The sequence below is a fragment of the Fluviibacter sp. genome, from assembly GCF_057744235.1.
The window spans coordinates 1-41,329 of sequence record NZ_JBIJFP010000016.1 but is presented as its reverse complement, the minus strand read 5'-3'; the positions used below and the strand labels follow the sequence as shown (position 1 = coordinate 41,329).

Annotated in this window: 41 protein-coding genes and 1 tRNA gene; 29 read left to right on the top strand and 13 right to left on the bottom strand. The window is 57.8% G+C overall.

Annotated features, from left to right (window positions below; all coding sequences use genetic code 11):
- From AC3GOJ_RS08255 to AC3GOJ_RS08160, 20 genes are all read left to right on the top strand, one after another.
- The coding region (locus AC3GOJ_RS08255; RefSeq protein ID WP_488236987.1) for a TRAP transporter small permease at positions 1-626 on the top strand (626 nt) is incomplete at its 5' end.
- Entirely contained in the window at positions 623-1,909 is a 1,287-nt protein-coding gene (locus AC3GOJ_RS08250; RefSeq protein ID WP_488236986.1) for a TRAP transporter large permease, read from the top strand. The genes AC3GOJ_RS08255 and AC3GOJ_RS08250, both read left to right, overlap by 4 nt.
- An 83-nt stretch (positions 1,910-1,992) precedes the next feature.
- Positions 1,993-3,792: an ATP-binding protein gene (locus AC3GOJ_RS08245; RefSeq protein WP_488236985.1), complete on the top strand. Its 1,800-nt coding sequence runs from the start codon at positions 1,993-1,995 to the stop codon at positions 3,790-3,792.
- Positions 3,793-3,795: 3 nt separating this feature from the next.
- Positions 3,796-5,145, top strand: a complete 1,350-nt coding sequence (locus AC3GOJ_RS08240; RefSeq protein WP_488236984.1) for a sigma-54-dependent transcriptional regulator — start codon at positions 3,796-3,798, stop codon at positions 5,143-5,145.
- A 177-nt stretch (positions 5,146-5,322) separates the two neighbouring features.
- Entirely contained in the window at positions 5,323-5,748 is a 426-nt protein-coding gene (gene ndk / locus AC3GOJ_RS08235; protein ID WP_488236983.1) for a nucleoside-diphosphate kinase, read from the top strand.
- Positions 5,749-5,769: 21 nt separating this feature from the next.
- Complete coding sequence (gene rlmN, locus AC3GOJ_RS08230) at positions 5,770-6,876, top strand: dual-specificity RNA methyltransferase RlmN (RefSeq protein WP_488236982.1); 1,107 nt, start codon at positions 5,770-5,772, stop codon at positions 6,874-6,876.
- Between the two features lie 11 nt (positions 6,877-6,887).
- Positions 6,888-7,460, top strand: coding sequence for a tetratricopeptide repeat protein (locus AC3GOJ_RS08225; protein ID WP_488236981.1), 573 nt, complete (start codon positions 6,888-6,890; stop codon positions 7,458-7,460).
- 20 nt (positions 7,461-7,480) lie between these two features.
- Positions 7,481-8,353, top strand: coding sequence for a helix-turn-helix domain-containing protein (locus AC3GOJ_RS08220; RefSeq protein ID WP_488236980.1), 873 nt, complete (start codon positions 7,481-7,483; stop codon positions 8,351-8,353).
- A 23-nt stretch (positions 8,354-8,376) separates the two neighbouring features.
- Positions 8,377-9,597 (top strand): flavodoxin-dependent (E)-4-hydroxy-3-methylbut-2-enyl-diphosphate synthase, encoded by a 1,221-nt coding sequence (gene ispG, locus AC3GOJ_RS08215; RefSeq protein ID WP_488236979.1) that lies wholly within the window; start codon positions 8,377-8,379, stop codon positions 9,595-9,597.
- Positions 9,598-9,605: 8 nt separating this feature from the next.
- Entirely contained in the window at positions 9,606-10,922 is a 1,317-nt protein-coding gene (gene hisS, locus AC3GOJ_RS08210; protein ID WP_488236978.1) for a histidine--tRNA ligase, read from the top strand.
- A 30-nt stretch (positions 10,923-10,952) separates the two neighbouring features.
- On the top strand, positions 10,953-11,648 hold the full coding sequence (locus tag AC3GOJ_RS08205) for a YfgM family protein (protein WP_488236977.1): 696 nt from the start codon (positions 10,953-10,955) through the stop codon (positions 11,646-11,648).
- Between the two features lie 4 nt (positions 11,649-11,652).
- Entirely contained in the window at positions 11,653-12,795 is a 1,143-nt protein-coding gene (gene bamB / locus AC3GOJ_RS08200; RefSeq protein ID WP_488236976.1) for an outer membrane protein assembly factor BamB, read from the top strand.
- A complete protein-coding gene (gene der, locus AC3GOJ_RS08195) occupies positions 12,792-14,117 on the top strand; it encodes a ribosome biogenesis GTPase Der (protein ID WP_488236975.1) in 1,326 nt (441 codons plus the stop codon). Before bamB ends, der begins: the two co-directional genes overlap by 4 nt.
- 121 nt (positions 14,118-14,238) lie before the next feature.
- The gene (gene hfq / locus AC3GOJ_RS08190) at positions 14,239-14,475 is read left to right on the top strand and encodes an RNA chaperone Hfq (protein ID WP_488236974.1); all 237 of its coding nucleotides are present in this window, start codon (positions 14,239-14,241) and stop codon (positions 14,473-14,475) included.
- Positions 14,472-15,704, top strand: a complete 1,233-nt coding sequence (gene hflX, locus AC3GOJ_RS08185; protein ID WP_488236973.1) for a GTPase HflX — start codon at positions 14,472-14,474, stop codon at positions 15,702-15,704. Before hfq ends, hflX begins: the two co-directional genes overlap by 4 nt.
- Positions 15,691-17,115, top strand: a complete 1,425-nt coding sequence (gene hflK, locus AC3GOJ_RS08180) for a protease modulator HflK (RefSeq protein WP_488236972.1) — start codon at positions 15,691-15,693, stop codon at positions 17,113-17,115. Before hflX ends, hflK begins: the two co-directional genes overlap by 14 nt.
- Positions 17,112-17,984 (top strand): SPFH domain-containing protein, encoded by an 873-nt coding sequence (locus tag AC3GOJ_RS08175; RefSeq protein ID WP_488236971.1) that lies wholly within the window; start codon positions 17,112-17,114, stop codon positions 17,982-17,984. Before hflK ends, AC3GOJ_RS08175 begins: the two co-directional genes overlap by 4 nt.
- A gap of 17 nt (positions 17,985-18,001) precedes the next feature.
- Positions 18,002-18,196 (top strand): DUF2065 domain-containing protein, encoded by a 195-nt coding sequence (locus tag AC3GOJ_RS08170; protein ID WP_162050416.1) that lies wholly within the window; start codon positions 18,002-18,004, stop codon positions 18,194-18,196.
- Entirely contained in the window at positions 18,196-19,386 is a 1,191-nt protein-coding gene (locus tag AC3GOJ_RS08165) for an ATP phosphoribosyltransferase regulatory subunit (RefSeq protein WP_488236989.1), read from the top strand. Before AC3GOJ_RS08170 ends, AC3GOJ_RS08165 begins: the two co-directional genes overlap by 1 nt.
- A 54-nt stretch (positions 19,387-19,440) precedes the next feature.
- Complete coding sequence (locus AC3GOJ_RS08160) at positions 19,441-20,748, top strand: adenylosuccinate synthase (protein WP_488236970.1); 1,308 nt, start codon at positions 19,441-19,443, stop codon at positions 20,746-20,748.
- Positions 20,749-20,839: 91 nt separating this feature from the next.
- On the opposite strand, the gene AC3GOJ_RS08155 is transcribed toward AC3GOJ_RS08160, so the two are convergent.
- Positions 20,840-20,924: transfer RNA gene (locus AC3GOJ_RS08155), tRNA-Leu, on the bottom strand.
- A gap of 38 nt (positions 20,925-20,962) precedes the next feature.
- Here AC3GOJ_RS08155 and rnr point away from each other — a divergent pair.
- Positions 20,963-23,758: a ribonuclease R gene (gene rnr / locus AC3GOJ_RS08150; RefSeq protein WP_488236969.1), complete on the top strand. Its 2,796-nt coding sequence runs from the start codon at positions 20,963-20,965 to the stop codon at positions 23,756-23,758.
- Positions 23,755-24,498: a 23S rRNA (guanosine(2251)-2'-O)-methyltransferase RlmB gene (gene rlmB / locus AC3GOJ_RS08145; protein ID WP_488236968.1), complete on the top strand. Its 744-nt coding sequence runs from the start codon at positions 23,755-23,757 to the stop codon at positions 24,496-24,498. Before rnr ends, rlmB begins: the two co-directional genes overlap by 4 nt.
- Positions 24,499-24,522: 24 nt before the next feature.
- Here rlmB and AC3GOJ_RS08140 read toward each other — a convergent pair whose 3' ends face one another.
- From AC3GOJ_RS08140 to AC3GOJ_RS08110, 7 genes are read right to left on the bottom strand one after another with little or no spacing between them, the layout of a single operon-like run.
- Positions 24,523-25,977, bottom strand: a complete 1,455-nt coding sequence (locus tag AC3GOJ_RS08140) for a fused MFS/spermidine synthase (protein ID WP_488236967.1) — start codon at positions 25,975-25,977, stop codon at positions 24,523-24,525.
- Between the two features lie 9 nt (positions 25,978-25,986).
- Positions 25,987-27,273, bottom strand: coding sequence for a sulfate adenylyltransferase subunit 1 (locus AC3GOJ_RS08135; RefSeq protein ID WP_488236966.1), 1,287 nt, complete (start codon positions 27,271-27,273; stop codon positions 25,987-25,989).
- Complete coding sequence (gene cysD / locus AC3GOJ_RS08130; protein ID WP_488236965.1) at positions 27,273-28,181, bottom strand: sulfate adenylyltransferase subunit CysD; 909 nt, start codon at positions 28,179-28,181, stop codon at positions 27,273-27,275. The genes AC3GOJ_RS08135 and cysD overlap by 1 nt, the downstream gene beginning before the upstream one ends.
- Positions 28,182-28,239: 58 nt before the next feature.
- On the bottom strand, positions 28,240-28,998 hold the full coding sequence (locus tag AC3GOJ_RS08125; protein ID WP_488236964.1) for a phosphoadenylyl-sulfate reductase: 759 nt from the start codon (positions 28,996-28,998) through the stop codon (positions 28,240-28,242).
- Complete coding sequence (locus AC3GOJ_RS08120) at positions 28,998-29,534, bottom strand: DUF934 domain-containing protein (RefSeq protein ID WP_488236963.1); 537 nt, start codon at positions 29,532-29,534, stop codon at positions 28,998-29,000. The genes AC3GOJ_RS08125 and AC3GOJ_RS08120 overlap by 1 nt, the downstream gene beginning before the upstream one ends.
- Positions 29,527-31,209 (bottom strand): nitrite/sulfite reductase, encoded by a 1,683-nt coding sequence (locus AC3GOJ_RS08115; protein ID WP_488236962.1) that lies wholly within the window; start codon positions 31,207-31,209, stop codon positions 29,527-29,529. Before AC3GOJ_RS08115 ends, AC3GOJ_RS08120 begins: the two co-directional genes overlap by 8 nt.
- A gap of 33 nt (positions 31,210-31,242) precedes the next feature.
- Positions 31,243-32,016: a sulfite exporter TauE/SafE family protein gene (locus AC3GOJ_RS08110; protein WP_488236961.1), complete on the bottom strand. Its 774-nt coding sequence runs from the start codon at positions 32,014-32,016 to the stop codon at positions 31,243-31,245.
- Between the two features lie 115 nt (positions 32,017-32,131).
- Between AC3GOJ_RS08110 and AC3GOJ_RS08105 the strand changes: the two genes are divergently transcribed.
- The 7 genes from AC3GOJ_RS08105 to AC3GOJ_RS08075 all read left to right on the top strand — a co-directional run bounded on the left by AC3GOJ_RS08105 (position 32,132) and on the right by AC3GOJ_RS08075 (position 37,988).
- Positions 32,132-33,085, top strand: a complete 954-nt coding sequence (locus AC3GOJ_RS08105; protein WP_488236960.1) for a CysB family HTH-type transcriptional regulator — start codon at positions 32,132-32,134, stop codon at positions 33,083-33,085.
- 86 nt (positions 33,086-33,171) lie between these two features.
- Positions 33,172-33,528 carry a 30S ribosomal protein S6 gene (gene rpsF, locus AC3GOJ_RS08100; RefSeq protein WP_488236959.1) on the top strand — a complete coding sequence of 119 codons (357 nt, stop codon included), beginning with the start codon at positions 33,172-33,174 and terminating at the stop codon, positions 33,526-33,528.
- Between the two features lie 26 nt (positions 33,529-33,554).
- A complete protein-coding gene (gene priB / locus AC3GOJ_RS08095; RefSeq protein ID WP_488236958.1) occupies positions 33,555-33,857 on the top strand; it encodes a primosomal replication protein N in 303 nt (100 codons plus the stop codon).
- A gap of 21 nt (positions 33,858-33,878) precedes the next feature.
- On the top strand, positions 33,879-34,166 hold the full coding sequence (rpsR, locus tag AC3GOJ_RS08090) for a 30S ribosomal protein S18 (RefSeq protein WP_488236957.1): 288 nt from the start codon (positions 33,879-33,881) through the stop codon (positions 34,164-34,166).
- A 5-nt stretch (positions 34,167-34,171) separates the two neighbouring features.
- Positions 34,172-34,621, top strand: a complete 450-nt coding sequence (gene rplI, locus AC3GOJ_RS08085; RefSeq protein ID WP_488236956.1) for a 50S ribosomal protein L9 — start codon at positions 34,172-34,174, stop codon at positions 34,619-34,621.
- Between the two features lie 104 nt (positions 34,622-34,725).
- On the top strand, positions 34,726-37,191 hold the full coding sequence (dnaB, locus tag AC3GOJ_RS08080; RefSeq protein WP_488236955.1) for a replicative DNA helicase: 2,466 nt from the start codon (positions 34,726-34,728) through the stop codon (positions 37,189-37,191).
- A gap of 44 nt (positions 37,192-37,235) precedes the next feature.
- Complete coding sequence (locus AC3GOJ_RS08075) at positions 37,236-37,988, top strand: sulfite exporter TauE/SafE family protein (protein WP_488236954.1); 753 nt, start codon at positions 37,236-37,238, stop codon at positions 37,986-37,988.
- A gap of 4 nt (positions 37,989-37,992) precedes the next feature.
- On the opposite strand, the gene AC3GOJ_RS08070 is transcribed toward AC3GOJ_RS08075, so the two are convergent.
- The 5 genes from AC3GOJ_RS08070 to AC3GOJ_RS08050 form a co-directional block, all read right to left on the bottom strand.
- Positions 37,993-38,247 (bottom strand): hypothetical protein, encoded by a 255-nt coding sequence (locus AC3GOJ_RS08070; protein ID WP_488236953.1) that lies wholly within the window; start codon positions 38,245-38,247, stop codon positions 37,993-37,995.
- Between the two features lie 125 nt (positions 38,248-38,372).
- A complete protein-coding gene (locus AC3GOJ_RS08065; RefSeq protein WP_488236952.1) occupies positions 38,373-38,738 on the bottom strand; it encodes a hypothetical protein in 366 nt (121 codons plus the stop codon).
- Between the two features lie 160 nt (positions 38,739-38,898).
- Positions 38,899-40,377, bottom strand: coding sequence for a hypothetical protein (locus AC3GOJ_RS08060; RefSeq protein WP_488236951.1), 1,479 nt, complete (start codon positions 40,375-40,377; stop codon positions 38,899-38,901).
- A gap of 144 nt (positions 40,378-40,521) precedes the next feature.
- A complete protein-coding gene (locus AC3GOJ_RS08055) occupies positions 40,522-40,848 on the bottom strand; it encodes a YchJ family protein (protein WP_488236988.1) in 327 nt (108 codons plus the stop codon).
- 52 nt (positions 40,849-40,900) lie between these two features.
- A partial coding sequence (locus AC3GOJ_RS08050) for a transglutaminase domain-containing protein (RefSeq protein WP_488236950.1) occupies positions 40,901-41,329 on the bottom strand: 429 nt, incomplete at its 5' end.

Genomic DNA, 41,329 nt, shown 5'->3' with positions numbered 1-41,329 from the left:
CCGGGCTGGACATTCCCGGTCTGCAGGACTGGCTGCTGTCATTCAGTATGGCGTGGGCGCAGGAGCTCTGCATCATTATGTTTGTGTGGATGGCCAAGTTCGGCGCTGCTTATGGGGTGCGTACCGGCATCCATGTGGGCGTTGATGTGATGATCAACCGATTGCCGGACGAGAAGCGCAAATGGTTCATCAGCTTCGGTCTGCTGGCAGGCGCTGTCTTTACCGGCATTATCTCCTATCTCGGTTACCACTTTGTCATGGAAAACGGCCTGCGCTATGCAAGTCTGAGCTACTTTGGTATCGATACCGGAGAGCACTTTGAAGGTCCGGTCACGCCAGATCTGGAGTGGCCCACCTGGATTGTCTATTCTGCCATTCCGCTAGGTTCGGGGCTGATGTGCTTCCGTTTCCTGCAAGTCCTAGTGTCGTTCAACAAAACTGGCGAGCTCCCACACGTCGATCATGGCCATGTTGAAGGCCTTGACGACGATACGGCCACCGATCCGATGGTCGGGCCCGGCACTAAGGCGCAAGACACCCCGTGGTTCGAGAATACCAAGGGTCTGTATCCCAAGGAACTTGATAAAAACAAAGATTCCGAAAACAAGGAAGGGGGTGCGAAATGAGTACCTTGATCATCTTCAGCATCCTTCTGGTCCTTATGCTGACCGGGATGCCGATCTCCATTGCATTGGGTCTCACGGTGCTCAGCTTCCTGTTCACCTTGACGCAAGTGCCGCTGGAATCCGTGGCGCTCAAGCTGTTCACAGGGATCGAGAAGTTCGAAATCATGGCGATTCCGTTTTTCATCCTGGCGGGTAATTTCCTCACCCACGGTGGGGTTGCCAAACGGATGATCCGCTTCGCTTCCGACATGGTCGGTCATTTCTACGGTGGCCTTGGTCTGGCCGGTGTGGTGGCGTGTGCGCTGTTTGCCGCCGTGTCGGGTTCATCGCCCGCAACGGTGGTGGCAATCGGTTCCATTCTGCTGCCGGCAATGGTCAAGGCAGGTTTCCCGAATCGTTTTGGTGCCGGCATCATCACGACCTCGGGGGCTCTCGGTATTCTGATTCCGCCTTCCATCGTCATGGTGATGTTCTCCGTCTCGACCAATACCTCGGTGGGGGCCTTGTTCATGGCTGGTGTGATTCCGGGGCTGATGCTGGCCACCATGCTCGGCCTCACCACCTGGTATCTGGCCCGCAAGCATGACTATCCACGTTTGCCGAAGGCCAGCTTCGTGCAGCGTATCAAGTCCTTCAAGGAATCGATCTGGGGCCTGATGCTGATCGTGGTTGTGATGGGGGGGATCTACACGGGTATCTTCACACCGACAGAGGCGGCTGCCATCAGTGCGGTCTACGCATTCATCATTGCCGTCTTTGTCTACAAGGATATGGGGCTGAAGGATGTGCCGCGCGTACTGCTGTCTTCGGCCAACATGAGCGCCATGTTGCTGTACATCATCACGAACGCCGTGCTCTTCTCGTTCCTGATGACGCATGAAAATATTCCGCAAGCCATGGCCGACTGGTTGCTGGACAAAGGCCTAGGGGTTATTACCTTCCTGCTGTTCGTTAACATCATCCTGCTGGTGGCCGGTAACTTCATGGAGCCATCTTCGATCGTGCTGATCTTCTCGCCGATCCTGTTCCCGGTTGCCATGAAGCTGGGCATCGATCCAGTGCATTTCGGCATCATGATGGTCGTTAACATGGAGGTCGGCATGTGTCACCCGCCTGTCGGTTTAAATCTCTATGTGGCATCCGGGATAACCAAAATGGGCATTACCGAGCTCACCATTGCCGTCTGGCCATGGCTGCTCACCATGCTGGTATTCCTCGTGGTTGTGACCTACTGGCCTGGTTTGAGCCTTTGGTTGCCGCGTACCCTGGGTATGATCGGCTAAACGTGCCTTAGTACAGAGCCCGGCTTACGCCGGGCTCTGCTTTTTATCGTATGCTTTTATCTTTACGGAATTTTCTTTAACGCATGGCTCCTGCCTCCACCGTATCGAAGCCCACTCCCATCAAGTCGCGCTATCTGTTCGCCTTGATCATCGTGGTGTGTGTGGTAGTCGGGTATGTTGCTTATGGACAGATATTCGCTCGGGAAATGGAGCGGGAGGCGGATCGTAACCGCCAGCACCTTGAGAGCCTGAGTCTCTCGCTGAGTGCCACACTGCAGAAATACGAAGAACTGCCGCTGGTTATTGCCCAGGATCGCCGCATTCGCAACGCGCTTGAGCATGCTAATACATCCCCTGTGCTCGGAGAGGCCAATCGCTACCTCGAGCGTATCAATCAGATACTTGGAACGGAAACTATCTACACCATGAATGAACATGGTCTGACGCTGGTCTCCAGTAACTGGCGCAAACCGGATAGTTTTGTCGGTGATAACTACGCCTTCCGCCCGTACTTTGTTGATGCCGTCAGCCAGGGTGTCGGTCGGTTCTATGGTGTGGGTATTGCCTCGGGTAAACCCGGGTATTACATCGCCTATTCCATCAAGGCTGATCAGGATCTGCTGGGGGTCATTACCATCAAGATTGGTTTGTCGGACATTCAGAAAGCGCTCTCTGAAACGAAAAATGACCTTGTGGTCATTAATGAGGATGGCGTGGTGATTCTTGCTTCTGATCCCGTGAACCGTTATAAAACGACCCGGCCACTCAACGATGCTGCGGCAGAGCGTATTGCCGTTACTCGACAGTTTCCAGGGCAACCCCTGTCGGGAATGGTCTACATGGGTTTGCCCATTCAGCTTGATGTGAATGAGCCTGTCAGTCTCGTGGGGGATAACCGCTATATGGTGCAATCGGTGCCTTTGGGGAAACGGGGGTGGCAAATTGCTCAGATCAACGATACACGTGAAGCGCGCAACTATGCGATGGCCAGTGCTCTGGCCATTGGCTTTGCGGTGGGTTTTCTGCTGATCACAGTATTGAATATCTATTTTCGTCGTCGTGAGCGTGAAGAAAAACATCAGCTATACGCCAATATCGATGCAAAAATTGACGAGCATACGGCCGAACTCACCGCCAAAATTTCAGAGTTGGAACGGGCAGAGAGCGTTTTACGGCAAACCCGGGACGAAGCCGTTCAGGCCGGGAAGATGGCCGTACTGGGACAGATGGCTGCGGGTATTACCCATGAGCTGAGTCAGCCACTTTCAGCCATCCAGCTCTATGCCGGGAACGCCCGAAAACTGATTGACGCTGGTCGCCTGGATGTCGTGGCCGAGAATATCGACAATATTAACGAGCTGGTCACGCGAGCGGGCGGTATTCTTTCCGAATTGAAGACCCTCTACCGTAATGACCCAACCGCCATCGAACCGGTGCCCTTGGCATTAGTGATCCAGAACGCCTTGCTGGTCATGTCGCCCTTTGTCGAAAAAGCCCGTATTCGGTTACAGCTGAATGTGGGGAATGAACGCGTCCTGGGGGCACGGGGGAAACTGGAACAGGTCTTTATCAACCTCTTATCGAATGCCGTGGATGCCTTGTCCGGTCGTGATAATCCGCAAATCGATGTTGTTGCCGAACAACGGGGGGCCGATGTCGTGGTGCGTTTCAGCGATAACGGGCCGGGCGTGGGTGCGGCCCAGGTTGATCAGCTTTTCGAACCCTTCTTTACGACCAAACCCACGGGGCAGGGCTTGGGGCTGGGTCTGGCCATTACACGGTTTATTGTTGATTCGGTTGGTGGCAGAATCTCCTGTGCCAATCTGCCTTCAGGCGGCCTCGAATTTACCCTGCATTTTAGAGGGGCAGATCATCTGTCATAAATCATGAATGCGAATACACCAGAAAAATCGGCCGTAACCGTCTGCCTCATTGAAGACGATGAGCCTATTTTGCGGGGGTGTGCTCAGGCGCTGCTGCTGGAAGGTTTCCAAGTGCGGGGCTATGCCAGCGCCGGTGCTTTTTTGCAGACGGAACGTCCTGAATTTCCTTTCGTTCTGGTGACGGATGTCAATCTGCCCGACGAAGATGGGCTCTCGGTCATGCGCAGAGTGCTGTCAGAAAACCGGCAGGTCCCGGTAATCGTGATGACAGGGCATGGTGATATCGGCATGGCTGTGGAGTCCATGCGTGAGGGCGCTTTTGACTTCATTGAAAAACCCTTCAGCCCCGACCGCTTAACAACCACCGTGCGGAACGCTGTCGATAAGGCGCGGCTGGTCTATCAGGTGGCCGCCCTCTCCAAAGAACAGGCGGTGGGAGCCCCTGTATTCATTGGCCAATCCGAACGCGTCCGTTTGCTCAAGCAACAGATTGCGGCACTGGCACCCACCGGCGTCGATATTCTCATCAACGGTGAAACCGGAAGTGGCAAGGAGGTGATCGCGCAAAGCCTGCACTATGCCAGCAAACGGCCGGGGCCCTTTGTGGCTATCAACTGTGCGGCATTGCCGGAAACCATTTTCGAGAGCGAGCTCTTCGGGCACGAGGCCGGCGCGTTTACCGGTGCCGTGAAACGCCGGATTGGTAAATTCGAGTTTGCCAAAAACGGCACCATCTTTCTTGACGAGATCGAATCCATGCCACTGGCTTTGCAGGCCAAGCTGCTGAGAACGATCCAGGAGCGCACGATTCAGCGTCTGGGGGCGAATGAATCCATCCCCGTTTCTTGTCGCATCGTTGCGGCCACCAAAGTGAACCTAAAGACCCTATCGGATCAGGGTGGTTTTCGCAGCGATCTTTATTTTCGCCTGAATGTCGTCAATCTCTATCTGCCGCCTTTGCGGGAGATTGCCGAGGATATTCCGCTGATTTTTAATTACTACCTGACGCATTACCGGGAAAAATACGGCGTGCCCCCGGTTGAACCCTCGGCGGCGGTATTGCGCTATCTGGTGTCTCATCCCTGGCCCGGCAATATCCGGGAGCTCAAGAATTTTGCCGAGCGGGTTGCCATCGGTTTTCCCTTTGCCGAAGGGGAGGCCGGTTCCGACGAGCAGCAGCCGTTGACCCTGGCTCAGATGCTAGAGAAGGCCGAGCGCGGTGCCCTCGTTAACGCGCTCCGGCTGGCCGCTGGACATGTGGCGGATGCCGCTGCGATTCTCGGCATTCCCGCCAAAACCCTCTACGATAAGTTGGCCCGTTTCGGTATCTCCATGACCGATTTCAAAGGCTGACAGGCCCTAACATTGCTGCAAACCGGGATATGCCATGGCGTCCTGTCCGGAAAGCGATAAAAAAGCCTGTGAAATCAGGGTTTGAAGCGGCCCCTTTTGGTGACATGGTGCGCTGCGCAACCCCTGGTTCTGCTAAAATAGCCGTTTTATTAACCGCCGACCCGAACGGAGTTTTTTATGGCAATTCAACGCACCCTTTCCATTATCAAACCTGATGCCGTCGCTAAGAACGTTATCGGTCAAATCATTGCCCGCTTCGAAGGCGCTGGCCTGAAAGTGGTTGCCGGCCGTCTGGTGCACCTATCGGCTGCTGAAGCGGGTCAGTTCTATGCGGTTCACAAAGAGCGTCCTTTCTTCAAGGATCTGGTTGAGTTCATGATTTCTGGCCCTGTGTTCGTGCAAGTGCTGGAAGGTGAAGACGCCATCGCCAAAAACCGCGACCTGATGGGTGCAACGGATCCTAAAAAGGCTGCGCCAGGTACCATCCGCGCTGACTTTGCAGAATCGATCGATGCCAACGCTGTTCACGGTTCTGATGCACCAGAAACTGCCGCTGTGGAAATCGCTTTCTTCTTCCCAGGCATGAACGTATACAGCCGATAAGATTGCGCTAAAGCAGTAACGATGCAAAATCTGCTCGACCTCGATATGGCCGGGCTGAAAGCCTGGTTGGCCCAGATTGGCGAAAAGCCTTTCCGGGCCAATCAGCTTTTACGCTGGATCTATCAGCGCGGTGAAACTGATTTCTCCGCCATGTCGGACCTTGCGCGCGTATTTCGCGAGCGACTGCCGACCGTGGCCGAAATCCGTTTGCCAACCATTGTTTCAGACAAGATTTCTGATGATGGCACCCGCAAGTTCCTGATGGATGTGGGGGCCAGCAACCTGATCGAAACCGTGTTCATTCCGGAAACCGATCGGGGCACCCTGTGTATTTCCACCCAGGTGGGTTGTGCGTTGGACTGTTCGTTCTGCTCCACCGGCAAGCAAGGTTTTAACCGTAATCTGACCACAGCTGAAATCATCGGCCAGCTCTGGTTGGCCAACCGTGCGCTGGGCTTTGATCCGGCGGGTGAGCGCATCATCTCCAATGTCGTCATCATGGGCATGGGTGAGCCCTTGGCTAATTTTGAGGCACTGGTACCGGCATTGAATCTGATGCTCGATGACCATGCCTACGGCTTATCCCGTCGCCGCGTCACAGTGTCCACCTCCGGCGTGGTGCCAGCCATGGACCGCTTGCGAGAAGCCTGCCCAACGGCGCTGGCTGTATCCCTGCATGCGCCGAATGACGCGCTGCGTGATGTGCTGGTGCCGATTAACCAGAAATATCCGTTGCCAGAGCTGATGGCAGCCTGCAAACGCTATCTGGACAAGGCCCCCCGCGACTTCATCACCTTCGAATACGTGATGCTGGATGGCGTGAACGATAGTCCGGCTCAGGCGCGCGAGCTGGTGGCGTTAGTCAGCAAGGCGGGTTTCCGCTGCAAATTCAATCTGATTCCGTTCAATCCTTTCCCGGGTAGTCCGTATCGTCGTTCGCCACGCGACCGGATCAGTACGTTTGCTAACGTACTGATCGGTGCAGGCTATGTGACGACTACGCGTAAAACACGCGGTGATGATATTGATGCGGCCTGCGGTCAGTTGGCCGGACAGGTGCAGGATAAAACCAAGCGCACGCGTCCGTTGCCGCCGGTTCTGAGCGTGAACTCGGGAGGTGGGGGGTGATGCGGCCGATCATGCGCCAAAGCCTGCTGGTGCTACTCTCCGCCATGCTGGTGGCCGGATGCACGACCACAGGGAATGCTCAGGTCTCCGGAGATTCCCGGCCGGTCCCGGCCGACCCCTTGAGCCGTGCCCGCATTCATACCGAGCTGGCAGCACTCTATTTCCAGCAGGGCAGCATGAAAACGGCTCTGGAGGAGCTGGGCAACGCCGTGCGCATCGACCCGCAATACGCGCCCGCTTACAGCATGTATGGCCTCGTGTTCATGCAACTGGGTGAGCGGACTCAAGCCAACGACAGTTTTCAGAAAGCGATCACGCTGGCGCCAAATGATCCTGACATCCGCAATAACTACGGCCTCTTTCTCTGCGAGTCACAGCAATATGCGGCAGGGTTGGCCCAGTTGAATCTGGCGCTCGCCAATCCTCTTTATGGCACACCGGCCAGGGCACTCGTCACCGCGGCGCGCTGTGCGCACGATATGGGCAATGACACCCTGGCTGCCAACTACCGTCAACGCGCATCGGCGCTCGGTGTGACAACAACATTTGATGCGACGTCATCAACCCGACAGACACTTCAGTAACCGGTCATCCGGACAGCACCATGCAAAACGATCTCGAACAGCACCCACAAAATGAACTTAATATGGCCCCCATGCAGGCACCTGTGCCCATGCCAGCGGAAGCACCGGTCACTAATGCCGGTCTGACGCGGGCGCGAGAGGCCAAGCGCCTGTCAATCGGCGACGTTGCCTATGCGCTGAAAGTCAGCCCCCGCGTTATTGAATCCATTGAAGTATCTGACTGGGCCGCCTTGCCTGGCCGTACCTTTACCGTCGGCATTCTGCGCGCTTACGGACGTATGCTGGAGGTGTCGGTCGATGCGATCATTGCAGAAATCCCCGGTGCCATGCCCGATATGAAAAAGAATCTGGTGCAGGCGAACAACGCACGCAAGGCAGCGCCGACATCGCGCCGCGACGGTGAGAGCAAGCGTCAGGAAAAACGGATGCTCAAAGCGGGCGCAGTGATGATCACGCTGGCCATCGTTCTGGCCTATGCCATACCTACCCGTGTCTGGGAAAACCTGCTGCAGTCGGGGCAGGCCCTTGCAGAACGCTGGGTGCGTCCGGATGTCGTTCAGCCGCCTGTCGAACCGGTGGCCGTGGCACCAGCTGGCGCGGGTGCACCTGCTGGTAGTGATGGCGCACCTGCTGCGCAGACCCAGGCCCAGACGAGCCCGGGCACCCTTGAACTCAAGTTTTCTGCGCCGGCATGGGTGGAGGTCCGTGATTACACGGGCCGCATTATTTATTCGCAGTTGAATACAGCGGGTACCACTCAGTTTATTACGGGAGCGGCACCGCTGGACGTGCTGATTGGTAATGCGCGTCAGGTACAGGCCCGCTGGCGCGATGAACCCGTCAAACTCGATAAACTGTCGACCGATGACGTGGCCCGTCAGGTTCTCCGTTAATCCACCGCATTGAGGTAGATACGATGATCCTGCAACGCAAAGAGACACGTCGCGTTTCCATCGGCCAGGTGGCTATGGGTGGTGGGGCACCGATCGTGGTGCAGGCCATGACCAACACTGACACGGCCGATGTGTTGAAGACGGCGATTCAGGTGGCCGAGCTTGCCCGTGCCGGTGCCGAACTTGTCCGCATTACGGTCAATTCGCCGGAAGCAGCGGCTGCCGTGCCGGAGATTCGAGAACATCTGTTGCGCATGAATGTGGATGTGCCGTTGATCGGTGATTTTCACTACAACGGCCATCGTCTGCTTAGCGATTATCCGGCCTGTGCCGAAGCGTTGGCCAAGTTCCGCATTAATCCGGGCAACGTCGGCTTTGGCAAAAAAAAGGATGAGCAGTTCTCGCAGATGATCGAACTGGCGATCCGCTACAGCAAACCGGTGCGCATTGGCGTTAACTGGGGTAGCCTGGATCAGTCCGTACTGGCCCGCGTTATGGATGACAATGCCCGCAAAGTCACGCCAGGCTCGGCCGGTGATGTGATGCGTGAGGCCCTAATCCTGTCGGCGCTAGAGTCGGCCACGCTTGCAGAAAATATCGGCCTGCCGGGTGATCGCATTGTGCTTTCTTGCAAGGTCTCCAGTGTGCAGGATCTGATCGCCGTGTACCGGGATCTATCGGCGCGCTGCAACTACCCGCTCCACCTCGGGCTGACCGAGGCGGGTATGGGATCCAAGGGCATCGTCGCCTCGACAGCGGCCATGGCCGTGCTCATGCAGGAAGGCATTGGCGACACCATTCGCGTGTCGTTGACGCCGGAGCCGAATGGCTCACGTTCACTCGAGGTGCAGGTTGCGCAGGAACTGTTGCAAACCATGGGACTGCGAGCCTTTACGCCATTGGTGACGGCCTGTCCGGGGTGTGGGCGTACGACCAGCGTCTTCTTCCAGGAGCTGGCGGCCGAGGTTCAGAACTATGTGCGTGCCCAAATGCCGCAGTGGCGTGAACAGTTCGACGGTGTTGAAAACATGACGCTGGCCGTCATGGGTTGCATCGTCAACGGCCCCGGCGAAAGCAAGCACGCTAACATCGGTATTTCTCTGCCGGGCACCGGCGAAGTGCCGGCTGCGCCAGTCTTCGAGGATGGTGTGAAAACCGTCACCCTGCGTGGCGACAATATCGCGAACGAATTCAAAGACATTATTGACCGGTATGTTGAACGAACATACCAGCGGAAAGCCTGAAGTAAAACATGACTGAGCGTTTGCAAGCCGTACGCGGCATGAATGACATCCTGCCGGATGCGGCGGAATCCTGGGAGTGGCTGGAAGAAGCCGTGCGTGGCTGGCTCAAGAGTTACGGTTACCGTCCGATCCGCATGCCGATCGTGGAACCGACCCCGCTGTTCAAACGTGCTATTGGTGAGGTAACGGATATCGTCGAAAAGGAAATGTATTCCTTTGTCGATAGCCTCAACGGTGAGACACTGACTCTGCGCCCCGAAGGCACGGCCGGTTGCGTGCGCGCGGTGATCCAGCATAACGTTGCCGCCGAGCGCCCACAGCGCCTGTATTACATGGGCCAGATGTTCCGTCACGAGCGTCCGCAGAAAGGTCGTTACCGTCAGTTTCATCAGGTTGGGGTCGAAGCCTTCGGTTTCACCGGGCCGGATGTTGATGCCGAGCAGATCCTCATGGGTGCCCGCTTATGGCAGGAACTGGGACTCGCCAACATTCGTCTTGAGCTCAACAGCCTCGGCCAGCCGGCAGAGCGCGCCGAACATCGTGCCGCGCTGATTGCCTATTTTGAGGCGCATCAGGATCAGCTAGATGACGATGCCCAGCGTCGCCTGCACAGCAACCCGTTGCGTATTCTGGACACTAAAAATCCGGACATGCAGGCACTGGTCGCGGCCGCACCGCGTCTGATGGATTACCTCGGCGCCGAATCGCTGGCGCATTTTGAACGCGTGCAAGCGCTGGTCCGTCATGCCGGCATCCCTTTTACCGTGAACCCGCGTCTGGTTCGTGGTCTCGATTACTACAATCTCACCGTATTTGAATGGGTGACCGATGCGCTGGGTGCGCAGGGCACCGTCTGCGCCGGGGGCCGTTATGACGGCCTCGTCGAGCAACTCGGCGGCAAACCAATGCCGGCCTGTGGTTTTGCGCTGGGCGTCGAGCGGCTGCTGGCCCTGCTGGAAGATGTGGGGCATTTGCCGCAGCCAGCATCGCCCGATGTCTACCTGATTCACCAGGGTGATGCGGCGGCCGATCTGGCGATCCGTGTCGCCGAAAGCCTGCGCGATACCGGGCTTGATGTGGTCTACCACTGCGGTGGTGGCAGCTTCAAATCGCAGATGAAACGGGCGGATCACTCCGGCGCGCCGCTGGCCGTGATTATTGGGGAGGATGAAGTCGCCAGCGGTGAGGTGACCGTCAAGACGATGCGCCAGAAAGATTGGGCGGAAGGTGAAACCGCCAATAACCAGATTCGAGTGCCGCTGGATGATCTGGCCGAGCACATCATGTCACAATGGTCGGAAAACGACCTCGGTCAGGGCTTCTAAGCACACCGGGTCTCTAGAGGAAAATTGGAAATGGCTGTTTACGATCTCGAAGAACAGGAACAGATTGCTGCCTTGCGCAGCTGGTGGAAGCAATATGGTGGTTGGGCCATCGGCATTGTGCTGATTGTCGCCTTGGGGGGATTGGGTTGGTATGGATGGCAGAGCTACCTAAAGAACCAGAATGCCGAAGCCAGCCGGATCTACCTGGTACTGCAACAGGCCAGTGCCCAGCAGGATACGAGCCGCATCAAGCAGGCGGCTGGAGAACTGGTCAACCAGTATCCGCGCAGTCAGTTTGCATCGCTGGGTGCACTGCTGGCCGCCACGACCCTGGATGCCGCCGGTGATGCCAAAAGCGCTGAAGCGCAGTTGATCTGGGTGGCGGATAACGGCAAGGATGCGGTGCGTGGCATTGCCCGCCTGCGTCTGGCCGGCATGCAGATGGATGAAAAGAATTTTGATGGTGCACTGAAAACGTTGTCTGATACCCCACCGCCGGGTTTTGCCGCCCGTTTTGATGCGGCCAAAGGCGATGCCTACGTCGCACAGGGCAAGTTCAGTGAAGCACGAGCCAGCTATGATGCGGCGCTAAAAAATCTCGAGCCAACCGCTAAGGATGTCACGCCGAATTCGGAATTTGCCGGAAGCGAACCGGGTCAGCTACTGCGTCGACTGGTGATTGAAAAACGCGACGCGTTAACCACCGCTGCCGCAGCAGGAAAGTAATCCGATGAGTCACGCTCGCCAACTCAAAACCGTTGTGGCCGTCAGCCTCCTGGCATTGACGCTCGGCGGGTGCGGCTTGTTCGGCAGCTCCAAACCCAAACCTACCCCGCTAACGCCGATTGTCGAGCGGGTTGGTATCAAGCAGGATTGGCAGGCCTCGGTCGGCAAAGCTGGCCGATTTACCTTCCTTCCTGCCACTGGCGGCCCGGTGGTGTTATCGGCGTCGCATGATGGTACCGTGGTCCGCCTGGATAACGGCAAGGAAGTCTGGCGGGCCAATGCGGGGCAGAAGCTCTCGGCCGGCACAGCCAGCGATGGCCGTCTGGTGGTGGTTGGCACCTACAAGGGCGAAGTCCTGACATTTGATTTCGAAACCGGTAAACCTGGTTGGAACGCCAACGTCAAAGGCGAGCTGGTTGCTGCACCGGCCATCACCGAAGGGCTGGTCATCGTGCGGACCAGTGACAACCGCGTGATTGCGCTTGACGGCATGGATGGCAAACAGCGCTGGAACTACCAGCGCAGCAATCCACCCCTGGCCGTGCGATCGGTGGCGCCACCGTTGCCTTTTGGTCCGTTTGTGCTGGTCGGCATGCCCGGAGGAAAACTGTATGCATTGTCCTTGCAGAATGGTGCGCCGGCCTGGGAAGGCACCGTCTCTGTGCCGCGCGGAGCCACCGAGCTGGATCGCGTCTCCGATGTGGTGACTGTGCCGGCAGTGCAAGGTCCACAGATGTGCGCCGTGGCCTTCCAGGGACGTGCAGCCTGTTTTGACATGCAGGGCGGCACGCAGATCTGGTCACGTGAGGTGTCTTCGGTGGCCGGCATCACCATGGATGACCGTCGCGTCTTTATCCCTGACGAGCAAGGCGTTGTGCACGCCTTTGACCGTGGCACGGGCGCCTCGGTCTGGCGTCAGGACAAACTCAAGTACCGTAATCTTTCAGCGCCGGTGGCATTGCCTCTGGGGCTGGTCGTTGGCGATGCAGAGGGTTTTCTGCATGTGCTTGACCGGGATAACGGTGAATTTATCAGCCGCATGAATGTCGGCGGCGGTGGGGTCATGTCGATCCTGCCGGCATTGAGTCCTAATACCGTTCTGCTGCAAACAGCAGGCGGGTCTCTGATGGCGGTAACGTTGCAATGAAACCTACAATCGCCCTGGTTGGCCGTGCCAACGTTGGCAAATCTACTCTGTTTAACCGTCTGACCCGCTCGCGTGACGCTATTGTTGCTGATATGCCGGGTCTGACGCGTGATCGCCACTATGGCCACGGCAAAATCGGCCGCAAGGGTTTTCTGGCCATCGACACCGGTGGCTTCGAACCCAAATCGCGTGAAGGTATCACTCAGGAAATGGCGCGCCAGACAGAGCAGGCCATTCATGAAGCCGACCGCATTATTTTCGTGGTGGACGGCCGTGAAGGCATCACGCCGCTGGATAAGGATATTGCCCAGTTGCTGCGCCGGATTAATCGTCCGGTGCTGGTGGCCGTGAATAAAGTCGAAGGGATGGATCGCGGGGTGGTCTCTGCCGAGTTCCATGAACTGGGCCTGGGCGAGCCGCATGCCATTTCGGCCGCCCATGGCGAAGGTGTGCGCAGTCTCATCGACGAAGCGCTTGATGAATTCCCGGAAGATCCGGAAGACGATGGCAATGCCGAGCGCGTACCGCGCGTGGCCATTGCCGGCCGCCCGAATGTTGGTAAATCCACGCTGATCAATGCACTGCTCGGTGAAGAGCGCGTTATTGCTTTCGACCAACCGGGTACCACCCGTGATGCCATCGAAATCGAATTCGAGCGTGGCGACAAGAAATATCAGTTGATCGACACGGCGGGTGTGCGTCGCAAGGGTCGGGTCTTCGAAGCCATTGAAAAGTTTTCGGTCATTAAAACCCTGCAGGCGATTGAAGCGGCGAACGTCGTGATTCTGGTGCTCGATGCCCAGCAGGATGTGGCTGATCAGGATGCCCACCTGGCAGGCTTTATCAAGGAATCCGGTCGAGCGCTGGTGGTGGCCATCAACAAATGGGACGGCATGGACGCGTATGATCGCGAGCAATGCAAGCTCGGCATCGAACGTCGTTTCAAGTTCCTCGATTTCGCCAGCTTCCACTACATCTCCGCCAAAGAGGGTAAGGGGCTGGATGGCGTCATGCGCTCGGTTGACAAGGCCTATGCCGCGGCCATGGCCAAGTTGTCCACACCGCAATTGACCCGTGTGCTGATGGATGCCGTGGCTCGGCAGACACCGCCGCGTCATGGCATTTTCCGGCCGAAGCCCCGTTATGCCCACCAGGGTGGCATGAATCCGCCGCTGATCGTGATCCACGGTAATGCGCTGAATCACATTCCGGACAGCTATCGTCGGTACCTGGAACACTGCTTCCGCGACCACTTCCATTTGCAGGGAACGCCACTGCGTTTGCAGTTTAACGTGTCGCACAACCCCTATGTGGATGATTAATCGACGTTTCTGTCTGACTGTGCGTAAAATGCTTTGCGCATTTCCGTGTTTTGCTTTACATTGATCCACTGAGCACTTAACTTCCCAATCCCGCAATAATCAGAACAAGCGGAGTACAACAATGACAAATAAGGGCCAGTTGCTACAGGATCCTTTCCTCAACGCCTTGCGCCGTGAACACGTGCCGGTGTCCATTTACCTGGTGAACGGCATCAAGCTACAGGGGCAGATTGAATCCTTCGATCAATACGTTGTGCTGTTGCGTAATACCGTCACCCAGATGGTGTACAAGCACGCTATTTCCACGGTTGTACCGGCCCGCGCCGTCAGCTTCAGCCAGGAGCCGCCCGCGGCATGACCGCCAGTGACCCGGCACTGGCCGGGTTGTCCGACCCTCGGTTAGCCAGAAAGCCCACGCAATCCCGTGCGGCCGGCCAGGCGCTGGAGCGGGTGCTGCTCGTGCAAGTGGATTTCGGCAAACTGGATGTCGATGAAGCCGTTGAGGAAGTCCGCATGCTCGCCGAATCAGCAGGCGCTGAGGTGGTGGATATTATGACCTGTCGGCGTGATCGGCCGGATGTTGCGCTGTTTGTAGGTTCTGGCAAAGCCGAAGAAATCGGCCAACAGGCGAAAGCGCTGGATGCGGGTCTGATTATTTTCAATCACAACCTCTCTCCGGTGCAGCAACGCAACCTGGAGCAGGTTGTGCACGGACGGGTCATCGACCGTACCACCCTGATTCTGGATATTTTTGCCCTGCGCGCGCAAAGCGCCGAAGGCAAACTGCAGGTCGAGCTGGCCCAGCTAGAGCATCTGGCCTCCCGCCTGATTCGTGGCTGGACGCACCTCGAGCGCCAACGCGGTGGCATCGGCATGCGTGGCCCCGGTGAAACCCAGCTGGAAACAGACCGCCGGCTGATCGGCACCCGTGTCAAAATGCTCAAGGACCGCCTGTCCCGGTTGGCCAAGCAACGGCGAACGCAGGGGCGGGCGCGCAGTCGTCAGGGCGTGCTGACCATTTCCCTGGTCGGTTACACCAATGCCGGCAAATCCACGCTATTCAATGCACTGACGCACTCCGGTGCTTATGCGGCTGACCAGTTGTTTGCGACGCTGGATACCACGGTGCGTCGTGTCTGGCTGCCTGAAGCCGGCAACGTGGTTGTGGCCGATACGGTCGGGTTTATCCGGGATCTACCCCACACCCTGGTCGAAGCCTTCAAAGCCACCCTGGAAACCACCACGCAGGCCGATCTCCTGTTACATGTGATTGATGCCGCCAATCCCGCGCGCGAAGAGCAGATTGCCGAAGTCAACAAGGTGTTGGCGGAAATCGGTGCCAGCCATATCCCGCAGATCCGGGTCTACAACAAGTGCGATCTCACCGCCGCCGAGCCCGGCATGGAGCGGGATCCCTATGGTAAAATCAGCCGTGTACGATTGAGCGCCCAGACGGGTGCCGGTCTCCCCTGGCTCAGGGCGGCAATTGCCGAATTTGCCCATCCGGAATCACCAGAAACCGGGCCAGAAAGTTATCCCTCGGAGTTAGCGCCATCCCCGCTGCTGTCGCCTGATGTCGATCAATGATCCCCAATGGGGAAATAGCCACCGACCGGAGCAAAAAGAGCCGGATCAGGCACCAGAAAACGCTGGTGCGGCACCCGCGCAACCTGAGACGGCTGCACCTCATGGTGACCCACCGCTGACCAGCTCAGACGCCACCCAAGAGACACCTCAAGAAACCCGGTCTGCCTTGTCCGGCGGTCAGCAACCGTCGGGTGGGCCTGCATCGCCTAAGCCCGAAGGCCCTCCGGATCTGGAAGAACTCTGGCAGCAACTCGTCTACCGGGCCCGTTGCCGTATCGCCGCCATTCTGCGCCGCCCGCCTCCGCCGGCGCCCCAGCCAATAACGCAATCCGTCTCCCGTTCTGGGGCAGCGACTCAGACTCGTGACACCGCAGAGGGCGTCGAAGCCGCGCCTTTCAACTGGCAGGCACTGTCGTGGCAAAGCTGGCTCATTGGTGTGGCGTTGATTTTCGGCGCTTGGTTGATGAGTGGTTTTTATCTGGTCGATGTTAATCAGCGGGGTGTGGTCAGTCGTTTCGGTATCGTTTCCGGCACCACTGACCCCGGTTGGCAATGGCGTTGGCCATATCCCATTGAAAGCGTGCGCCTCGTCAATGTGACTGGAGAGCGGACGCTGGAGGTGGGCGCTGCGGCTGCCGGTCGCCAGACTCAGGGTCTCATGCTGACGGCCGATCAGAATCTGGTGGCGGTGTCCTACGCCGTGGTCTACCAGGTGATGGACCCGGTGGCCTATGTGACTCATCTGGAAGCGCCCGCAGAACTGCTTGGCGTCGTGTCCGAAACGGCTCTGCGTGACGTAGTCGCCGGCCAGTCGCTGGCCGTCCTGCAACAGGTCCAGGCCCAGGCCCGATCTGCCCCGCCACTGGATGGTGCCCGCCAGCAGGTTCAGGCGACGCTAGATGCCATTCAGGCTGGCCTGGTCGTCAAGAACATCATTATCCGTGATCTGCGTTTGCCCGGGCCCGTGCTCCAGGCTGCCAAGCAGGCAGAGCAGGATGCACAGGCCCGTATCCGATCTTTCCGTGAGGCCCAGACCGCAGCCACTGATGGTCTGATCAAAGCCCACAAGCTGGCCAATCAGCTCCAGAACAACAGCCTGGCCTACGGCAAGGCCATCGATGATGCAGTGAACCATTTGAATGCCGTCACCCCGACTGATCTATCGACCGCCAAGGGTGATATCAGTGTGCTCAATCAGTCGCTGCGCCAGCAGTTCCCGCTGCTCTTCGACAGCAACGCGGATCTGCTGGCACGCACCACCGGCGCGAGTGTGGGGAATCGGGCAAAAACTGATGCCCTACCTTCGGCAACGGGCGCAATGGTTACTACGCCGTCAGTTTCCGTCGAATGGCGGGATCGCGACCTCATGCGCAATCGTGATCGGGTCGATCGTCCGGGGAGTGGTTCATGACAGACCAGAACCGCATGCCGGGAGCACGCCGTCTGTCCGCCGGCCGCTTGGGCGCAGTTGCCCTGACGCTGGCCGCGCTGATGGGAATTTTCTCCATGGTCGTCGTTGAGTCGGGGCAGGTCGGTGTCGTAATCCGTGCTGGCACCGATGGCCCGGTGCGCGTGATCAGTGAACCCGGTATTTATGCTCGCCTGCCTTTTGTGGAGCGGGTCTGGTTGGTGGATACCCGCTGGCAGACTGCCGAGCAGGCGGCACCGCAAGCTTATGTGTCACAGGATCAGCAAACCCTGCAGTTGGCTGGCTGGGCCGTCTGGCGCGTCAATGACCCACAACGTTTTAATGTCGCGACGGCGGCTGGTAAAAATGGCATCGAAGAACGTATTTTCAGCATCCTGAAATCCACGCTCGAACCCATCGTACAGGCACAGACTGCGGGTCAAGTGGATGGTGTATGGCCAGCTGCGCTGCAGACGCAGTGGCTGGCCGCGCTCAATGCGCAGCTCGAGCCGCGGGGCATCGTGGCGGCACAGGTGGGGATTCGTCAGATCGGGTTTTCAGACGCCTTCAACGATGCGGTATACCAGCGCATGAGCGCAGGTCGCCGCCAATCCGAGCAGCAAGTCATCAAGGGCCTTGCCGCCGATGAGCAGCAACTCGTTGCGTTGCAGACCCAGCAGCGCGAGCGCGTGCTGACCGACGCCTATCGTCAGGCCCAACAGCAGCGCCAGTCTGCCGATGCGCGTCTGGTCAGTGCGTATGCCCGACAATACGGCCAGCCGGAAATCTTCCGTGCGCTGCTCACCGACACGGCGGTCGATGCACCTGCGCCCGTTGAGCCTGCCGCATCCGCTGCCCCGCCTGCCCAGTAAACTGCCAGAAGACATTTATGAACGACACGATCTGGTTGGCGATTGCCCTGATGCTCGTATTTGAGGGTATGCTCCCATTCATTTCGCCGCGCATGTGGCGGGAAACCTTTGAACGCATGCTTCAGCTGCGTGACGGCCAGATCCGTTTTCTGGGATTAACCGCCATGCTGGCGGGTGTGCTTATTCTTACTGTATTGCGTCAAACATCATGATGAAGTGGTTGTTGCCTGAATCTGTTGCCGATGCGCTGCCCGATGAGGCTGCACGTCTGGAAGTCCTGCGTCGCCGCCTGCTTGACCTGTATCGTACCCATGGCTACGAGCTGGTGCAGCCACCGCTAATCGAGTATCTGGCGTCGTTGCTGACCGGTGCCGGCCGTGATCTGGATCTGCGCACCTTCAAACTGGTCGATCAGGATTCCGGGCGCATGCTCGGCGTGCGCGCCGACATGACGGCTCAGGTTGCCCGGATTGATGCACACCTGCTCAACCGCCCCGGCGTGGTGCGCCTCTGCTATTGCCATAGTGTGCTGCATGCTCAGCCGGCAGATATGCAGGCCAGCCGCGAGCCTTTCCAGCTCGGTGCCGAACTCTACGGCTATGCCGGTCTGTCGGCCGATCTGGAAGTGGTTCGCCTGGCGGCTGCCACGCTGCAGGCCGCGGGCGCACCGGCTGCCCGCATCGATCTTGGTCACATGGGCATCTTCCGTACGCTCATGACGCTGGCCGGTGTTTCCGACGAAGGGGAAGAACACTTCTTCAAACTGCTGCAGCGTAAGGATGTGCCTGCGCTGGAACAGGAAACTGCCGAATGGCGCCCGGAACTGCGTGCCGCCATGTTGGCGCTGCCACGCCTGTATGGCGATCACAGCGTGCTCGACAAGGCCCGTGAAGCCTTGCCCAAGGTGCCGGCCATTCACAAGGCACTGGATGATCTGCAGGCGCTGCTACAGCAGGCGCCGGATCTGCCGTTATATTTCGATCTCTCGGATTTGCGTGGTTACCATTATCACAGTGGCATCGTCTTCGCCGCCTATTGCCAGGGGCATAGCGCCGCCATGGTGCTGGGAGGCCGTTACGATGGGATCGGTGCGGCCTTTGGTCGGGCCCGGCCGGCTACCGGGTTTTCGCTCGATATCCGTGAACTGTGTCGCCTCGCCAGTCTGTCGGTACCGCCGGCGGCGGTCTTTGCACCCGCATTGTTGGCGGACGCCACTGATGCGGAGCGTCAGGCCCGTGCGCAGGCCATCAATCTGCTGCGTGAGCGGGGCGAGTGCGTGGTCGATGCGTTGCCCGGCGAAACCCGTCAAGGTTTCGCACAGACACAGATCGTCTATAGTGGCAGCATCTGTGACCGCGAACTCATTCAAATTCAGGGTAAGTGGGTGCTCCAGGCCTGCTAAGGCTGAATGCACCGGTGTTTTTTTGATTCATTTCCTTTAGAACAGACGTAACGTATGGCTAAAAATATTGTAGTGGTCGGTACCCAGTGGGGTGACGAGGGTAAGGGCAAGATTGTTGACTGGCTTACCGATAACGCCGGCGGCGTTGTCCGCTTTCAGGGCGGTCATAATGCCGGCCACACACTGGTGATCGGCGACAAGGAATACAAGCTCAATCTCGTGCCGTCCGGCATCGTGCGTGATGGTGTGCACTGCTTCATCGGTAATGGTGTCGTGCTCGACGTACATCACCTGCTCAGCGAAATCGCCACCCTCGAAGCCGATGGCCTCAAGGTCCGCGGCCGTCTGACCATCAGCCCGGGTTGCCCGGTCATTCTGCCGTATCACGCGGCACTGGATCGTGCCCGTGAAGCGAAGCGTTGCAGCGACACCAAGATTGGGACGACCGGTAAAGGCATTGGCCCGACCTACGAAGACAAAGTCGCGCGCCGTGCACTGCGTGTGTATGACCTGTTCCATCCGGAAACGCTGTCTGCCAAGCTCAAGGAACTACTTGATTATCACAACTTCGTACTGACCCAGTATCTGGGTGCCGAGCCCTTGGATCACGGCACCATTCTGGCCCAGGCGCTGGCCGATGCCGAACAGATCAAGCCGATGGTGGGGGATGTCTCTGCAGCGCTGTATGCGGCTAACAAAGCGGGTCAGAACCTGCTGTTCGAAGGTGCGCAGGGTACGCTGCTCGATATTGATCACGGGACCTATCCGTTCGTGACCTCGTCCAACTGTGTGGCCGGTCAGGCCTCGGCGGGTAGTGGCGTCGGTCCGGGTATGCTGCATTACATCCTCGGCATCACCAAGGCCTACACCACGCGCGTCGGTGGCGGCCCGTTCCCGAGTGAGCTGGATATTGATACCGAAGGTACGCCGGGTCACCAGATGTCGACCGTTGGTCGTGAGTTCGGTACCGTGACCGGCCGCAAGCGCCGCTGTGGCTGGTATGATGCCGCTGCCATGCGCCGCTCGGCCATGATCAACGGCCTGACCGGTCTGTGCATCACCAAGCTGGATGTGCTCGATGGTATCGAAGAACTGAAGATCTGCACCGGCTACAAGCTCGATGGAAAGATTCTTGAGCTGCTGCCACTGGGTGCGGATGATGTCGCCCGTTGCGAACCGATCTACGAATCGATGCCGGGCTGGACGGACACCACCTTTGGCGTCAAACGCTGGGATGATCTGCCGCAAGCGGCCCGGAATTATCTGGAGCGACTAGAGCAGGTGACTGGTGTGCCGGTGGCGATTGTTTCCACCGGCCCCGAGCGGGATGAAACAATTGTTCGTGTTCATCCCTTCGCTTGATTTACAGCAAAGAGCCCGCATATGCGGGCTCAGTTGTATGTACTGGCTTGAAAACAAAAAACCCGCACAGAGCGGGTTCAATGTTTTTCGATGGTGCCCAGGAGAGGACTCGAACCTCCACGGAGTTACCCGCTAGTACCTGAAACTAGTGCGTCTACCAATTCCGCCACCTGGGCAGGTGCGAAGAAATGAAATTATAGTGGAAAACAGAAAAATGTCAAAGAATTCTCAGCGAGTCGCCAAAATCCGACGGCTTGATCCCTTTTACGAGCGCGAAAAAGCGAAGTATGAAAACCCGCTGCCCTCGCGCGAATACATGATGCAAACGCTGGAAGCGGCCGCACAACCGATGCACGAAAGTGCGCTGTTCAACAAGCTGGCCATCAATGATGATGAGCGCGTTGCTTTTGAACGCCGCATCCGTGCCATGGAACGTGAAGGCCAGCTCATGCGTAACCGCAAGGGTGCCCTGATCCTACCAAACAAAGCGGATCTTATTGCCTGTCGTATCGAAGGGCATCCGGACGGCTTTGGTTTCGCGCGTCCGGAAACCTCGGTCGGTCGTGATAAGAGTGCCGACATCTTTCTCGACAACCGGCAGATGGAAAAAGCCCTGCATGGTGATCGGGTGCTGGTTCGTGTGACCGGGACGGATCGTCGAGGTCGCCCCGAAGGCAGTATTGTCGAAGTCACTGAACGCGCCAACAGCGAAGTCGTCGGCCGCGTGTTTGACGAGTACGGTGTGCGCTATGTGGTGCCGGAAGACCGCCGTCTGCATACCCGCATTGTCATCGCGCCGTCATCAGCCACCCCGACCGACACTGCGGCACCCGGCAAGCGCGTGCGCAAAGCCAAGGCCAGCGAACCAGTGGTGCAGCCGGGGCAGGTGGTCGTTGCCGAGATTCTAGAGCAGCCCGGCAAACGTACGCTGCCCGTCGGTCGCATCAAGGAAGTCCTTGGCAACTATGCCGATCCAGGCATGGAAATTGAAATTGCCCTACGCAAGCACGATCTACCCTTCGAGTTTCCCAAAGCCGTGCTCAACGAAGCTGCCAAGCTGCCGGAGGAAGTGGTTGTCGAAGGCGATCACGGCAAGCGTGAAGACCTGCGTGATCTGCCACTCGTCACCATTGATGGTGAAACGGCCAAGGACTTTGATGACGCCGTGTTTGCCGAAGCCCTCCCCGCTGGAAAAGGGGTTGCAAAGGGCAAGGGCAAAGGCTGGCGCCTGGTTGTCGCCATTGCCGATGTATCGCACTATGTACGCCCCGGCTCGGCCCTGGATATCGAAGCCACCGCCCGTGGTAACTCGGTGTATTTCCCACGCCGCGTGATTCCCATGCTCCCCGAAAAGCTTTCTAACGGGCTGTGTTCGCTGAACCCGGATGTCGATCGACTGGCCATGGTCTGCGATGCCCAGATCAACCCGGAGGGCGAGGTCACGCAATACCGCTTCTATCCCGCGGTCTTCCGCTCACGTGCGCGCCTGACCTATAACCAGGTCTGGTCCTGGCTCTCTGGCGAGCAGCAGCCAACCACTCTCGTGCATCAGGCCGTTCAACCGCAACTGCAGACGCTTTATGCCTTGTTCAAAGCCTTGCACGCGGCCCGCTTCAAGCGGGGGGCCATTGATTTTGATACCGTTGAAACCCAGATGCGCTTCAATGACCTGGGCAAGATCGAAGCCATCGTGCCCGTGATTCGTAACGACGCGCACCGCCTCATTGAAGAATGCATGCTGGCGGCCAACGTCTGTGCGGCTGATTTCCTGGAAAAGAAAAAACAGCCGGGTCTTTTCCGTATCCATGGTACGCCGGCGCCAGCCAAGCTGGAAGCGTTGCGTGACTTCATGAAAGAGTTTGGCCTGGGCCTGGAGGGGGGCGATTCACCCACCGGTAAGGACTATGGCAAACTGCTCGATCAGATCCGTGAACGCCCGGATTTCTCGCTCCTGCAGACCATTCTGTTGCGCTCCATGCAACAGGCCATCTACAGTCCGGACAACATCGGCCACTTCGGTTTGTCCTACGAGTACTACACGCACTTTACGTCGCCCATCCGTCGTTACCCCGATCTCCTCGTGCATCGCGCCATCAAAGCCGGGCTGAAATTCGAAAAGGTCACGTTGCCGGCCACCGAAGCCGCCTGGGAAGAAATCGGCCTACATTGTTCGGCCACCGAGCGGCGTGCCGACGAAGCCACGCGTGATGTGGAAGCCTGGCTCAAGTGTTACTACATGCAGGATCGTATCGGCGAAGTCTTTGACGGCACCATCTCCGGTGTGACGGCCTTTGGGGCCTTTGTCACGCTGGATCAGGTCTATGTCGAAGGCCTGGTCCATATCTCCGAGCTGGGGTCTGACTATTTCCATCACGATCCGATCCGTCACTGCCTCATCGGCGAGCGGACCAAACAGCAATATCGTGTGGGTGATCGACTGCGCGTCAAACTTGTTCGTGCCGATCTGGAAAGTAACCGCATCGATTTTGTCCCGGCGACTGAACTGGATGAAGCTGTACAAAGCACCGAAGCCACCCGTAATGACCGCGATGCAATGGCTCAGGCGCGCAGCCGTAAAACCGGTCGCCCGGTGGCGGTGGAACGACATCTGCTGGATGTGGAAGAAGAGCGCGCCAACGCACCGTCGCGCAAGACTAAGGGTGGGCCAGCGCCTGTAGGGACGCCCGCTGGAAAGTCCCGTGCGCTTGGTCGTCACCCCAAAGAAAGCGCCAGGTCGGAAGCGCAACCCAAATCGAATGCGAAATCCCGTGCTCAGCCCAAGGTGAACACCAATCCCAATAGCAAGCCAAAGGCGGTAAAATCCGGCGGCAACGGCCATGCAGCGACCAAGCCTGCAGCATCCAAAGCAACGGCCAAACCCAAGGCCAAACCTCAAGCCAAAGCCAAACCGGCTGCCGCTAAAAAAGCAGCCAAGGCCCCGGCTAAACCACCGGCAAAGTCGCCAGCCAAAGCCAAACCGAATAACCGCAGTCGTCGAGTCAGCACATGAGCAGCAATACCCGTTTGATCCATGGTTTCCACCCCATCATGGCTCGTCTGCGCCATGATCCGGAAAGCGTCAAAGAAATCTATCTGGATGCGAATCGCAATGATCGCCGTGTCAAAGATCTGCTGCGTCTGGCCGAACAGGCGGATGCCCGTGTGGTCCAGGTCGAGCATGCGCGTATCGAAGGCATGGCACCCAACGCCCGGCATCAGGGTGTCGTGGCCCGTGTGGATGCCCGCCAGAAAGCGCTGCACCTGGACGATGTGCTGGATACGCTCGAAGAGCCGCCGTTCCTGCTGGTCCTCGATGGCATTACCGATCCGCGTAATCTGGGTGCCTGTCTGCGGGTCGCTGATGCGGCCGGTGTGCATGCCGTCATCGCCCCGAAAGATCGTGCGGTGGGGCTGACCGATGTCGCCATGAAGGCAGCTTCAGGTGCTGCCGAAACCGTACCGTACATCATGGTCACCAACTTGGCACGCACCCTGCGTGAGCTCAAAGAACGCGATATCTGGGTGATCGGTACCGCCGGTGAAGCCACCGAAGACCTTTATGCGGCACATTGGCCGGGGGGCGGCGTTGCCTGGGTGATGGGGGCCGAGGGGGATGGCATGCGTCGTCTGACGCGCGAAACGTGTGATGCACTGGTCAAGATTCCCATGGCGGGCTCGGTTGATAGTCTGAACGTTTCGGTTGCCGCGGGCGTGTGTCTGTTTGAAGCCGTGCGTCGCCGTCAGATTTAACTGCTGCCACACCGCTGAGTGCCTTTAGCGCCCGCTGGAACTGCCGGCGTGGTCCACATCCGCCGGGTTTTTCTCGTCACTATAGATCCGGCCGGGTTGCTGGGTTAAACCGCTGTTGCCATTGCGGCAGAGCACTTCCACGTTGGCCAGTGGGCGATCCTTATGCAGCACTTCCACAGCGCAACGCCCGTACACCGATTCAATCGTCGCCAGGAGATTACGCGCGTAGGCGCTCTGCAGCCCGCTATCTAGAATCAGATTCGCCAGCATCACCCCGTCCGGGCGAAGAACGGCGCGTGTATCGCGCCAGAATTCTCGGGTGACCAGATGGCTGGGGATGTTGTGGTGCGAACTGTACACATCCACGACTACGGCATCGTAGCGTGGCTGATTCGGCTGGGCTGATCTGGCGGCGTGGGCGACAAAATGGCGTGCATCATCCACGACAAATTGACCGCGGATCGGTTCCCGGAGAAACTGCTGTTCGGCAATGTGCTGAATCGCCGGGTCGATATCCACGTAGGTATAGCGATTGTCGGGTTCACGGTGAGAGAGGGTAAAACCGCCCGCACCCAGTACCAGAATGTCGCGACCACGAAAATTGAGATCTTCAAGCAGCGTCCGGCGCAAGTAGTTGATATAGCGGGCGTAGCGGGGTGATTGCGTATCGCTACCATCGCCAATCAGAGAAGCCGTCGAGCTGTTGACCTTGAACACACGAATGGCATCGCCTTCCGGTGTGGTGGTATTCAGCACGGCGTAGTCTGCGTAGGCGGTTTCGGTGGCTTCCTGCGCATCGGGCACGAGGGCGTTGCGTAGGGAGGTGACATTCAGACCGGCAACCACCGCCGTAGAGATCACGAAAACCGCGATTGCCAGGGTGCGATGTCTTGCAATGCTGGCCTCGTTCTCGGCACAGGCGGCCCACTGCAGACGCAGCGTGCCAATGAGCAGTAAGAACGCACAGACGGCCACGGCAGCAGAAATCCCCAGCCACTGCATGACCGCTAGCGAGAGCCCCAGCGAACCGAGAAAAGAGCCAAGCGTCGACCAGTAGAGTGCCATGCCGCTGGCTTCGCCCGTGCGGCGGGTCTGCATCAGATTAGTGAGTGCCGGGACGGTTTGTCCCAGCAACCAGGCGATCGGGCAGAGGATGCCACCGACCAGAACCGTATAGGCCAGCCAGACCGGCTGGATATGATCAAACAGGCTGCTGACAAAGGGCGTGGAAAACCCCACGCCAAGCAAGAGTGCCGAGATTAAAAAGTTGCGGGCAACGACCGGCAGGTAGCGATCACTGATGCGGGCGCCGGCGGCATAACCGAGCGCCAGTGCCAGCAGAAAAAAGCCGATGGTGGGTGCCGTAACCACAATCGAACTGCCCACATGCGGCACCAGTCGGCGCAGCGCAATAATCTCGGCCCCGAGGGAACAGAAGCCCTCGATAAAAACAATAACCGGGATCAGAAGCGCTGGCATCCCCCGATGTTACAGGAGCATGCCGGCGCCGACTGTGTTGTTGGTGGCTTCGTCGATGATGATGAAGGCGCCGGTACCACGGTTCCGGGCATAGGCATCGCAGCAGATCGGCTGCGCCAGACGCAGGTTGATCCTGGCGATATCATTCATCTGCAATTGGGCCGGTGTGGCATCTTCGGCCAGCGTATTGATGTCCAGACGGTAGGGGATATCGGCAATCTTGGCTTTGACAGTACGCGTGGTCTGACGCAAGGCGTAGGTACGGGCACGATCCAGCGGTGTTTCCGACAGCCAGCAGATCATGGCCTGGGCTTCTTTGACGACTTGTGGGGCCGTGTCCGGATGTGCCAGCATGTCGCCACGCGAAATATCGATCTCATCGGCCAGGCGAAGGGTGATGGATTGCTCGGCGACACCGGCGCTGATATCGACGCCCCCGATTTCAACATGGGTCACGGTGCTGCGCTGACCCGAAGGCAAGGCAACGACCTCATCACCTGGGCGCACCACGCCCGAGCTGATACGACCCATGAAACCCCGGTAATCGTGTAGATCGGGGTTCGCCGAATCCTGCGGGCGGCAAACCAGCTGCACTGGCATGCGGAACACTTCATGATGCGTCGGTGTTTCGCTGTGGCTGGTGCCAGCGTTTTCCAGAATCTCGAGCAAAGTCGGACCTTCGTACCACGGCATCGAGGTGCCGCGGTCAACGATCATGTCACCTTCCAGGGCCGACATTGGCACGTAGCGCACCGATTCTAGACCAATGGTGGCCGCGACTTCGGCAAACTCTTCTTGTAGCTTGGCAAAGACCTGCGGATCGAAGTTGACCAGATCCATCTTGTTGATGGCCACGATCACCTGCGGAATACCCATGAGCTGGCAGACCTTGGCGTGTCGACGCGTCTGGGTCAGGATGCCACGACGGGCATCCACCAGAATAATCGCCACATCCGCTGTCGATGCGGCGGTGACCATGTTGCGGGTGTACTGCTCGTGACCCGGCGCATCGGCAATGATGTACTTGCGGGTGCCGGTCGAAAAATAGCGGTAGGCCACGTCAATGGTGATGCCCTGTTCGCGCTCAGCCTGCAGACCGTCGGTCAGCAGCGACAGATCAACACTGGTGAGGCCACGACGTTGCGAAGTGCGTTCCAGATTGCTCAGCGTATCAACCAGAATGGCTTTGGTATCGAACAGCAGGCGACCGATCAGGGTGCTCTTGCCATCATCCACGCTGCCGCAGGTCAGAAAGCGCAGCAGGCCGTGATCTTCAATATGTTGTTGGCTAGTCATCAGAAGTAGCCCTCTTTCTTACGTTGTTCCATGGCAGCTTCGCTGGCCTGGTCATCCAGACGCGTGGCGCCACGTTCACTAATGGTGGTACCGGCCGTTTCGGCAATAATCTTTTCGATGTTGTCGGCGTCGCTAATCACCGGGGCGGTACAGCTGATGTCGCCTACGGTGCGGAAGCGTACTTGCAGATCAACCACTTCTTCGCCCGGTTTGGCCGGCGTCAGATGGGTAATCGGCACAATGCCGTTGCCACGACGCACGATGGGGCGCGTATGGGCAAAATAGATCGAAGGCAGTTCGAGCTTCTCACGCTCGATGTATTGCCAGACGTCGAGCTCAGTCCAGTTCGAAATAGGGAAGGCACGCATGTGCTCACCCTTGTGCACACGGGCGTTATACAGATCCCACAGTTCCGGGCGCTGGTTCTTCGGGTCCCACTGGCCGAAGTCATCGCGGAAGCTGAAAATGCGCTCTTTGGCGCGCGCCTTTTCTTCGTCACGGCGGGCGCCGCCGATCAGGCAATCGAATTCGAATTCGGCAATGGTTTCCAGCAGCGTCACCGATTGATGACGGTTGCGTGATTCATCGGCCGATTTCAGCACGATGGTGCCACGCTTCATCGAATCTTCCAGCGAACGCACGATCAGGCGCTCACCCAGTTCAGCCGCGCGACGATCACGGAAGTCAATCACTTCCGGATAGTTGTGACCGGTGTCAATGTGAACGAGCGGGAACGGAAACTTGGCCGGGCGGAAGGCCTTTTCGGCGATGCGCAGCATGCAGATCGAATCTTTGCCGCCGGAGAAGAGCAGGGCCGGGCGTTCGCACTGGCCGGCAACCTCGCGCATGATCTGGATCGCTTCGGCTTCCAGCCAGTCGAGGTGAGAGAGGGTAGGTGGTTGTGTCATGGGACGCGATTTTACAGAGGTAATTAATTGGGCGCTTATCTAGGCGCTTAATAGGCCCTTATTTGGCTTTATGGAGGCCACATTCCTTGGTTTCCGGGTTTTCCCACCACCAGCGGCCGGCACGGACATCTTCACCGGCCGAAATGGCGCGGGTGCAGGGGGCACAGCCAATCGACGGATAGAAGCGGTCATGCAGCGCGTTGTACGGGACCTGGTTCAGATCAATATAGGCCCAGATCTCTTTTTCCGACCATTCGATGAGCGGGTTGAACTTCGGCAGGTTATTCAGCGTGTCGAAATCTTCCCAATCCATCTTCTGGCGCGTCACCGATTGTGAAGCACGCAGGCCGGTAATCCAGGCGTCTTTGCCTTTCAGGGCGCGGGCCAGTGGTTCCAGCTTTCGGATATGGCAGCAGGCTTTACGATTCTCGACCGAGTCATAGAACCCATTGATGCCGTGTTCGCGCACCCAGGGTTCCAGTAACTGGTAGTCCGGTGCCATGATCTGGAAGCGTTCGCTGCCATAACGCTGTTGTACTTGTGCCAGCAGCGCATAGGTCTCTTCATTGAGGCGGCCAGTGTCCAGCGTAAAAATGCCAATGGGCAGATTGTCCTGGCAGATCATATCGACCAGCACCATATCTTCGGCACCCAGACTATTGGCAAACACCACATTCGGGTGGCGATCAACAATGGTATTCAGACGCGCCATGACCAGCGCCGATTTTTCAGCCACCGCGGCGACGAGGGCCGTATCAGGTGCCGTGCGGGCAGGGGCTTTGGTTTGGCCGATGCCGGTAATCGCTGAGCTATTCATCAACATGCTCCACCCTGCGTACGGTCTGTGCGACGGAACAGGGGTGCCGGATTATCCGTCGAGCCCTGGTAGACATCCGGGAAGGGGGTCAGGTGCTTTAATGCCGTTTCGGCAGAGACACTCGGATCAAGCGCCAGGGTGTCGAAACCCACGCGCAGCATGAAGAACAGTTGATCCACCAGCACATTGCCGATCGCACGCAGTTCGCCCGTGTACTTGTGGTGATGACGCACGCGCCAGGCGATGGAGTAACCGCGACCGTCGGTGAACTTCGGGAAATCAATTGCCACCAGCGGCCAGAGGCTGAAGGACTTCGCCACTTCAGCCAGGTCATCGTTTGGCGACAGCCAGACACCCACGTCTTTATGGGTTTCTGCGCGTGCGGTCAGTGTAACGGCCTGAGCCTGCCACACATTGAAAGGTACCAGCCATTGGCCGGTCGGCACCGAGACTGATGCGGGATCCGTCTCCGCTTCCGGGCGCAACACCTGCCAGGCGTCATCATGCACCTGGCCGTTTTTCAGGATTTCAGCCATTTGCGGCCTCCTTTTTCTTGTTTTTGTCTCCGTAAACGCGCGTCTTGAAAGGATCAAGACCCACGCGTACCACCGTGTCCACAAATCGTTCTTCCGGCTCGCGCAGGCTGACGTAAGTTTCCAGCAGCTTGGTTACGACATCCGGCATATCGGCTGCGGCAAACGATGGGCCAATCACTTTACCCAGTCGTGTGTCGTTGCCCTGACGGCCGCCGATGGTGACTTGATACCACTCCTCATCATTCTTATCGACCCCGAGCACACCGATATGACCCACATGGTGGTGGCCACAGGCGTTCATACAGCCCGAGATGTTCAGATCCAGTTCGCCAATGTCGTGCAGGTAATCCAGGTCGTCAAAGCGTTCCATGATCGCCTTGGCGATGGGGATCGACTTGGCATTCGCCAGATCGCAGAAGTCACCACCTGGGCAGCAGATCATGTCGGTCAGCAGGCCCACGGTTGAGCTCGAGAGTCCCAGTGCCTTAGCCGCATCGTAAAGCTCGGGTAGCTTGCGCAGTTCGACATCCGACAGCACCAGATTCTGTTCGTGCGATGAACGCAGCTCGCCAAAGCTGTAGGCATCAGCCAGATCGGCAACCGCTTCCATCTGGGTATCTGTGATGTCGCCGGGGGCGATCCCCTTTTTCTTCAAAGAGAGCGTCACGGCGCGGTAGCCCGGCACACGATGCGCATGCACGTTCTGCTGTACCCAGCGGGCAAAAGCCTTGTCGCTATTCAGGCGGGCGTCAAACCCGGCATCGGTATCTGGCAGCTGTGCGTAGGTCGGGTCGACAAAGTAAGCCGATACACGGGCCAGTTCCGCATCGGTAATCGTGGCCGGGCCGTCTTTAAGGTTGGCCCATTCGGCATCGACCTTGCGGCGGAATTCTTCAATGCCCAGCGCTTTCACCAGAATCTTGATACGGGCTTTATAAGGATTGTCGCGACGACCTTCCAGGTTGTACACACGGATGATGGCTTCCATATAGGAGAGCAGGTGGCGCCAAGGCAGTGCTTCATTAATCACTTCACCCAGAATCGGCGTACGCCCCAGACCACCGCCAACCCACACACGAGCCAGCACGTCGCCCTTGTCATCACGATATAGGTGTAGACCAATATCGTGTACTTGCACCACGGCACGGTCGCGCTCGGCACCATGAACGGCAATCTTGAACTTGCGCGGCAGAAAAGCGAATTCCGGATGGAAGGTGCTCCACTGGCGAATAATTTCAGCCAGCGGACGGGTGTCCACCACTTCGTCTGGGGCAATACCGGCGAACTGGTCGCTGGTCACATTACGGATACAGTTGCCCGATGTCTGAATGGCGTGCATTTCCACTTCGGCCAGACGCGCTAGTACATCCGGTACGCGCGCCATAGGGATCCAGTTGTATTGCAGGTTCTGACGCGTCGTGAAATGGGCGTAGCCCTTGTCTTCTTCACGGGCGATGGCACCAAGCACACGTAGCTGAGCCGACGAGATCATCCCGTACGGTACGGCAATACGCAGCATCGGCGCATAGCGTTGCATATACAGACCATTCTGCAGGCGCAGCGGGCGAAACTCTTCATCGCTCAGTTCGCCGGATTGCCAGCGCTGGGTCTGGTCACGGAACTGGGCAACGCGGGCTTTCACCATCGCGCGGTCAACATCATCGTAACGGTACATAGTGCTTCTCTTCGGGAGGGCTGTTTTTAGAGGTTAGGACAGGACAAGCTTGGTGCCAATAATAATCAGCATCGTTGCCAGCAGGCTGCGCAAAAATTTTTCCGGGACCTTGCTGGCGATATGGCTACCCACCCAGATCCCGGGGAGCGAGCCGAGCAGCAGAGCGCCCAGCAGATTGAAATCCACGCTGCCCAGATACCAGTGGCCGACACCGGCAACGGCGGTGAGCGGCACGGCATGGGCAATGTCACTGGCCACAATTTTAAGCGTGCCAATGCGCGGATAGAGGAAAAATAGCGCGGTTACACCCAGTGCGCCGGCGCCCACCGAGGAAACGGTAACCAGAACGCCCAGAATGGCACCCACCAGCACGGTAACGCTCGCCACATGGCGCTGGATGAGCGAATCTTCATGTTTGCGGGCGTAGCGCAGCAGCTTATCCCGCAAAAAAATGGCGCCTGCCGTCAGGAACAGGGCGAAACCGAGCGCCACGGCCATGATGTGGCCAACTTCTTTGCCGTGGCCCGGCAGTTGTGCCAGCACATACAACGTGATGGCCGCTGCCGGAATGCTGCCGGCACCCAGGCGAGTGACGATCTGCCAGTCCACATGGCCCTTGCGGCCGTGGGCTACCGTACCGCCGGCCTTGGTCAGAGCGGCGTAGAGGAGGTCGGTCCCCACGGCGGTAGCCGGAGAGACACCGAACAACAGCACCAGCAGCGGCGTCATCAGCGAGCCGCCACCCACCCCGGTCATACCGACGATGAGTCCGACAAAAAAGCCTGAAACGGTGTAGAGAAAATCCATAGTGGTGCAGTGCAATCATTCAACAAGGCCGCCATCCTAACAGCGTACTAATGCAACGTAAAAGAATATATGGTTAGAATGCTATAACTTTTGGTAATTTACTAATGGGTGCACTATGACCTTGCAACAGCTCCGTTATCTTGTTGAAGTGGCGCAGCGCGGCTATAACGTCTCCGATGCGGCTGAAGCGCTGTTTACCTCCCAGCCCGGCGTCTCCAAGCAGATCAAGCAGCTGGAAAATGATCTGGGGATTACCCTCTTCGAACGGGTCGGCAAGCGCCTGACCGGCGTCACCGAAGCCGGTGCCCAGGTGCTGGCACATGCCCGACGCATACTCGCCGAGGCCGACAACCTTAAACGTTACGTGGCGGACTACACCCACGGTCAGCATGGCTCGCTGGTCATTGCCACCACCCACACCCAGGCCCGCTATGCGCTACCCGAAGCGGTCTCTCACTTCCGTGACCGCTATCCGGAAGTCACGCTCACCCTGCACCAGGGGATGCCTGACCAGTTTGGCGAGTGGCTGGTGCGTGGCGATGTTGACTTGGCGATCGCCACCGAAGCCCTGAAAGACGCGCCCGGCGTTGTGGCCTTGCCGTGCCGACAGTGGCACCATGCCCTGGTCGTGCCGACCGGACACCCGTTACTGGAAAAAGCCGAAGTGAACCTGGCCGATGTGGCGGCCTACCCGCTCATTACCTACGTCCGTGGCGTGGCCGGCCGTACCCGCATTGATGCCGTCTTTGAGCGGCTGGGATTGTCGCCCCGCATCGTGCTCGATGCCCTGGATGCCGATGTGATCAAAACCTACGTGGGCCTGGGTATGGGGGTCGGCATCATCGCCGAGCATGCCTTTGATCCGCAAAGGGATGCGGTTTCCGGTCTCTGTGACATCCGGGCCCGTCATCTGTTTCCGGCCAACACCACTTACGTCGGCATTCGTCGGGGCACCTTACTGCGCCGCTTCGAATACGACTTTATCGAGGACTTTGCCCCCGATCTCACCCGCGGCGTGGTGCAAACCGCATTACAGGGCAGCGGCAAAACCGAGTCGGACTGGCTTTGATCCTGATTCTGTTATAGAATCTCGGGTTTTCCACCTTGCCCCACCGCAATTCGCATGGCGGGGGGTATTAGCCAAAAGGAGTCTACATGCGTCATTACGAAATCGTATTCATCGTCCACCCGGATCAGTCCGAACAGGTGCCGGCGATGGTTGAGCGTTACAAAACGCTGATCACTGGCCAGAATGGTGTGATTCACCGCCTGGAAGACTGGGGCCGCCGTCAGATGGCTTACCCGATCAACAAGGTGCACAAAGCCCACTACGTTCTGATGAACATCGAATGTAACGGTGAAACCCTGGCTGAACTCGAGCACGCCTTCAAGTTCAACGATGCCGTTCTGCGTCACCTGACGATGAAGCAGAAGCGCGCCATCACCGAGCCTTCGCCGATGATGAAGGAAGAAAAGGCCAAGCCGGTTACGACCGAAGCTGCCGCTTCCTAATTTGCTGATTCGGCGATACAGAACCATTGACGATTAATCGGGTTCAGCTCTCGGGGCAGATCCTCAGCATCCAGCCAATCCGGTACACACCGGCTGGCATTCCGGTCACGGAAGCATCGCTAGGACACCACTCCGATCAGCAGGAAGCCGGTCTCAAACGTCAGGTCACCTGTGACGTTCCTGTCAAAGCCCTTGGCGAACTGGCCCACCAGCTAGCCATCACCCAGATTGGAACCCGCTTAATTGCCACAGGCTTCCTGGCCGCCAAGAGCCTCAAGAGTCGTCAACTGATCCTGCACCTCGAATCCATTGAATTTCAAGAAACGTAAATTTCCTCGAAGGAATCCATCATGACTGGACGTACTAACAACACCAAGAAGAAAGACGAGCGCAACAAGCGTAATCGTGGCGGTGGCCTCTTCAAGCGCCGCAAGTTCTGCCGCTTCTCGGCAGAAAAAGTGGAACAGATCGACTACAAAGACGTCGACATTCTGAAAGACTACATCGCTGAAAACGCCAAGATCATGCCGGCTCGTCTGACCGGTACCAAGGCGGGTTATCAGCGTCAGCTCGGCCTGGCCATCAAGCGTGCGCGCTTCCTGGCCCTGCTGCCCTTCACCGACAACCACAACGGGTAATCGCGATGCAAATCATTCTTCTCGAAAAAGTCGTTAACCTGGGTAACCTGGGTGATGTTGTTAAAGTTAAGGACGGTTACGCACGTAACTTCCTGATCCCGAACGGTAAAGCCAAGCGTGCCACGACGGCTGCTCTGGCTGAGTTCGCCGAGCGTCGCGCCGAGCTGGAAAAGCTGGCCGCTGAAAAGCTGGCTGCTGCTCAGGCTGTGGGTGAGAAGCTGAACGGTCTGACCATCGAAATCGCCCGTAAGGCCGGTGTTGATGGCCGCCTGTTTGGTTCAGTGGTCAACTTCGACATCGCCGAAACCCTCGAAGCCAAGGGCTTCAAGGTTGAGAAGTCGGACGTGCGCATGCCGACCGGCCCGCTCAAGACCATCGGCGAATTCCCGCTGGAAATCGGTCTGCACACCGACGTGGTGGTTGGCATCGTTGTGACGGTGGTTGCCGCCCAGTAATCCGGTTCATTCGGATTCAGGAAAGCCCGGCCTCGTGCCGGGCTTTTTGCTTCCGGGTTTTTTACCTCCGGGTTTTTACCTATTAGCCGGTATCATTACGCGTTATGAGTTCAGAATTCTCCCGTCCGCCCCGCAAAGGTAATTTTGCCAATCAGGCCAAGTCTATTGATCCGGCCATTGCCCAATTACGCGTGCCGCCGCACTCCATCGAAGCCGAGCAATCCGTGCTGGGTGGTCTGCTGCTGGACAACGAATCTCTGGACCGCGTTACCGACCTCATCTCCGAGCCGGATTTCTACCGTAGCGAACACCGGCTGATCTATCAGCACATCACTCGCTTGCTCGAGCGTGGCAAACCGGCCGATGTGATTACTGTTTCCGAATCTATCGAACAGGCTGGTCTGACTGATGATACCGGGGGCCTGGCTTATCTGGGTGAACTGGCGGCCAACACGCCATCAGCCGCCAACATTCGCCGCTATGCCGAAATCGTTCGTGAGCGCGCTGTGCTGCGCCACCTCGTTGTCGCCGGTGATGAAATTGCCACCGATGCACTCAATCCATTGGGGCGTGACGCCAAAGAACTGCTGGATACCGCCGAGCAGAAAGTATTTGCCATTGCCGAAATGGGTGCCCGAGCCCAGCAGGGTTTTGTGCACATCAACCCGTTGCTGACGCAGGTGGTAGAGCGTATTCAGGAACTCCACGACCGCGAGAACCCTTCGGAAATCACTGGCGTGCCCACGGGCTTTACCGATCTCGACCGCATGACTTCGGGCCTGCAACCGGGCGACCTCATCATCGTCGCCGGGCGACCAAGTATGGGTAAAGCCCAACCGTTGGATGCCCAGGTGCGCACGCGCACCGGCTGGAAGCGCATGGGCGATCTACAGGTTGGCGATGCACTGGCATCCATTGATGGCCAGCCTTCCATGGTCACCGGCATTTATCCGCAGGGCGTGCGCCAGGTTTACAAAGTCAGCTTTTCCGACGGCCGCAGCACCGAGTGCTGTGCCGAACATCTGTGGCGCGTGATGTATCGCGATTGGGATGCGCCGCGAGTGATCAACACCGAAAAGCTGATCAGCATGCTGGGCAAGAAGCGGTATCAGAATCGCCTATGGATTGATCAGCACACGGGTGACTTCGGTCACCATGACGCGCTGCCAGTCGATGCCTGGTTGCTCGGCGCCTTGCTGGGCGATGGTTCATTGAGCGGTAGCGCCCTGCGCTTCTCCACCGCGTCGGCAGAAATGCTCCAGCGCGTTCAAGCCAAGCTGCCGGAAGCCATGACCGTCACGCATGCCGGCAATTACGATTACCGCCTTGTGCGTGAAGACCGTGGCCACGCGCCGGGTTTCGCGGGTTCTCAGCCCAACGAAATCAAGGAAGCCCTCACGGGTCTCGGTCTCTGGGGTGCCGACAGCGCCACCAAGTTTATTCCGCGTCAGTATCTCGAAGCCAAGCGCGATGTGCGCCTCAATGTCCTGCGCGGCCTTCTCGATACTGATGGCTGGGTTGAAAAGTGGGGCAGTGTGCGCCTGTCCACCGCCAGCGAACAAATGGCCAATGATGTGGCCGAACTGGTACGTTCGCTCGGTGGCTGGTGCAGTATCACGACCAAGCAACCGCACTTCACCAACAAAGACGGCGGGCGCACGCCTGGCAAATTGGCCTGGGTGTGTCATATCAATCACCCGCAACCGCAATCGTTGTTCCTACTCTCCGACAAGATGGCTCGTTTGCCGGCCACCTGGGTACGTGAGAAACGCCTGAACTTCACGAGCATCGAGCCGGTACGCACGACTGAATGCCAGTGCATCTCGGTCAGCCATCCAACCCGTTTGTATGTCACCGACCACGATGTTGTGACGCACAATACCGCTTTCGCGCTGAACATTGCCGAATACGTGGCCGTGGATGTGGGTCTGCCCGTTGCCGTGTTCTCCATGGAAATGGGCGGTACCCAGCTCGCCATGCGTATGCTGGCCTCGATTGGCCGTCTCGATTCGCACCGCGTGCGTACCGGCCGCCTGACCGACGACGAATGGTCGCGACTCACCTACGCCCTGGGTAAGTTACACGAAGCGCCCATGCACATCGATGAAACCGGTGGCATGAACCCGACCGATCTGCGCGGGCGCGCCCGTCGCCTCAAACGCCAGGTCGGCAAGCTGGGCCTCATCGTGATCGACTATATCCAGCTCATGGGCTCAACGCGTCAGAATGAAAACCGCGCCACCGAGGTGTCGGAAATCTCGCGTTCACTCAAAGCGCTGGCACGTGAACTGGAAGTGCCTATCATCGCCTTGTCGCAGCTTTCGCGTAAGGTGGAAGAGCGGACCGATAAGCGCCCCATGATGAGTGACTTGCGCGAATCTGGCGCGATTGAACAGGATGCCGACGTTATCCTCATGATGTACCGTGAGGATTACTACAAACCAGATACCCCGGATAAGGGCATGGCCGAAGTCATTATCGGTAAGCAGCGTAACGGCCCTACCGGTACTGTCAGCCTGGCTTTCCTCGGCGAATACACCCGCTTCGAGAACCTGGCGCGCGGTAACTAAGGTCAACTTAACGGCTCGCTCAGCGGGCCGTTTTTACATCTGATATGGAATCAATACTTATCTCAGTGGCATCCTTTTTTGCAGGGATGATCGATTCTATTGTGGGTGGGGGCGGGCTCATTCTGGTGCCGGCATTGTTTGCCACCTATCCAACGGCATCACCGGCTACGCTACTGGGCACCAACAAATGCGCCTCCGTCTGGGGCACATCACTGGCCACCTACCAGTACAGTAAACGCGTTCAGCTCGCTTGGCGCGCACTCTTGCCGGCCGCCATGTTTGCGCTGGCTGGTAGCTTTGCCGGTGCGTGGAGTGTTACGCAGATCGACCCGGCGTTTATCAGAAAGCTCATGCCGTTCATTCTGCTGGTGGTGCTGATCTACACGCTGGCCAAAAAAGATCTCGGTGCAAACCACAAGCCACACACTAACAAGAACCGTGAACGACTCATTGCCTGCCTGATTGGCGCCATCATCGGCTGGTACGATGGCTTCTTTGGTCCGGGCACCGGCAGTTTCTTTATCTTTCTGTTCGTGCGTTTTCTGGGCTACGACTTTCTTAATGCCTCGGCATCGGCAAAATTGCTGAATGTGGCCACCAACATTGCCGCCATTGTTTTATTTGCACTCAAGGGGCACGTCTGGTGGCATATCGGCCTGATGATGGCCGTGGCCAACATGGCCGGCAGCTATATCGGCAGCCACCTGGCCCTAAAACACGGGGCAGGATTTGTGCGATGGGCATTTGTAATTGTCGTTAGCCTGTTGATCATCAAAACAGGCATCAGTGCCTTTTAAAAAATCATCGATCTAGAAACGCCACGTATCTCTGGTAGCTGTAGCAACGATTTTTCTTCTGACCGGTGGTTTCCACCACCACACCTAAGGCCTCTAGTGCCGCTACCGCTGCATTGGCGGTAGGGAAGGTTGTTTCCAAGCGCTCGCGCATATATTCAACAGTAAATCGGGGCATGGTGGGCAGTAGTTCAAACAGCCGCAGGGTTGTTGTACTGGCCTTAGGTAAGGCCAGTACCTGTTGTCGATCTTGAGTCACCATCGTAGCAAGGCCGATAGCGTTTCTTTCCGCTTCGGTGGCGGACTCAATTACGCCTTCGAGGAAAAACCGGACCCATGACTCCCAGTTGTCCGAGTGTGTCTAAACTGGCCTCCCGCTTAAACGCATTACAAACAAGGCTGAATAATAGCGATCAGCTTATCCGTCACAGTGGGCTTCATGCTTGACCACATCTGGAACACCGCCGCGCCAGTTTTGGCGTTGGCCGAATCAATCACGAAATCGGTGTTCATGCCGAACAGGGTTTTGGATTCCGCCACAGCGGTATAACCCTTGCCGTAATTAGAGACGCTGACGGGCTGCTGGGTTTCTTGTTCCCAAGCCTTGGCGACGCAATTCAGCACCTGCTGGGCGTTCGGGGTGGTGCTCGAAGCCGCAAAAGTGACCTGACGGCCACGGAGCTCATTCGGGGTGGCACAACCCGCGAGAATGGCGACAGCGGCGATGGCGATAGCGGTGGTTTTGGTCTTCATGGTCGTTCCTTGAGGCGTTTGTATGATCAATGTGGTCTGATTATAAATGCTCTCATGGCAGAGCAAAGATTTGCTTACGAGTGCTTTCAACTCGCAAATCATTTGCTTCAGACATCCTAAAGGGAAAGTCAGGGTCGGATTCCGAGTTCATGCGTTTAGGTCAGCGGCTCGCCACCGGGAACGATGCATAGAAACGTCTTCCGTCCCGGTCCACATAAGCCTTGATCGTGAATCCTGTAGCGTTGTTGGTCACTGCGACGCCCTGCAAAGTCCCGATCGGCTGACCTTTTGCATTCTTCGTAACCGGACCGTCGATTTCAATGTAGGCCACATACGCACCATGAGCCAAGTTGTTCGTGATGGCTACTGTCTGATCAGAACTGCCGACGGTGAACGGCCCAGCCGGATTGCTTGCAGGGTTATTGCCTGGTCCGCCGGGGTTATAGACCGGTGAATAGGCACCGGTCGAAGGCATGCGAATCGATGTCAACTGTGCAATTGCGGCGCTGTCGCCAGACAGGATGATGTCGTACTGGTTGTCATGATCTTCAACATAGGCCAAGTTATACGATGCCTGTAGCGGCCCCGTATCCGCGATCCCTAAAACCTTCACATTGCCGTAGCCTGAAATGTTGTAGTTCACGCCCGACTGCGTAATCTGCACCGTATGGCCATTGGCATCCGTGGCCAAGAGGATGAAGAACTTGCCGAAGTCCGTCGGCAAAATACTGCTGATGCCGTCCGGCGAGAATCCTGCACTGGTGTAGACACGCAGACGATACTGCGCGGCGGAACCGAAGAGATCCGAACCGCTGTTGGCATAAGAGGCGTTCAGCCATTGCGGGTTGCTCTCTCCGAGCGCTGAGAACACATTAAGCTTGGCGGCCAAAATCCTTGGTCCATTTCCAGAGACATACGGGTTTTTGCTTTCCACGCTGAGTCCAACGGCCGAGACTAATCCACGCGGTGTTACAAACGTTAGCTCATTTGGGGCACTGACAATACTGACCGAGATAGGGTACTCGGCACCCGGAGTCCCCGGCTGAATACGGTTGCCCCAGTAACCTGTCAGCACCACCGTCTGCCGCTCGTTGTATTCGGTATTGGGCAGAAAGCTTGCAGCTAACGGGGTCACCACGGTTCCAGTGTTCATAGTGACCGCAAATGCCGCTGGCGAAACTGATGGTGGCCAGATCGGGTGACTGAAAACAACCGGGATCGTATCCGCCGCATTTGCTGCGACATCATAGGTATAAGCAAAACCCAGCTGCCCCACTGCCGAGTAGTATGCACGCGATGGTGCCTGTAAGGCAGGATCAATTGCTTCGTACGCTACATTGCCGTTATAAGCTGCAGTCTGCGCTTCAGCACCTGTGCCATTTAAACCGGCAACGCCCATGTAACCTTCGAAGCCATAGTTAGCCGTCAGAATCGAGGGTGTTTCCGAAAAAAAATCCGCCCCGTAAATAATGCTGGTGTTCAGGGTGCTGGATTTGGTCGTGCTCACGGCCTGATCGGCTGCGATGTAATCAAGCAAGGGCGTCGCCAGCGCCGTGAAGGTATTACCCGTATCGGGCCCAGAAGTTGTGGTTGAAGAGTTGGAGCCACTGCCGCATGCAACGAGAAGCATTAACGACACGAGAGCCATCCAACCGGATAACCACTTGAAATCATTCCATTTAGAAAGCAACGTCAGCATCCCGCAGCATTTTTTAAAGATGAAAATAGCACATCATTATAGTGCCATGCCATGCCATGCCATGCCATGCCATGCCATGCCTTGTTAGGTCTCCTGAATGTCACCATCCACATAAAACCACTGGCCATCTTCCCGGACAAAGCGACTTGTTTCATGAAGCCGATGAGCGCGACCACCAATTTTGTATCTGGCAACGAATTCGACGATGGCGCGCTCTTCGCCCTGCAGCTCGTGGCGTTTGATGGTCAGGCCAATCCAGTTGAGTGGTGCCTCCTTATCGAAATCAAGCGAAGTCGGCCGGGTGCTGGGGTGCCAGGTGGCCAGTAGATAGGGTTCGAGGCCTAGCCCGTAAGCAACAAAACGGGAACGCATGAGCGCTTCTGCTGTAGGTGCGGGGTCGGCGCCTTCCAGATAGGGTTGGCAGCAGTTTGCGGCGGGTTTGCCGCTGCCGCAGGTGCAGAACTCAGTTGATCGGCTTGGCATCAACCCGGTAACGCACTTCAGTGTCGGATGTTCGGCCCGCTCTTGGGTTGCCGATGGTGGCTAGTGGCGTTGCCAAACCAGCTAAGCCTGTGTCGGGGCCACCGGGGAGGGTAAAGCCCGGACCATATTGGTAACCGACCCAGTTCATTTCCCAGAATCCGAAGAGTTTTTTGCGCAGGCTGGTCAGGCGGGCATCGGTGGCCGATAGGCCTTCGGCCTGCTGTAGGCGAACAACGTCGCCCGGGTCTACCGGTGTCCAGCCATAGCCGGGGGTGTGGAATTCGGCGCGGACGCGCTGGTCTTTGGTGACGTTGCCGGTGGCGCCCAATTTGGGGCTGAGACGGGATTCGCCAATGACCTGGCCCCAGACGGCGCGAGCCGGGATGTTGAGTGCGCGGCACAGGTTGAC

Coding starts and splice junctions, on each gene's coding strand:
- AC3GOJ_RS08120 (WP_488236963.1), bottom strand. CDS start 29,534: ATGGCTGAAATCCTGAAAAACGGCCAGGTGCATGATGACGCCTGGCAG.
- rpsF (WP_488236959.1), top strand. CDS start 33,172: ATGCGTCATTACGAAATCGTATTCATCGTCCACCCGGATCAGTCCGAA.
- hflX (WP_488236973.1), top strand. CDS start 14,472: ATGACCGCCAGTGACCCGGCACTGGCCGGGTTGTCCGACCCTCGGTTA.
- AC3GOJ_RS08225 (WP_488236981.1), top strand. CDS start 6,888: ATGCGCCAAAGCCTGCTGGTGCTACTCTCCGCCATGCTGGTGGCCGGA.
- cysD (WP_488236965.1), bottom strand. CDS start 28,181: ATGACACAACCACCTACCCTCTCTCACCTCGACTGGCTGGAAGCCGAA.
- rplI (WP_488236956.1), top strand. CDS start 34,172: ATGCAAATCATTCTTCTCGAAAAAGTCGTTAACCTGGGTAACCTGGGT.
- hfq (WP_488236974.1), top strand. CDS start 14,239: ATGACAAATAAGGGCCAGTTGCTACAGGATCCTTTCCTCAACGCCTTG.
- rnr (WP_488236969.1), top strand. CDS start 20,963: ATGTCAAAGAATTCTCAGCGAGTCGCCAAAATCCGACGGCTTGATCCC.
- AC3GOJ_RS08170 (WP_162050416.1), top strand. CDS start 18,002: ATGAACGACACGATCTGGTTGGCGATTGCCCTGATGCTCGTATTTGAG.
- ispG (WP_488236979.1), top strand. CDS start 8,377: ATGATCCTGCAACGCAAAGAGACACGTCGCGTTTCCATCGGCCAGGTG.
- hflK (WP_488236972.1), top strand. CDS start 15,691: ATGTCGATCAATGATCCCCAATGGGGAAATAGCCACCGACCGGAGCAA.
- AC3GOJ_RS08205 (WP_488236977.1), top strand. CDS start 10,953: ATGGCTGTTTACGATCTCGAAGAACAGGAACAGATTGCTGCCTTGCGC.
- AC3GOJ_RS08165 (WP_488236989.1), top strand. CDS start 18,196: ATGAAGTGGTTGTTGCCTGAATCTGTTGCCGATGCGCTGCCCGATGAG.
- AC3GOJ_RS08250 (WP_488236986.1), top strand. CDS start 623: ATGAGTACCTTGATCATCTTCAGCATCCTTCTGGTCCTTATGCTGACC.
- AC3GOJ_RS08175 (WP_488236971.1), top strand. CDS start 17,112: ATGACAGACCAGAACCGCATGCCGGGAGCACGCCGTCTGTCCGCCGGC.
- der (WP_488236975.1), top strand. CDS start 12,792: ATGAAACCTACAATCGCCCTGGTTGGCCGTGCCAACGTTGGCAAATCT.
- dnaB (WP_488236955.1), top strand. CDS start 34,726: ATGAGTTCAGAATTCTCCCGTCCGCCCCGCAAAGGTAATTTTGCCAAT.
- hisS (WP_488236978.1), top strand. CDS start 9,606: ATGACTGAGCGTTTGCAAGCCGTACGCGGCATGAATGACATCCTGCCG.
- ndk (WP_488236983.1), top strand. CDS start 5,323: ATGGCAATTCAACGCACCCTTTCCATTATCAAACCTGATGCCGTCGCT.
- AC3GOJ_RS08115 (WP_488236962.1), bottom strand. CDS start 31,209: ATGTACCGTTACGATGATGTTGACCGCGCGATGGTGAAAGCCCGCGTT.
- rpsR (WP_488236957.1), top strand. CDS start 33,879: ATGACTGGACGTACTAACAACACCAAGAAGAAAGACGAGCGCAACAAG.
- AC3GOJ_RS08245 (WP_488236985.1), top strand. CDS start 1,993: ATGGCTCCTGCCTCCACCGTATCGAAGCCCACTCCCATCAAGTCGCGC.
- AC3GOJ_RS08065 (WP_488236952.1), bottom strand. CDS start 38,738: ATGAAGACCAAAACCACCGCTATCGCCATCGCCGCTGTCGCCATTCTC.
- rlmB (WP_488236968.1), top strand. CDS start 23,755: ATGAGCAGCAATACCCGTTTGATCCATGGTTTCCACCCCATCATGGCT.
- AC3GOJ_RS08140 (WP_488236967.1), bottom strand. CDS start 25,977: ATGCCAGCGCTTCTGATCCCGGTTATTGTTTTTATCGAGGGCTTCTGT.
- bamB (WP_488236976.1), top strand. CDS start 11,653: ATGAGTCACGCTCGCCAACTCAAAACCGTTGTGGCCGTCAGCCTCCTG.
- AC3GOJ_RS08070 (WP_488236953.1), bottom strand. CDS start 38,247: ATGGTGACTCAAGATCGACAACAGGTACTGGCCTTACCTAAGGCCAGT.
- rlmN (WP_488236982.1), top strand. CDS start 5,770: ATGCAAAATCTGCTCGACCTCGATATGGCCGGGCTGAAAGCCTGGTTG.
- AC3GOJ_RS08240 (WP_488236984.1), top strand. CDS start 3,796: ATGAATGCGAATACACCAGAAAAATCGGCCGTAACCGTCTGCCTCATT.
- AC3GOJ_RS08220 (WP_488236980.1), top strand. CDS start 7,481: ATGCAAAACGATCTCGAACAGCACCCACAAAATGAACTTAATATGGCC.
- AC3GOJ_RS08110 (WP_488236961.1), bottom strand. CDS start 32,016: ATGGATTTTCTCTACACCGTTTCAGGCTTTTTTGTCGGACTCATCGTC.
- AC3GOJ_RS08105 (WP_488236960.1), top strand. CDS start 32,132: ATGACCTTGCAACAGCTCCGTTATCTTGTTGAAGTGGCGCAGCGCGGC.
- AC3GOJ_RS08135 (WP_488236966.1), bottom strand. CDS start 27,273: ATGACTAGCCAACAACATATTGAAGATCACGGCCTGCTGCGCTTTCTG.
- AC3GOJ_RS08125 (WP_488236964.1), bottom strand. CDS start 28,998: ATGAATAGCTCAGCGATTACCGGCATCGGCCAAACCAAAGCCCCTGCC.
- AC3GOJ_RS08160 (WP_488236970.1), top strand. CDS start 19,441: ATGGCTAAAAATATTGTAGTGGTCGGTACCCAGTGGGGTGACGAGGGT.
- AC3GOJ_RS08075 (WP_488236954.1), top strand. CDS start 37,236: ATGGAATCAATACTTATCTCAGTGGCATCCTTTTTTGCAGGGATGATC.